This window comes from Streptomyces sp. NPDC026673, assembly GCF_040638135.1.
Lineage (GTDB): Bacteria > Actinomycetota > Actinomycetes > Streptomycetales > Streptomycetaceae > Actinacidiphila.
The window spans coordinates 1-55,130 of the sequence record NZ_JBEZXR010000058.1 but is presented as its reverse complement, the minus strand read 5'-3'; the positions used below and the strand labels follow the sequence as shown (position 1 = coordinate 55,130).

The window sequence follows — 55,130 nt, the reverse complement described above, 5'->3', positions numbered from 1 at the left end:
GCAGGTCCCCCAGCAGCGGACGCAGGTTCCGCGCGTCGCTCCCCCACAGGATCGACACCAGCGGCTTGCCGCGCGCGACCAGCGCGCGCATGGCCTGCTCGGTGACCTCCTCCCAGCCCTTGCCGCGGTGCGCGCCGCGCTGGCGCGGCGCGTTGGTGAGCGCCCTGTTCAGCAGCAGGACGCCCTGCCGGGTCCAGGGGGTCAGATCGCCGTTGGAGGGCCGGGGCAGGCCGAGGTCGGTGTGGAGCTCCCGGTAGATGTTCTCCAGGCTGCCGGGAATCGGCCGCACCTCGGGGGCCACCGAGAAGGAGAGCCCGACGGCGTGCCCCGGGGTGGGATACGGGTCCTGGCCCACGATCAACACCCGGACGTCGTCGAAGGGCTGCTGGAACGCGCGCAGCACGTTCGCCCCCGACGGCACGTAGGTGCGGCCCGCGGCGATCTCGGCGCGCAGGAAGTCGCCCATCGCGGCGATCCTTCCGGCGACCGGCTCCAGCGCCTTGGCCCAGCCCTCTTCGACGATCTCGTTCAACGGTCGTGCTGCCACGGGGAGTCACTCTAGTGGCTCGCACCGACAATCAGACCACGGCCGCCCTCACGCAGAGCACGTCCGGCAGGTGCGAGGCCACGAGCCGCCAGCTGTCGCCCTCGTCGGCGCTGGCGTACACCTCGCCGTTGCGGTTGCCGAAGTAGACCCCGACCGGGTCCGCGTCGTCGGTGCGCAGCCCGTCGCGCAGCACCACCCCGTAGTGCTCCTCCGCGGGCAGCCCGGTGGACAGGGCCGTCCACGAGGCGCCGGCGTCCTCCGTGCGGTAGACCCGGCAGCGGTAGTCGGGCTGGTAGCGGTCGCTGCCGTCGTTGACCGGGGAGACGTAGGCGACGCCGCCGCGGCGCGGGTGGGCGGCGACGGCGAAGCCGAAGTCCGCGGGCAGGCCCTTGCCGATCTCCGTCCAGCTCGCGCCCGCGTCGTCGCTGCGGTAGACGCCGCCGTGATTCTGCAGATACAGCCGGTCGGGGTCCTCGGCGTCCCGGGCGATCTTGTGGACGCACTGGCCGAATTCGGGGTAGGGGTCGGGCAGGAACTCCGCCTTGATCCCGGTGTTGGACGCCGCCCAGCTCTTGCCGCCGTCGACCGAGCGATAGACGCCACCGGAGGAGACGGCCGCGATCACCGCGTCGGCGTCCCGCGGATCGGTGATGACCGTGTGCACCGCCTGGCCGCCGAAGCCGGCGCCCCACTGCTTCCGTTGCGGGTGCTCCCACAGGCTCCGTACGAACTCGAAGGTCACCCCGCCGTCGTCCGAGCGGAACAGCGCGCCCGGCTCCGTGCCGGCCCACACCAGGTCCGGTGCCCCGGTGCCGGCGGGCTGGAGCTGCCAGACGCGCTCCAGGGAGGTGTCCGTGTCCTTGGGGAACCGCACCGCCGGCCGGGCCGGCTCCTCCCAGCTGCGCCCGAGGTCGTCGGAGCGGAACACCGACGGCCCCCAGTGCGAGCTGTCCGCGCCGACCAGCAGCCGCGGCACCGCGCGGCGGGTGTCGATGCCGACCGAGTACACCGCCTGCATGGGGAAGTGCGGACCGGTCAGCTCCCATGCCCCGGCACCGTCCCGCCGTCCCAGGAACAGTCCTTTGCGTGTGCCGATCGCGAGTACGACGTCGTCCATGACGCACCATCTCCGAAATCCGGGAATGTGTCCTGCATCACAGATTCTGCACCGCCCCACCGACAACGGGGTCCATGGCGCGCGTTCTGCGGGCGGCGCCTTCTACGGCATGTGCCGTAGTACGTAACCTGTCGAACTACGAGCTCCCTCGTAATATGAGGACCATGACGCCGCCGCAGCCCCCGACCACGGCCGCCCCCGCCTCCGGCGGGCGGGTGTGCGAGCACCCGGACCGCGCGGACATCCGCCTGGAGGCCGTCCTGCACGCCCTGTCCGACCCCATGCGCCTGCGCGTGGTGCGGACCCTGGCGGCGCGCGGAGCGGCGGCGGCGTGCTCCGAGGTCGAGTTGCCGGTCAGCAAGTCCACCTCCACCCACCACTTCCGGGTGCTCCGCGAGGCCGGCGTGATCAGCCAGACCTACCGGGGCACGTCCAAGATGAACGCGCTGCGCCGGGAGGACCTAGAGGCGCTCTTCCCCGGGCTTCTCGGCAGCGTCCTCGCCGCCGCCGACGGGCAGGACGGGCGGCTCGGCCCGGCCGCGGGCGCCGTCCGCACCTGAACCGGAGCCGCCCGGGAGGTGGTTGAAGAGCAGGTTCAGGGCGATCGCGGTGATGCACCCGGCGCTGATCCCGCTGTCCATCACCGTCTGGAACCAGTCGGGGAAGGCGTCGTACACCGTCGGGACGCCGACCGGCAGCAGCCCCACCGCGACGGACACCGCCACCACGGTCAGATTGTGGTTGCCGTGGAAGTCGACGGCGGACAGCGTCCGCACCCCGCTGGCCGCCACCGTTCCGAACATCACCAGCCCGGCGCCGCCCAGCACGGGCGCCGGAATCGCCGCGACCACCGCGCCCAGCTTGGGCAGCAGCCCCAGCAGGACGAGGATGCCGCCCGCGGTCGCCACCACCCAGCGGCTGCGCACCCGGGTCAGTCCGACGAGGCCGACGTTCTGCGCGTAGGCGGTGTACGGGAAGGTGTTGAAGACTCCGCCGAGCACGGTCGAGACGCCGTCCGCGCGCAGCCCGTCCGCGAGCCGCCCGGGCTCGACGTGGCGGCCTGTCAGCTCGCCCACCGCGATGATGTCGCCGGTCGTCTCGGTCATGGTCACCAGCGCCACCACGAGCATCGAGACGATCGCCGCGCCCTGGAAGGCGGGAGTGCCGAAGTGGAACGGGGTGCTGACGCCGAGCCAGCCCGCGTCGCCGACGGCCCCGAAGTCGGTGAAGCCCAGCGGAACGGCCGCCAGGGTGCCGAGCACGATGCCCGCCAGGACCGCGACCCGTGCGACGATGCCGGGCGCGAATCGCTGGATCAGCAGGATCGCCACGAGCACGGCGGCCGCCAGCGCGATGTTCCGCGGTGCCCCGAAGTCGGCCGAACCCACTCCGCCCGCCGCCCAGTTGCCGGCCACCGGAAGCAGGCTGAGCCCGATGACCAGGATCACGGTGCCGGTCACCAGTGGCGGGAAGAAGCGCAGCAGCCGCCCGAAGACCGGCGCCAGCAGGACCATCGCCACTCCCGAGACGATGACGGCGCCGTAGATCGCGGGGAGTCCCCCGTCCTGGCCGATCAGCACCATGGGCGAGACCGCCGCGAAGGTGCAGCCCTGCATGATGGGCAGCCGGACGCCGAAGCGCCACCAGCCCACGCACTGCAGCAGCGTGGCGATGCCGCACACCAGCAGGTCGGCCGTGATCAGGTAGGCGAGGTCCGCGGGGGACAGCTTCAGCGCGCTGCCGACGATCAGCGGTACGGCGACGGCTCCCGCGTACATCGCGAGCACGTGCTGCAGCCCGAACGCCCCGAGCTGGACCGCGGGCAGCACCTCGTCGACGGGATGGACGGCGGGGCCGGGGCTGTCGGTCGGTGTCGCCATGGGCAGCTCCTCGAGCGCGGCGCGGGTGAAGCGGTCGGACGATGACGTGAGTGCCTGCCCGGGACCCCGGAGAGCGTAAACGGCCCCTTGTGCGCGGAGACGTGCGCGGAGACGTATGCGCAGGCGCCGGCGCCGGAGCTCGCCGAGGTGCCCGCGCAAGCGCCTGCGGAGCTGCCCGCGACGTGGCTCACCCCGTGAGCCGGGCCGCGGCCAACAGCCCTTCCCAGTCCGGGATCTTCACGATCGCTCGGTTCAGTGACCGCCCGAGCGCCGCCTCGGCGGCCTCGATGGCCTCCCACCCGCTCCACTCGACGGGATCCTGGCCCAGCGCCCGCAGGCCCTCCAGCGGATCGGCGGTGGTCGTGCGGCGGGCCAGCAGCGTGTCCGCGTCGGCGATCAGCGCGGCGGCCGTCTGCTTGGCGCAGGGCCGGTTGGTGCCGATGACCCCGGTCGGCCCCCGCTTGATCCAGCCGGCGACGTACTCGCCGGGCGAGCGGGTGCCACCGCGCACCACGCGGCCCTCCTCGTTGGGCACGATGCCGAGCAGGTCGTCGAACGGCAGCCCGTCCAGCGGCACCCCGCGGTAGCCGACCGAGCGCAGGACGAGTCCGGCGCCGATGTCCTCGAGGGCGCCGGTGCCGCGCACCCCGCCCTGTCCGTCCGGGGCGGTCCGCTCGAACCGCACTCCCGTCACCCGGTCCTCGCCGAGCACCGCCACCGGCCGCAGGAAGAAGCGCAGATGGATGCGGCGGCGCCGGCCCGCCGCGGGCCGGGACGCCCAGCCGCGCAGCACCTCCACATTGCGCCGGGCGGCCGCGGGCAGCTCCCGCGGATCGGCGTACGCGGGATCGAGCGCGAGCTCCTCGGGGTGGACGACCACGTCCGCGTCGGGCAGGTCGCCGAGCTCGCGCAGCTCCTTGGTGGTGAACTTCGCCTGCGAGGGCCCGCGCCGCCCCACCATGTGGACGTCCGTGACCCGGCTGTCCGCGAGGGCGCGCAGCGCCCCCTCGGGCACGTCGGTGTGCCGCAGTTCGTCGGCGCCCCGGGCCAGGACGCGGGCCACGTCCACGGCGACGTTGCCCACCCCGATGACGACGGCGGAGCGGGCGTGCAGCAGGAAGCCGTCGGGCGCCTCGTCGGGGTGCGCGCTGTACCAGGAGACGAAGTGGGTCGCCGCGCAACTGCCGGGCAGGTCCTCGCCGGGCACCCCGAGGCGGCGGTCGGTGGCCGCTCCGACGCAGTAGACCACCGCGTGGTAGAGCCCCAGCAGCCGTTCCGGGGTGAGATCGGGGCCGCCCACGGTCACGTTCCCCAGGAAGCGGATCCGCGGGTCCTCCAGCACACGCCGCAGCGTGCCCTGCAGGGACTTGATCTTCTCGTGGTCCGGCGCCACTCCGTACCGGACCAGCCCGTACGGGCAGGGCAGCCGGTCGAGCACGTCGACCGTGACGTCCGGCACCGCCTCCTGGCGGGTCAGCGCCTCGGCCGTGTACACCCCGCTGGGACCTGATCCGACGACTGCCACACGAAGCACGGGCGCCTCCCCTTCGGCGAGGGTTCGGTTCACCTCGGACGGCCCGTACGCGCCCGGAACCGGGCGGGACGGGCGGCCATGTCCAGCATCGCACCGAGCGACCACCGGCGGGAGGGCGGCGGAGCGTGTCGCGGCCGGCGATGTCAGCCCATGGCGCGCATCCGGGCGATCTCGGCGCTCTGCTGGGCGATCACCTCGTTCGCCCACTCGCCGACCTGGACGTTGCGGCCCTGCGTGAGCACGTCGGTGGCCATCGTCACCGCTCCCTGGTGGTGGGTGATCATCAGGCTCAGGAACTGCCGGTCGAACTCCGCGCCGCGCGCCTCGCGCAGCGCCGCCAGTTGCGCGGCGGTGGCCATTCCGGGCATCGCGGCGTGGTCGTGGCCGGGAGCGTGCGCGCCCTTGCCGTTGGTCTTCAGCCAGGCCTCCATGCTCTCGATCTCCGGGCCCTGTGCGGCGTCGATGCGTCCGGCGAGGCCGCGGACGCGCTTGTCGGAGGCGTAGGTGTCGGCGAGCGCGGTCATGGCAAGCGCCTGCTGGTGGTGGGCGATCATGTTCGTCACGTAGGTCAGGTCCGCGGCGTTCGGGGTGTCGTCGGGGCGGGCCTTCGCCGCCTCGTCCGCGGAGAGGGTGGTGGCCCGTTCGCCGGGCGCTCCCGGGGCGATGACCGAGGGAGCGGCGGTCGCGGCGTCGTTCCCCGAGCCGCCGTCGCAGCCGGTCAGGGCCAACGCCGAAGAGACGGTCAGGACAAGGGCGAACAGCGTCGTCAGACGATACGAAGAAAACACCGGCCCATTGTCATCTTTTGGCGCGTACATGAGAAGGGCCATACTGCCGGGGTCCGCATGAAGTTCAATGCCGAACGGACACAAGGGAGGATGCGGTGAAGCGCTTTCGTACAGCCCTCGCTCGCCCCGGACGACTGGCGGCCCTCGCGGCCGCCACCGTCATGATGCTCGGAGTGGCGGCCCAGGCCCCAGCCACCGCCGACGGGACCATCCCCGGTGTCGACGAGGTCGTCACGAGCGCCAACGTCGAGCACCTGGTCAACATACCCAAGCAGTCGCTGGCCGGATTCAACACGGACCTGGCCTTCCAGGGCAGATACGCCTTCGCGGGCAACTACGACGGCTTTGTGATCTATGACATCAGCCGCCCCACCAGCCCCAAGGTGGTCAGCCAGGTCCTCTGCCCCGGATCGCAGAACGACATCTCGGTCTCCGGGAACCTGCTGGTCCTGTCGACCGACTCCTCGCGCTCGGACAACTCCTGCGCGAGCACGAGCCAGCCGGCCAGTGAGAAGACCTCGTGGGAGGGCGTCAAGGTCTTCGACATCAGCGACAAGGCCAACCCGCGCTACGTCGCCGCCGTGGAGACCAGCTGCGGTTCCCACACGCACACCCTCGTGCCCGAAAAGCGTGACCTTTTCGTCTATGTCTCCTCCTACTCGCCCAACGCCGCCTTCCCGGACTGCCAGCCTCCGCACGACGGCATCTCCGTGGTGAAGATTCCGCGCCACCACCCGGAGCAGGCCGCCGTGACGGCCTTCCCGGTCCTCTTCCCGGACGGCGGCAACCCGGGCATCCCGCCCACCGACACCCAGGCCCGGGTCAGTGAGACCACCGGCTGCCACGACATCACCGTGTTCCCGAAGCTGCGGCTCGCCGCCGGGGCCTGCATGGGCGACGGCATCCTGATGGACATCTCCGACCCCGAGCGGCCCAAGGTCATCGACCGCGTCCAGGACAACGTCAACTTCTCGTTCTGGCACTCGGCGACCTTCAACGAGCGCGGCACCAAGGTCGTCTTCACCGACGAACTCGGCGGTGGCGGCGGCGCCGAGTGCAACACCGCGATCGGTCCGCAGCGCGGTGCCGACGGCATCTACGACATCACCCGCAAGCACGGCAAGCTCAAGCTCGTCTTCCGCAACTACTACAAGATCCCGCGCCACCAGGCCGACACCGAGAACTGCGTCGCCCACAACGGATCGCTCATCCCCGTCAAGGGCCGCGACATCATGGTGCAGGCCTGGTACCAGGGCGGCGTCTCCGTCTGGGACTTCACCGACTCCGCGCGCCCCAAGGAGATCGGCTACTTCGAGCGCGGTCCCATCTCGACCGACACCCTGACGCTCGGCGGCTCCTGGAGCGCCTACTACTACAACGGCTACATCTACTCGAACGACATCGCCAAGGGCTTCGACGTCCTCAAGATCTCCGACCGGCGCACCGACAGCGCCCGGGGCATCCGGCTCGCCGAGCTCAACGTCCAGACCCAGCCCGACTATCGCTGATCGGCATCTGGCAGCGGCGTTCCGCCGGGCGGTAACTCGCCCGGCGGAACGCCGAGCTCCCAGGCCAGGCCGTACCGCTGGAACAACTCCGCCCGCAACCGCGGCAGCGGCATCGCCGCGCCCGGGATCAACTGCGCGAACACCCCGCCCATGAGCAGGGCCCGGAGCATCCGGTAGTCCTGCTCGGCGTCCGTGGAACCCCAGGCACGTATCGCGCCCAGCAGCAGCTCGGCCAGCCGCTGCCGTTCCTCGCACTCGCTGAACCCCTCGGCCTGGAGGATGCCGGCCATGTGCGCCCGCATCACGACCGGATGGCGCACGGGCAGCGCCAGGACGGCGTCGATCGCCCGGGCCAGCGTCTCGCGGCCGTCCGCGGGACGCGGCTCCCGTTCCAGGGCCGCCGCCAGCTCTCCGTGCATCAGCCGGTGGGCCGCGGACTGCAGCAGCAGCCGCTTGCCCGGGAAGTAGTACGAGACCAGACCGCGCGCCGTCCCGGCCCGGTCGGCGATGTCCCCGAGGGTCGTGGCCTCGAACCCGCGTTCCTCGACGAGTTCGACCGTCGCCTGCAGCAGACGCTCCCGTGAACGCCGGCGCATCGCTTCATTGACCGACGGTCGCCGAGGGGACATGCTTTACTCCTGCGTTGACTGGCTCGGAGCCAATATACTCAGAGCCGGCCCGTGTGAGTGGCATGTTCATGCGGGTAACGGGGTGAGGTGCATGTACCCGGCGGCGCGGGGGACCGCCGGGTACCGCACTTCCGCGCCGGGCCGGCGATGTGCCGCCGCGCCCGTTCACACGGTCAGATCCAGTACCGGCAGCAGCCCCGAAGGCCGCCGTTCCACCGGCAGATGGTCCACCAGGTGCACCGCGCAGCCCAGCGCCGCCGCCCCGCCGTCCGCGCGCCGGTCGTCGCCGACCATCGCCACCCGCTCCGGCGGCAGTCCCAGCCCCTCGCAGGCGATCCGGAACAACCGCGGATCCGGCTTCTGGACCGCGTGCTCGAAGCTCAGGACGAAGACGTCCACCAGCGGTTCCAGACCATGCGCGCGGAACACCGGCCGCAGATCCCACCCGATGTTGCTCACCACCGCCACCGGCACCCCCCGGCGCCGCAACTCCTCGAGCACCTCCGGCGCGTCCGGATAGGGCGACCAGGCCGCGGGCTCCATGTGCCGCTCGTACAGCGCCTCGTGGACCCCCTCCCACGGCAGCTCCACCTCCCGCGCCAGCGCGGTGAACGCCGCGCGGTGATGCTCCGCCGACAGGTCCCGCTCCCGCCACATCCGCTCCAGATGCCCCGGCACCCGCTCCGGCGCGGCGCCGCCGGGCAGCCCGCCGGCGCGCTCCAGCCGTTCCGCGTACGCCGCCAGTTCCTCTGAGCCGAGGGCGATCCCCCTCCGCTCCAGCACGGTGCGCAGCCAGTTCCGGGCCGGCTCCACCCGCATCAGGGTCCCGGAGAAGTCGAACATGCATCCTTTGACGGTCATGACCGCCATCCTCCCCGCCGCGGCTGCCGGGTAACGGCGGCAGCGGCACCGGGGCCGAGCTCGTCGCGACTACCGCAGGGCGTCGAACCACGGCTTGCCGGCCGCCCAGTGACCCACCCAGTCCGCGAACCCGGCGGCGGTGGTGGTGTGACCGGACTCCGCGCCGAACGGGCAGGCGCCCTCGCCGCATATGTTCCAGACGCGCCCGCGCTGCGGCCCGGTGACGACGAGGTACCAGTACATGCCGCAGCCGTCCGTGCCGAGCACGATCGAGCCGTGGTCGAAGACCGGGCCGAGGAGCGGGGCGAGCTCCTCCTCCGGCCGCTCGTCGTCCTCCCACATCCAGGCCGAGGTCAGCGGGAAGGGGCGGCTGAGATCGCGCTCGGGCCGCTGGTCCCCCCAGTCGCCCGGCAGCTCCTCCAGGCCCACGAGCCCGAACTCGGGCGGCCCTTGGAACGAGCCGTCGGTGATCTCGGCGACGAACGTCCGGTAGGGCTCGGGGAGTACGACGCCGTGCCGCGCCTCGAACGCGCGCACGGTCTCCCAGCCGAGCGCCGACTCGCCGTCGTCGTCGACGTCGAAGGCCGCGCGGAGCGCGGCGAGGTCCTCGGGAGAGGCGTGTTCGGTGTCCATGGGGACCATGGATACCAGCCGGTGCCGACAGCGGGGAGCGGGCCCGATAGGGTGCCGCGATGTCCTCGGTCCTCGCGCAGCTTCCGGCCCTGGTCGGTGTGGTCGTCGGCGCCGCCGGCTCCTACGCGGCGGTCGCCCTCGGCGACCGGACCCGGTTCCGGCGCGAGCAGCGCGTGCGGTGGGAGGAACGCCGGCTGACCGCCTACGCCCAGTACGCGGGCGCGCACAAGGCCGTGGTGTCCGTGCTGTTCAGGGCTGCCGCCGGCCTGGGCAACGACCCCCACCCCCACCCGCTGGCCGCCGACGAGGCCGCGCGGCGACTCGGCGAGGCCTCGGAGACCCGCGACCTGGCGTGGGAGGCGTTGCTGATGCTGGGCGCGCCCGAGGTACTGGAGGCAGCGCACGGCTGGGCGGGGTCGGCCGCCGTGATGGAGCGGTTCGTGCGGGCGGGGACCCGCGACCCCCGAGGGTGGGCGGCCCTGCTCGAGCGGCAGCGCACCGCGCGTGCGGACTTCTATCTGGCCGTGCGGCAGGACGTCGTTCCGCTGCCCGGTCCGCCGGGGCGCATCCCGGTCTTCGCAGCGGAGCCGGAGGAGTCCCCCTGACCGTCAGGAAGGCGTCCGTTCCGGTTCCCTGCGGCCGTCGCCGCGCCAGGGCTCGCACCACCCCGCCGTCCCCGTCAGGACGGCGACGGCGAGCAGCCAGCCGCCCAGGATGTCGGAGGGCCAGTGGACGCCCAGGTAGACACGGGTGAAGCCGACTCCCACGACGGAGACGAAGGCGACGGCGACGGCGAGCACCCGCCACGGTGAGTGGGCCGGCAGACGGAGCAGCAGCAGCCACAGCAGGGCACCGCAGGCGAGCGCGGCGGTCGTCGCGTGACCGGAGGGGAAGGCCGCGTAGGCGGCGCTGTCCACGGGGTCCGGCCAGCGCGGGCGCTCCCGGCCGACGAGGGCCTTGACGGCGTACTGGACGACCCAGCCGACGGTGCCGACCAGCACGAGCCACAGGGCCTGGCGGTTCTCCCGGCGTACGAGCAGCCACACCACGGCCGCCAGGAGCAGCAGGCGCATCGTCAGCGGGTCCCACACCCAGTCGGTGAGGACGCGGTTGAGTTGGGTCCAGCCCGAGTGCCGTACGGCCCATACGTGCAGGTCGACGGTGATGCGGCGGTCGGCGGCGAGCAGTGGTCCCCAGCGCGCGGCGACGAGCCCGAGCAGCAGCAGGAAGGCGGCGGAGGCCGCCGCGCACTGGCTCAGGCACGCGGTGCGCAGCGCGCGGCCGGGATCCCGGACGTCGGACGGTACGGGAGGGGCGTGCATGGTCCGAGGCTACGTGAGCGCACCGATTCCCGGGCCGAAGGCCACGAGCAGCGGGACGACCGGGATCATCAACGCGAAGGCGGAGGCACGGGCGCGACCGAGGCGGGTGAGGCGGGGCGCCGGGTCCAGCAGCCGGTTGACGCGGACCGGGACCTGCGCGTCCGGCGTCTGGCAGGGACCGAACACGCCGCGGTCCTCGTTGAGTTCGACGAGGGCCAGGGCGGTGGTCAGACGTCCGAAGCGGCGTGAGGCGATGTCGTCGGCGGCCAGTTCGATCAGCCGGTGCACCTGGTCGCGGAAGCCGGCGAAGACGGGCACCTGGGGGAAGCCCGACGCCAGGGCGCCGGCGCAGTGCAGGAGGACGTCGTGGCGGGCCCGCGCGTGCCCCTGCTCGTGGGCCAGGACGGAGTCGAGCTGACGTCCCTTCAGGCGGCGCAGCGCGCCCGTGGTGATGACCAGTTGCGGCCGCGGCCCGGTCAGCCACCAGGCGTCGGGGCGCTCGCTCTCCAGGACGACCAGCCGCTCGTCGGAGGCGGCGGCCTCGCCGGGCAGCCGCGGCGAACGGTCCCGCAGTTCGGCGCGCCGCGCCCGCTGCCGGGAACGGGCCCCGCGGATCTCGCGGGCGAGCATGGCCGCCGTCCAGACGCCTCCGCAGGCCAGCAGGACCGCCAGATAGCCCGCCCACGGGCCGTAACCGGCCAGCTCGTACGCGTCGACGACGCCATGGGGGGCGAAGGCGAACAGCCCCTCGCGCAGCCACGCCCAGGTGGCGGAGGCGCTGAGGGCCATCGCCAGGAACAGGCAGAGCAGGACCGCGCCGACCACGCACTGCCACACCCACAGGGCCAATACCGGTTCCCGCTCCGGCCATGCGGCGCGAGTGAGCAGGCGTGGGGCCATGGCGGCCGCCACCGCACCGAGCAGGAGCAGCGCGAGCGGGACGGTCATGCCGCCACACTATGAGGGCGCCGCTCCGCACGGGTACGGTCTTCCACGGGAAAGTGACGTACGCCTCACGGCCGTCACAGGACGAGTAGCATCGCGAACATCCCGATCGCCATGGACACGCGGCACGCCGACGCCAGTTCGGGCGCGTGCGCCACCGGCACGGCGGCCCCGGCCGTCGCCGTCGCGGCGACGGGGGCCGAGACCAGGCGGACGCCCGCCGCCAGCACGTATATCGCGAAGTACGCCAGCAGCAGGCCGGTCAGCGCCGGAGAGCCGGCAGGCGTGTGACCCGCGTGGGCCGCGGCGCCGGCGGCGCCCGCCTCCGCCATGGCGACCGCCATGTAGACCATCGCCCCCGCGCCCACCGCGTGGTGCAGATGGTGGGCGCCGTGCCGGGCCAGCAGCAGCGCACGCACCGCAGCGGCGCCGAAGACCAGGCCGAACGCCGCGGCGAGCCAGTCCGGCGGATCGAGCACGGTCACCGGCAAGGCCATCACGGCCATGCCCATGCCCATCAGGGCCTCCGCGCGCGCCACCCGTCTCTCGCCGGTCCCCGCGCCGGGGCAGCCGCGCCGTATGCGGAACAGGCAGTACGCCCCCGTGGCCGCGCCCAGCACCACGAGCAGCCAGGCCACCACCGGCGGTCCGTGCATGAGCGGCCTCCTTCGGCTCCTGCGCGGAGGATGCCCGCACCCGGCGGCGCACACTCCAGCGCACGGGCGTACCGGGGGAGCGCGGCGGGGCCCTCACCGGCCTCAGCTGCGGGCGCGCTGGGTGACCGCCACGCAGACCAGGACCGCCAGCGCCGCGGGCGCGGTGAGCGAACCCAGGTCCTCGCCGAGCAGTGCGGCCGCCCACACCAGCGTGAGCAGTGGCTGGGCGAGCTGCAACTGGCTGGCCCGCGCGACCCCGATGGCGGCCATGCCCCGGTACCAGACCATGAGCCCGAGGAACTGCGAGACCACCGCGACCCAGACCAGCCCCGCCACCGCCCGGCCGCCCAGGTGCACGGGCTCGAAGGCGAGCGCCACCCCCGCCGCGGGCACCGTCAGCGGCAGCGCGCCGACCAGCGCCCATCCGATCACCTGCCACCCGGGCATGACCGAGGCCAGCCGCCCGCCCTCCACGTAGCCGGCCGCGCAGACCAGCAGGGACGCGAAGAGGAAGAGGTCGCCCGTAGTGAGGGCGCCGCCGCCCTGCCACAGGGCGAAGCCCGCCACGACCGCCCCTCCGGTGACGGCGGCGGACCAGAACAGCGGCGACGGCCTCGCCCCGACGCGTACGGCGGCCAGCGCGGCCGTGACCAGCGGCAGCGCGCCCACGACGACGGCGGCGTGCGAGGTGTCGGTCGTTCGCAGCGCCAGGGTGCTCAGCAGGGGGAAACCGAGGACGACGCCCAACGCCACGACCGCCAGCCCCGCCCAGTGCCGGCGCTCGGGCGGCGGCACCCTCGCCGCCTTCAGGCAGGCACCCGCCACGGCCGCCGCCAGCACGCCCCGGACGGTGGTGGCGGTCCAGGGGCCGAGGCCCGTGAGCGCCCAGTGCGTCGCCGGAAAGGTCAGGGAGAAGGCGGCGACGCCGAGACCGGCGAGGGCGGTGCCACGCGTGCGGCTTCCGACCGCTATCGACGGAGGGGCAGTAGCGCTATTCTGTGCTGTCATGAATGACGGTAGCAGTTCAGGGAATCTCGCGGACACCCTGCGGAACGAGCTTCACCGCTACTCCCCAGGTGAGAAGCTGCCGTCGAGCCGTGCTCTGGTCGACCGCTTCGGCGTCAGCCCCGTCACGGTCTCCCGCGCACTGGCCGCCCTCGCCGCCGAGGGGCTGGTCGTCACCCGCCCCGGCGCGGGCGCCTATCGCGCCCACCGAGGCGACGGCGCGCCGCGCGCCGTCGACACCTCCTGGCAGCAGGTCGCCCTCACCGTCGAAGACCAGCACGGCGAACCCGCGCCCAGGGTCGTCGACGCCTCCGGCGTGATCGCCAGCCTCGCCGTCCCCCCGCCCGGGGTCATCGCCTTCAACGGCGGCTATCTGCACCCCTCGCTCCAGCCCGAACAGGCGCTCGGGGCCGCACTCGCCCGTGCCGCCCGCCGCCCCGGCGCCTGGGAACGGCCACCGCTGGAGGGGCTGACGCCGCTGCGCGCCTGGTTCGCCCGCGAGGCGGGCGGCCCGGGCGCCGCCATCGGCACCGCCAACGTCCTGGTCACCGCGGGCGGCCAGGCCGCGCTCACCACCGCCCTGCGCGCGCTGGCCCCGCCCGGGTCGCCGGTGCTGGTCGAGTCGCCCACCTACCCCGGCGCCATGGCCGTCGCCCGCGCCGCCGGCCTGCGGCCCGTGCCCGTCCCCATGGACGACGACGGCGTACGCCCGGACCTGCTCGCCGAGGCATTCGCCGCCACCGGCGCCCGCGTCTTCCTCTGCCAGCCGCTCCTCCAGAACCCGACCGGCACCATCCTCGCCCCCGACCGCCGCCGGCGGATCACCGAGATCGCGCACGCCGCCGGCGCCTTCCTCGTCGAGGACGACTTCGCCCGGCGCCTCGGCCACGGGGCCGAACTGCCGCCGCCGCTGGTCGCCGACGACCCCTACGGCACCGTCGTCCACGTCACCTCGCTGACCAAGCCCACCTCGCCCAGTCTGCGCGTCGGCGCCCTGATCGCCCGGGGCCCGGTCATGGAGCGGCTGCGCGCCATCCAGATCGTCGACAGCTTCTTCGTGCCCCGCCCCCTCCAGGAGGCCACGCTCGAACTCGTCGGCGCCCCGGCCTGGCCCCGCCATCTGCGCGCGGTCTCCGCCGGTCTCCGTGAGCGCCGCGCCGCGATGCTCGCCGCCCTCCACCACGCACTGCCCGGTCTCGCCGCCGGCGTCCGTGCCCCCTCTGGGGGCTACCAGCTGTGGCTCCGGCTCCCCGACGGCACGGACGAGTCCGCCCTCACCGCCGCCTCGCTGCGCGCCGGCACCGCCGTCGCCCCGGGCCGGCCCTACTTCGCCGCCGAGGCCCCGGCCCCGTACGTCCGCCTCAGCTTCGCCGACACCAGCGGCACCGAGGAGATCGTCGAGGGCGTCCGGCGGTTCGCGGCGGCCTGTGCCGAGACCGGTGTCACGGGCGGTCCCCACGACGCCGGGTGACCACGGCCGCGGCGAGCGCCGTGACCGCGGGGGCCTACGGGCGGTAGCGGAGCGGATGGTCCGCGGGGACCTCCACCACGCAGATCGCCACGCCGTCGGGGTCCTCGATCCACATCTCGACCAGCCCCCACGGCTCCCGGACGGGCTCCCGCACGATGCGGACCCCGCGCCCGGCGAACCGCGCGTGGCACTCGGTGACGTCCTCCACCTGCAGCCACAACCGGAGCCCTGGTGCGGGCGGGCCGTCGGCCTGCCCCGACACCTCCAGGAAGCCGCCGCCGAGGAAGAAGACCGTGCCGCGCTCCTCCCAGGGCCCGAACTCGCGGTAGACCGCGAGCCCCAGGTCGTCGCGGTAGAAGGCGCGGGACCGCTCGAGATCGGTCGGCCGGAGCAGGATCCTGCTGCTCAGTACGTTCGTCACGGCCCAGAAGCTACCCACGCGGGGCCGGGAAAACCGGCTGACACGGCGTCCCCGGCTGCGCGAGGCTGCCCACCATGGACCACGGCCCCGCGTCGATCGCCCCGATGTTCCGGATCTGCTCGCGCTGCGGCGCGGAGGCCGGGTACCTCGCCGGTGAGATCGCCGTCGACGGCGTCCTGCACTGGAGCGTCGGCGGTGCCTGCGCGGCCTGCGGCAACGCCGACGAGGGCGGTGGGCGCGACGCGGCCCCGGAGCACGTGCGCGCCGCGCTGATCGCCGCCCACGGCGAGGTGGTCCTGCGCGCCGAGCCGCTGCCCGGGAACGCCGGGGCGCGCGCCCTGATGTCCGTACGCAAGTTGTTCGGCGTGCCGCTCGCGGAGGCCCGCGGGCGGCTGCGCGCGCTCGCGGAGGACGGGGAGCGGGGGACGGCAGTCGAGGCCGCGCTGCTCGCCGCCCGCCTGGGGGAAGGCGGGTTCGCCGTCACCCTGGAGACCTGTGGACCGCCCGCGCGGGAGGAGCGCCGTGTGCCCGGCGTGCCGGGACGCCGGTGGCCCGCCAACCCGGCCGCGCAGGGACAGCGGGTCCTCGTCGCCGCTCCCGTCCGGGCCGGACGCGGCCGGGGGCGGCGGGTGGAGCTGGTGCCAGGCAGCCTGCCCGAGGAGTTGCGCGAACCGCTGGCCGACTACCTGGCGGGAGGACGAATCCTCGTCATTTCCGGGAGCGGCGGCCCCGATCCTCTGGCCCAGGGGCCGTACGAGCTGGTCCGGTTCGGGCGGGTCACCGACGGCACATGGACCTGGGACCTGGCCTGGGAGCAGTGGGTGCGCCGGCGGGGGTGCGCGCCGCCCGGGGAGTTCGTGCGCCATGTGCGGGCCAGGGGTTTCGTGCCGCCTCCCGGCCCGACCGGCTAGCCTCGGGACGAACCGCCGCCGCCGAGAGGACGCCCCCGCCATGGAGACCGCACAGCCCGTCGCCCGCCCCGTCTTCCGTCCCGCGACCGACGAGGACGTCCCCGCCCTCGTCGCGCTGATCGAATCGGCGTACCGGGGCGAGTCCAGCCGTACCGGATGGACGACGGAGGCGGATCTGCTCGAAGGGCAGCGCACCGACCCCGCCGGTGTCGCGGCGGTCATCAAGGGCGAGCACAGCCTCATCCTCGCGGTCGAGACCGACGGCGCCGTCGTGGCCTGCTGCCAGCTGGAGAACCGCGAGGGGCACGCCTACTTCGGGATGTTCGCCGTGCGTCCGGCCCTGCAGGGCGGCGGTCTGGGGAAGCTGGTGCTCGCCGAGGCGGAGCGCCTGGCCCGAGAGGAGTGGGCCGCGGACGAGATGCACATGACGGTGATCACGCAGCGCGAGGACCTGATCGCCTGGTACGTGCGCCGGGGCTACGAGCGGACCGGCCGGACCAGCCCCTTCCCGTACGGCGACGACCGCTTCGGGCTGCCCACCCGCGAGGACCTCGCGTTCGAGCTGCTGGTGAAGAAGCTCGGCTGACGCGCCCGCCGGGAGCGGTTCACCAGTCGGTGAGGCCGCCCTCGACCGCGCGCTTGACGTCGGGCATGTCGGTGACGACCCCGTCGAGGCCGAGGGCCCGCGCGAGTGCGAGGTCGGCGGGGGTGTTGACGGTCCAGGCGATCACCGAGATCCCCGCGCGGTGGCATTCCTGCACGAGCGCCAGGCTGATCCGCCGCAGGCTCAGGCTGACCAGCTCGGCGCCGACCGCCTGGGCGCGGGTGACGATCTCCGAGCCCATGGGGCCCTGGGCGACCAGTACGGTGCGCACACCGGGCAGGCACTCGCGGATCTCGGCGAGCGCCTCGTCGTGGAAGGACAGCACGTCGACGCGCTCGACCAGATCGCGCTCGCGCATCACCTCGGCCAGCACCCGGGCCGCCGCCACGTCCTTGATCTCGGCCTGGATCGGCTTGGCGACCGCGTCCAGCACCTCCTCGAACACCGGGATCCGCTCGCCGCGGCCCGCGTCCAGCTCGCGCAGCTCGTCCAGGGTGAGGTCGCCGATGAGTCCGGAGCCGTCCGTGGTGCGGTCGACCTTCACGTCGTGCATGACGATCAGCGCGCCGTCCTTGCTCAGATGCAGGTCGAGCTCGAGCTGGTCCATGTCCTCGTGCTCGGCGCGGACGAAGGAGCGGATGGTGTTCTCGGGCTCGACGCCCATGACACCGCGGTGGCCGACGGTGAGAAAACTCAAGGCGGATCGCTTCCCGTGCTGATGCTGCGCGTGATCGACGGACACTTCGCAGCCTAGCGGTCCCTTGTGGCACACGGCCGAACCCGGGATGAACGGCGCGGCCGTACACAGGAAGATCCACGGTCCGGGGCTCCTCGAGCGGAAGAATCTCCTCCGGCTCCACTTGAACGGAAGAAGCTGCCGTATATACGGTGGGGCGACAAGAGGTTCTTCAGTGAAGGAGGGGTCATGACGGAAATTCTGTCGCCGGCAGCGGCGTCGATAGACAGCGCAGCCACCAGCGAGACCGGTGTGTCCGGCGGCGGCATCGTCCGTCACCCGGCGTGGGCGGTCCTGAAGCAGGCGGTGGAGGAGATCCGCCCCTGGCAGAACAAGGACGGCTCCATCGACTTCTCCGCCGAGGGCGCGCCCGAGCGTTCCGTCGCCGACGGCGCCCTGGACCGCGTGGTCCGCGCCGTCGAGGAGCTCTCCCCCCTCCTGCCGCACGACAAGGCCTACCACGAGGCCCTGGTCGTGGACCTGCGCCGCTGGGCCGAGGGCGGCTTCGCGGTCCCCGACTTCCTGGACTCGCTGCTGGCCTTCCACCCCGCCGCCGACCGCCAGGACGGCCTGGAGCACCTCGTGGTGTTCCCGATGTACACGCAGAACGGCAACCCGGACCGCAACCTGGAGGCCGTCGCGCTGCGCGTCGTCTGGCCGGAGTGGCTGTCCGAGCTGGAGCGCACCCGCTACGACAACCCCCTCTTCGTGCCGATCACCTTCGAGGACTTCACCCCCGGGTACGACACGAACTCCGCGGTGCTCTTCCCCGAGACCGTGGCCGTCCGCGAGGCGCCCGAGCGCTTCACCTGGGGCGGCATCTTCTGCGACCGCGAGGCCGCCCGCTTCCGCGCCGTGAGCCGCGCCGCCGTCGAGACCCTGGGCCTGGCGCTTCCCGAGGACGCCGAGGAACTGCTGGCGGACCAGGAGCTCAGCCAGCAGACCTTCACGCTGTGGGACATGATCCACGACCGCACCCACAGCCACGGCGACCTGCCGTTCGATCCCTTCATGATCAAGCAGCGCCAGCCGTTCTGGATGTACGGCCTGGAGGAGCTGCGCTGCGACCTCACGACCTTCAAGGAGGCCGTGAAGCTGGAGTCCGAGGGCCACGGCATGGGCCGCTACGTCCAGTACGCGATCCTGTTCGACCGCCTCTTCCGCTTCCCGGTCACCGGCGACCGCGTCCGCAACTACGACGGTCTGGGCGGCCAGCTGCTCTTCGCGTACCTGCACAAGCACGACGCCGTACGCTGGACGGACAACAAGCTCCACATCGACTGGGAGCGCGCCCCGCAGGTGACCAACCAGCTGTGCGCCGAGATCGAGAAGCTCTACCGGGACGGCATCGACCGCCCCAAGCTCGTGCACTGGTTCGCCGCCTACGGCCTCGTCGCGGGCTACCTCTCGCCGCACCCCGGTTCGGTCTGGGCCAAGGGCCCGGATGCCCTGGACCTGAGCCAGCCGCCGCGGAAGCTCGTGGACGACGTGCTGCCGGACGAGTTTCCGCTCAGCATGTTCTACGAGGCCCTGGCCAAGAAGCTCCGTGATGTGATCGCCTCGACCAAGGGCATCACGGCCCACGGCACGGGCCAGGTGGCCGCGTGACCGATCCAGGCGAGGAGGCGGCGGAGATGACGGAAGCCAACGAGGCGGCCAGGGGACCCCTGGCCGGAGCCGTGATCGCGGTGGCGGGAGCCGGTGGCCCCGCCGGACGCGCGACCCTGCAGCGGCTCGCCCGTGCCGGCGCCTGGGTCATCGCCGCGGACGCCAATCCGGAGCGGCTCGCCGAGGCCGTGGACCTGGCCCGCTTCGACGCCGGCGGCGCCGGCATCACCGGGGACATCGTCGACCTGCTGGATCTCGACGCCACCCGCGAGTGGGCGGGCCGCATCGAGAAGGAGCACGGACGGATCGACGGGATGGTCCACCTGGTCGGCGGCTGGCGCGGTTCGGCCTCCTTCCAGGAGACCGACCTGGCGGACTGGGACTTCCTGGAGAAGCTCCTCATCCGCACCGTCCAGAACACCTCGCTGGCCTTCCACGACGGGCTGCTCTCCAGCCCCTTCGGGCGCTACGTCCTGATCAGCGCCGCCGGGGCCTCCCAGCCCACCGCCGGCAACGCCGCGTACGCCGCGGCCAAGGCCGCCGCCGAGGCCTGGACGCTGGCGATGGGCGACTCCTTCCGCAAGCTCGCGGGGGAGCAGGGCCCGACCGCCGCGGCCACCGTGCTGGTGATCAAGGCGCTGGTGCACGAGCAGATGCGCAAGGAGCGCCCGAACGCCAAGTTCGCGGGCTTCACCGATGTGACCGACCTGGCCGACGCCATCGCCGATGTGTGGACCCGGCCCGCCGAGGAAGTGAACGGAACCCGCCAGTGGCTGACACCCCGCCCGTGACCGCACCGTCGACCGACGCGGTCCGGCACCACGACCCCGAGGTCCGGGGCTTCGCCAGCGACAACTACGCGGGCGTCCACCCCGAGGTGCTGGCGGCGATCGCCCTCGCCAACGGCGGCCACCAGGTCGCCTACGGCGAGGACGAGTACACCGCCCACCTGCAGGAGGTCTTCCGCGGCCACTTCGGCCCGCGGGCCGAGGCCTTCCCGGTCTTCAACGGCACCGGTGCCAACGTCGTCGCCCTGCAGGCGCTGACCGAGCGCTGGGGCGCGGTCGTCTGCGCCGCCTCCGCCCACATCAACGTGGACGAGGGCGGCGCGCCGGAGCGGATGGGCGGCCTCAAGCTGCTCGCCGTACCCACCCCGGACGGCAAGCTCACCCCCGAGCTGATCGACCGGGAGGCCTGGGGCTTCGACGACGAGCACCGTGCGCAGCCGCAGGTCGTCTCCATCACGCAGTCCACCGAACTGGGCACCTGCTACACGCCCGAGGAGATCCGCGCGATCTGCGACCACGCCCACGAGCGGGGTCTCGCCGTCCACCTCGACGGCTCGCGGATCGCCAACGCCGCCGCCACCCTCGGGGTGCCGCTGCGGGAGTTCACCACCGACGCCGGGGTGGACGTCCTCTCCTTCGGCGGCACCAAGAACGGGTTGCTGCTGGGCGAATGCGTCGTGGTGCTGAACCCCGAACGGGTGCGGGCGATGAAGCACTTGCGCAAGCTGTCCATGCAGCTCGCCTCCAAGATGCGCTTCGTCTCGGTGCAGTTCGAGGCGCTGCTCACAGGTGACCTGTGGCTGCGCAGCGCCGGTCACGCCAACGCCATGGCCAGGCGCCTGGAGTCGGCCGTCCGCGCCGTCGAGGGCGTCACCGTCGTCCGCCCCGTGCAGGCGAACGCGGTGTTCGCGCTGCTGCCGCGCGAGGTCAGCGAGCGGCTGCAGAAGCGCTACCGCTTCTATTTCTGGGACGAGTCCACCGGCGAGGTCCGCTGGATGTGCTCGTTCGACACCACCGAGGAGGACGTGGATTCCTTCGCGGCGGCGCTGGCCGAGGAAATGGCCGCGCACTCCGACTGAATCGGCGTTCGGCAAGGCTGTACAAAGCTCGAGGGGCGTACGGGATTTCCCGTACGCCCCTCGGTGTGTCGTGTCGCGCCCTGGTGAGGGCGCCGGATCACGAGTTGACGCAGGCGTTGCCGATCGCCGGGTTGAGCAGCGCGATGATGTTGACCGTGTTGCCGCACAGGTTGATCGGCACGCTGATCGGAACCTGGATGACGTTTCCGCTGGCGACACCGGGCGAGCCGACGGCGGCGGCCTTGGCCGAGGCACCGCCGTGGTCGTAGCCGCGACCGTGGTCGGTCGCGCCCGCGGCGCCGGCGGCACCCAGGACGGTTGCGCCGGCGACAGCGGTCAGGGCCGCGGCCTTCGCGATGCGCATCATTCGTTCTCCTTTGATGAAATCGCTGTGTGGACCCTGCTCAACGACCCGGGGCAGTTGCGGGTGTGGGAATCCACCCGTTCGGTCCTTGCGTCAACCGCGTAAACGCCAACGACTCGTACGGGGAGGTGAGTCCCGTCTCGTACAGCAGGCCGACCGTGCCGTCGCCGAGTTCGACGAGGTCGGAGTAGGCCGCGGGGAGCGTGCTGAGGGGTGGCTCGGGCGTCCAGGACGCGCCGCCGTCGCGGCTGACCCTGAGGGTCATCCGCTTGCGTCCGCGCGGATCGGCCGGGCCCGAGTACAACAGTGCCCCGTCATGGGTGGGCAGGACGCTGCCCTGCACCTCGGGGCCATCGAGGGCGTCCTGCGGCCGGAAGACGCCGGTGATGCCCAGCCCGCCGTCCGGGCTGTGGGCGTCGGCGCGGGTGGCCGGGGAAAGGCCGCGGTCGTCACGGCTGTTGACGTAGATCCGGCCGTCGGGGAGCTCGGCCATGGTGCTCTCGTTGAGGTTGAGCCAGTCGCCGGGGAGCGCCTGCACGAAACCGATGTGCCAGTCCTGCCCGCCGTTGTCGCTGTAGAGCGCGTGGGCACCGTGCACCGTCCCGCCGGCCAGCACCGCCGTGTGGTTGGCCGGTACCAGCAGCCGCCCGGCGTACGGCCCGTGGCGCAAGGCGATGGCGTGTCCCGGACCGGTCGCGTACCAGCGCCAGTTGGCGGGTTTGACCTGGGAGGTGATGTCGCGGGGCGGGGACCAGGTGGCGCCGCCCGAGTCGCTGTGCAGTTCGTGGACGAGCCGTTCCGGGCCGGTGTCGCGGCAGATCAGCAGCACGACGCGTCCGGTGCGGGGATCCACCACCGGGGCCGGGTTGCCGAAGGTCTCGGTGCCGGCGTCGGCGATCACTTGGAGGGCCTCCCAGGTGCAACCTCCGTCGTGGGAGCGCCGCAGCACGACGTCGATGTCGCCGTCGTCGGCCGCCGAGTCGCGGCGCCCCTCGGCGAAGGCCAGGACGGTGGCCTCGCCCACGCGCACGACCGCGGGGATGCGGAAGGTGTGGTAGCCCTCGGTCCCTGAGCGGAAGGGCACCGAGGTCGTGCAGGCGACCGGGAGGGGCGTGGCCGCCTCGGCGACGGGCGCCTGCCACCCGGTCGCGCCGGTGAGCAGCAGGGCGAAGCCGGCCAGCGCGCGTCTGCCCCGCGCGGCGGCGCATGTCATCGGGAATTCCTCCGGGGCGGCGTGATGTCGGCCATCGGCGTCACATTCTCATCGGTTCGCCCGAGTCGCGATATGACACTCCGTTTGCCGTTTCTCCGGTAGTTCAATATGAGGAATTAGCTCGAAACGGCGGGGATATGCTTGACGGTCAGCCGGGTCCCGCCTTTCCCTGTGTCAGAGGTATCGACCAATGAATATGCCCGGATCTTTCCGGGGCGCTGGTCGAAAGGCCCGCGTGGAGCGATAGTTGTGCACCTGTCGTCCATGCCCATGACAGGGGGACACCCGCCATGACCCGACCGACACCGCGTCGTACGGTGCTGGCCGCCGCCATCGCGGCAGCCGCCGCGGCGACGACCACCCCGCGGGCGTTCGCCGCGTCCGACGCGGAGGCGTGCGACCTGGCCGACGGCGGCGGCGGGGACCACTCCCACGACGGCGCCGCGGCTCCCGTGGACTACCACGCCTGGACCCGGTGGACCGACTGGCACCGCGGGGACGGCTCGGGCACCGGTGTCGTCCCCGGCCCGCGCCCCGGCGTGGCCATCCTCCGCCCGACCGGCACCCTGGAGTACACCGACCCGCACACCCGGACCACCGCGACCTGGGAGACGGCGACCTGGACCTCCCCCGAGCACACTCCGCGGCACCCGGCGACCGAGATCGTCGCCTCCTGGAACGCCCGGACGCCGCCCGGTACCTGGATCCAGATCGAGCTGTGCGCCACCTACACCGACGGCAGCCGGACCCCCTGGTACGTCATGGGCCGCTGGGCCTCCGGCGACGCCGACATCAAGCGCACCTCCGTCGACGACCAGAGCGACGGCAGGAGCAGCGTGTGGACCGACACCCTGTCCGTCGACGATCCCGCCGGCGGCCTGCGGCTCGCCTCGTACCGGCTGCGGCTCACCCTGCTGCGCACCCCCGGCTCGCGGGTCACGCCCACCGTCTGGCGGCTCGGCGCCATGGCCTCCGACATCCCCGACCGGTTCACGGTGCCGGCCTCCGTCCCCGGCGTGGGGAGGGGGATCGAACTGCCGGTGCCGCGCTACTCGCAGGAGATCCACAAGGGCCAGTACCCCCAGTACGACAACGGCGGCGAGGCATGGTGCAGCCCCACGGGCTCCCAGATGGTCATCGAGTACTGGGGCCGCAGGCCGACCACCGCCGACCTCGCCTGGGTGGACCCCTCCTACGCCGACCCCCAGGTCGACCACGCCGCCCGGTACACCTACGACAGCCAGTACGAGGGCTGCGGCAACTGGCCGTTCAACGCCGCCTACGCCGCCACCTACCGCGACATGGTCGCCGTCATCACGCGGCTCCGCGGACTGAACGAGGTCGAGTCGCTCATCCGGGCCGGCATCCCGGTGATAACGTCCCAGTCCTTCCTCGCCGCCGAGCTGGACGGCGCGGGCTACGGGACCTCAGGGCACCTGATGTGCGTCGTCGGTTTCACCGCCGACGGCGACGTCATCGCCAACGACCCGGCGAGCCCCGACGACGCCTCGGTCCGCCGCGTCTACAAGCGCTCGCAGTTCGAAACGATCTGGCTGAGGACGAAGCGCTACACCGCCGACGGGCAGCTGCGCAGCGGCACGGGCGGCGTGTGCTACCTGTACTGGCCGCTGCGGCCCTCGGGCCCGCAGTACCGGGCGCTTCAGCGGATCGGGGTGCTCTGACCCGCCCGCCGGGGCCCGGTGTCGCGGCGGTGGGAGCACCGGCTCACGGACACCCGGCTCGCCGCGCTGCCGGAGGCCGCCCGCCGGTCCGCGTCGGCGAACAACGCCCAGCCGTGGCGCTTCCTCGTCGGGCGGCGCGATGACCGGACGTCCAAGGCCGTCCAGGACGCGCTCATCGGCATCAACCGGCGATGGGCGGGCGACGCGTCGGCGCTCGTGACACGGTCGGCGCCCTCGCCTCGCCCGCATTTCTCCCGGAGGCGAAACCGCGGGCCCGAGAGGTCGCTCCGCGCGAGCGGCGCACCCTGGGAGAGACCTTCTCCGCCCGCGGATAGGGCGAGCCGCCGGCCTTGTGCTCAGCGTGACGGCTTCGGCGACAGCGGCCGCAGGAAGTCGGAGGTCTTCGGAAGCGGGCGGAGCGGGAAGCTGAGGCTGGGGACCGGGCGCAGGGACGGAAGGGAGGTCGGATAGTACCTGGGAAGGGCCGTCCGCCAGTCCTGGGCCGGCGGATAGGGGGTCGCGGCGGGGAACAGGGGCGAGCAGTCCAGGACGCCGTCGACGTAGGGGCAGCGCAGCCCCCCACCGGGCGGCGTGGTCGTCTCCTCGCTGCCACTCGCGGCGATGATCCCGACGAAGATGGCGGCCGCGGCCACTCCCAAGACGAGGGACGCCTGGCGTTTCCGCCGCGCCTCCGCGTCGGGATCCACCACCGTTGTGAAGTGCCATCCCTGGAACGACGCCTCCTTCACGTCGTCTTCCACCTCCTCGATCCAGGGATTGGCGGGATCGGGCGGCCCGGAGCGGTCCGGGTTCACATCCAGGAGCCTGAGGTGCACTCGCAGCCGGTCGAGTTCTGGCGGTCGCGACAGGGCTTCCGCGACGAGGGCGCGCAGCCCCTCGTCGGCCAGGCCGTCGCACACCAGGCGGGTGCCGCCGCCCCAGCGCGGAACCCACGAGGCCCGCCCCTGCCGGAGCAAGGTGTGGCCCACCAACGCGTAGAGCGCCTCCTCGAGATCCTCGCGAGCGCCGTCGAACTCCGCTTCCAGCCGGGTCAGTCCGTCCTCCGCCAGCAACCGCAGCACGGTGTCCAGCCCCGGGTGCCGCTCTCCGGTCGCCCGGGAGGCGGCGCGCAGCAGATCCCAGGCGCGCGTGCCCGCGACGCGGTTGGCGGAGAGCTCGATCCAGCGTTCCCACGGGATGGTGGTCATGCTGCGGGCCGGCGGGCCGCGCAGCTCCTCGATCACGCGCCCGGTGTCCCCGGGAAGCAGCCGGAGCGCTCCTCCGCCGTCGTCCTCCCCGGGCGGGACGCCGAGAGCCTCCAGCCGGCGCAGCCGCAGACCGAGAGGTGGATGCGAATCGCGTCGCCGTGCACGGGTGCGGTCGTCGGCCACGGGTATGCGCCGGACCCCCAGTTCACCGAGGAGGGCACGGAAGGCCAGGTAGGGGTTGTCCGGGTGCATGCCGGTGAGCGCGGCCGGGTCCAGCCAGTCGCGCTGGAACCTCCGCCACGCCACCGCTGTGCCGTGCGACGCCCGCAGCGCCGACGCCGTCACCTCCCACCCGGCCAGGCGTGCCGCCGTGCGGTCCGCCTCCAGCTCCTGGTGGCGCCGTACCGCGAGGGTGAGCCAGTGGAAGACCAGTGCGTACAGCCGCACGGAGCCCCGCACCACGAGGTGCGGCAGCGAGAACCACCTCGTCCCGGTGTTCCACTGCCCGAGCGTCGTGGCCAACGCCGCGTCGCATCGGTACGCCATCGCCCCGAAGCGGGTGTGCCGATGGGAGAAGTGGCCGAACTCGTGGGCCAGCAGCGCCCTCAGCTCCGCGTGCGTGAGGCCGGCCAGCAGGGGCAGGCCCAGATACAGCCGCCGCTGCCCGGACAGCAGCCCCAGCGCGGCCCCGTCCTCGGCCACGGACGCGTTGGCGTCCGAGGTCAGCAGCAGGACGTCCGGCGGGCGCGCGCCCACGCGCCAGGCGATGCCGGTGGCCAACTCCCACAGCGCGGGGGACTCTTCGCGGGACACCGGAACCGCGTCCGCGCGCAGGGGCGCCGACCGCGATATCGCGCTCAGCCCCTGGCCGATGCTCAGCAGCAGGGGCACGGCGGCCGCCATGACGACGACGCCGCGCATGGCCAGCTCGACCTCGCCCTCGCGGGCCGCCAGCAGGAAGAAGACCAGCAGTGCCACGACGCCGAGCCCGAGCCCCCCGATCAGCACGACCAGCCCCGCCAGCAGCGTGATCGCCAGCAGCGCCCGTAACGACGCCCACACCACGCTCATCGCCAACCCCCCTCGCGTCCCCCGTGTCATTCGATGATGCACGCTCTCCGACGGCGCGGACCAGTTGTCCACAGGCACACTCGCCATCGGAGTGGCCGGGTTGTCCACAGGCCCCGCGGCCGGCGTCGTGGCCGGCCGCCGACAAGCCCGGAACCCCGAGGGGCCCCGGCTTTCAGCCGATCCCCACCCGCGCGTAGCGGCCCACCACGCACAGCTCCTCGCCGATGCGCGCGGCGGCCTGACGCAGCGGGGGCAGCAGTTCGGACCGGGACTGCTCCACGGAGCGGCGGCTGGCGTGCATGGAGACGTTGACCGCGGCCACCACCCGCCCACCGCGGTCGCGGACGGGAACGGCGATGGAGCGCAGGCCCTCCTCCAGTTCCTCGCTGACCAGCGCGTGCTCCTCCGCGGCGACCCGGTCGAGGACGCCTTCCAGGCGCGGTGCGTCCGTGACGGTGTGCCGGGTCAGCCGGGTGAGGTCCGTGCGGGCAAGATGGGCCGCACGATCCCGCGGGGGCAGCCCCGCCAGCAGGACACGGCCCATGGCGGTCGCGTACGCGGGGAACCGGGTGCCGACCGTGATGTTGACGCTCATGATGCGCACGGTGGGGACACGCGCCACGTACTGGATCTGCTCGCCGGACAGGACCGCCATCGACGCGGAGTCGTGGACGGCCTCCACCAGTTCGACCAGATGGGGCTGGGCGATCTCGGGGAGCGTCAGCCGCGACAGGTGGGCGCAGCCCAGCTCCAGTACATGCGGCGTGAGGCGGAAGAGGCGTCCCTCGGAGGCCACGTAACCCAGGTGTTCCAGCGTGATGAGGGAGCGCCGGGCGGTGGCGCGGGCCAGGCCGGTGGCCTCGGCGACGGCGGTCAGCGGGAGTTCCGCGCGCCCCTCGCCGAAGGCGGTCAGCACCGCGAGGCCGCGGGCCAGGGACTCCACGAACTCCGGGCCGAGCTCCTGCTTGGAGGCCCGCGTCCACGCGGCGGGCGACCCGCCGGCGGGGGAGGGGGCGGGGGCGGCGCACGGCCGGGACAGCGCCTCCTCCATGGCCGCGACCGTCTCCCGGAGCCGGGGCAGCACGGCCTCGCGCAGGGACTCGGCGCTGTGCCTGCTGGTGTGGCTGACCACGCTCACCGCGCACACCGGCTCCCCGGCCGCGTCCCGTACGGGCACGGCGATGGCGATCAGACCCGGTTCGATCAGCTGGTCGTCCGCGGACCAGCCGTGCGCACGGGCGGCGGCGACCCGCTCCTCGAAGGAGGCGGCGGCGTCCCCGTGCCCGCGCGGCAGGGCAGGGAAGCCGGTGTCCAACGGGTCCTCCGCGCGGCGTCGGCGCCAGCGTTCCCAGCCGGCGTCGTCCCAGCGGCCGGCGAAGAGCGCGCCGGGGGCGCCGCGTTCGGCCGGCAGCTGGTCGCCGATGCGGAAGGTGAGGGACATCGCGCGGCGCCGGGTCGCCTGGTGGACGAAGCGGATCCCGTCGCCGTCCGGCACGGCGATGGACACGGACTCGTCCAAGCCGTCCGCGAGGGCGTCGGCGAGCGGTCCCAGCAGGTCGGGGTAGCGGCTCGCGGCGAGATAGGCGTTGGCGAGTTCCATCAGGCGGGGGGCGAGGACGGCGTCGCGGCCCTCGACCCGCAGGTATCCGGTGCGGACGAGCGTGCTGACGACCCGGTCCACCGTGGACCGCGCCAGGCCGGTGGCGCGCACGAGATCGCCGACCGGGCACCGGCCGTCGGACGCGGCGAGCCGGCGCAGCACGGCCAGTCCCCGCACGAGAGGGCCGACGGCCTCCTGCGGCGGGGGAGCGGCGGCGGTGGTCAGCGATGTCATCAGCACTCCAGCGTGGCGATATGTCGTCGAAACCGTACCGCCCGGGGACGTTGACAGAGCGGGCGCCAGGGGATCAGACTCAGGCACAGGCAATTGTGAACTAAAGTTCACTGGACGAACAAGAGGGTGGCGCGGAATGGACAAGGTGGTCGCCTCGGCCGCTGAGGCCGTAGCGGACGTCGGGGACGGTGCGTCGCTGGCGGTCGGCGGCTTCGGCCTGAGCGGCGTGCCCGACACGCTGATCCAGGCCGTTTACGACGCCGGCGTCGGCGGGCTCGCCGTCGTCTCCAACAACTGCGGCGCCCTGGACTCGGGCCTCGCGGTCCTGCTCGCCGCGCGCCGCATCGCCCGCGTCACCGGCAGCTACATCGGGGCCAACAAGGAGTTCGCACGCCAGTACCTGGCCGGCGAGCTCGAACTCGAGCTGATCCCGCAGGGCACCCTCGCCGAACGGCTGCGCGCCGGCGGGTGCGGCATCCCCGCCTTTTACACCCCGGCAGGAGTCGGCACCCAGGTCGCGGAGGGCGGTCTGCCCTGGCGCTACGACGGCGACGGCGGTGTGGCGCTGGCCTCCCCGCCGAAGGAGGTGCGCGACTTCGACGGCGTCGAGTACGTCCTGGAGCGCGGCATCACCACCGACTTCGCCCTCGTACGGGCCGCCAAGGGCGACCGCCACGGCAACCTGGTCTTCAACAAGTCCTCGCGCAACTTCAACCCGCTCGCCGCGATGGCCGGCCGGATCACCGTCGCCGAGGTAGAGGAGCTGGTCGAGCCCGGCGAGATCGACCCCGATCAGGTGCATCTGCCGGGCATCTTCGTCCAGCGCGTGGTGGCGCTCACCCCCGAGCAGGCCGCCGACAAGAAGATCGAGTTCCGTACGGTCACCGCCAGGGAGGTGCGGGCCTGATGGCCTGGACGAGAGACGAGATGGCCGCCCGCGCGGCCCTGGAGCTGCGCGACGGCGAGTACGTCAACCTCGGCATCGGCCTGCCGACGCTGATCCCCAACCACCTGCCGGCGGGCGTCGAGGTCATCCTCGAGTCCGAGAACGGCATCCTCGGCACCGGCCCCTTCCCGTACGAGGAGGACGTCGACCCCGATCTGATCAACGCGGGCAAGGAGACCGTCACGGTGCTGCCCGGCGCCGCGTTCTTCGACTCCGCGCTGTCCTTCGGGATGATCCGGGGAGGCCACATCGACGCCGCGGTGCTGGGCGCGATGCAGGTCTCCGCCCGCGGCGACCTGGCCAACTGGGCCATCCCCGGCAAGCTCGTCACCGGCATCGGCGGCGCCATGGACCTGGTGCACGGGGCCAGGCGCGTCATCGTCACCATGACCCACACCGCCAAGGACGGCAGCCCCAAGATCCTCGAGGAGTGCGCCCTGCCGCTCACCGGCAGGGCCTGCGTGAACCGGATCATCACCGACCTGGGCGTCCTCGACGTCACCGACGAGGGACTCGTCCTGGTGGAGACCGCCCCCGGCGTCACCACGGAGGAGATCCTGGAGAAGACCGCGGCCCCGGTGCGTGTCGCCGTCGCCGCAGAAGGGAGCGCCCGATGAGCGGGCAGCTGCGTGAGGTGTACATCGTCGACGCCGTCCGCACACCGGTCGGCAAGTACGGCGGCGCCCTTTCCGGGGTGCGCCCCGACGACCTCGCGGCGCATGTCGTGGCCGCGCTGGTCGCCCGTACGCCGGAGCTCGACCCGGCCCGCATCGACGACGTCTTCTTCGGCGACGCCAACGGCGCCGGCGAGGACAACCGCGACGTCGCCAGGATGGCCGCCCTGCTCGCCGGACTGCCCGTCACCGTGCCCGGCACCACCGTCAACCGGCTGTGCGGATCCGGCCTGGAGGCCGTGATCCAGGCCGCTCGAGCGGTCGCGGTCGGCGATGTCTCCGTGGCGATCGCCGGCGGCGTGGAGTCCATGAGCCGCGCCCCTTGGGTGCTGCCCAAGCCGGAACGCGCCTTCCCCGCCGGCCACCAGGAGCTCTACTCCACCACTCTCGGCTGGCGCATGGTCAACCCGAGGATGAATCCGCAGTGGACCATCCCGCTCGGCGAGAGCGCCGAGCTGATCGCCGACCGGCACGGCATCACCAGGGAGCAGCAGGACGCCTTCGCCGTCGCCAGCCACGAGAAGGCCGCCCGCGCGTGGAAGGACGGCCTGTACGAGGCCGAGGTCGTCCCCGTCGACGGCGTGGACCTGCTCCGCGACGAGACGATCCGCGACAACACCTCCATGGAGGCGCTCGCGCGCCTCAAGCCCGCCTTCCGCAAGGACGGGGGCACCGTCACCGCGGGCAACTCCTCACCCCTCAACGACGGTGCGGCGGCGCTGCTGATCGTCGACGAGGAGGGCCTGAAGGCCACCGGCCGCGAACCGCTCGCGCGCATCCGCACATCGGCCGTCACCGGCATCGAGCCCGACTACTTCGGTCTCGCGCCGGTCGAGGCCGTCCGCAGGGCGTTGACCAAGGCCGGGAAGAGCTTCGACGACCTCACCACCTTCGAGCTCAACGAGGCGTTCGCCGCGCAGGTGCTCGGCTGCCTCGCCGGATGGCCCGAGCTCGACCCGTCGATCGTCAACCCGCGCGGCGGCGCCATCGCCGTCGGCCACCCGCTCGGCGCCTCCGGTGCCCGCATCGCCGGCGCCGTCGCCCACCAGCTGGCGGCCGCGGGCTCCGGCACCGGCCTCGCCGCCCTCTGCATCGGGGTCGGGCAGGGTCTCGCCCTGGTGCTGGAACGGTAGGAGACCCGGCATGAGCACCCCTCTCACCCAGGGCGACATCTCCGCCGAGATCGCCGACGAGCGCGCCGCCTACGCCAAGCGCCTCGCCGGCGGCGGCCCCGTCGAACACCATCCGGACCGCGGCTACGCCCCCTACCGCAGCAGCGTCCTGCGGCACCCCAAGCGGCCGTTGGTGGCCGCCGGGGCGGCCGCGGGAGACCCCGAGGCCGTCGAACTGTCCGGACCGGTCTTCGGTGTCACCGACGTCACCGCCCTCGACCACGACCTGACGCGGCAGCACCGGGCCGAGCCGCTGGGCGAGCGGATCAAGGTCGCCGGGCGCGTCCTGGACCGAGAGGGTCGGCCCGTGCGCGGTCAACTCGTCGAGATCTGGCAGGCCAACGCCTCCGGCCGGTACGCGCACCAACGCGACGACCACCCGGCCCCGCTCGACGCCAACTTCACCGGAGTGGGCCGCACCCTGACCGGGGACGACGGCTCCTACGAGTTCGTCACCATCAAGCCCGGCGCCTATCCCTGGCGCAACCACCTCAATGCCTGGCGCCCGGCACACATCCACTTCTCGCTCTTCGGCCCGGCGTTCACCCAGCGCCTGGTCACCCAGATGTACTTCCCCGGGGACCCGCTCCTCCCGTACGACCCGATCCTCCAGTCCGTGACCGACGACTCGGCCCGGCAGCGGCTGGTCGCGACCTACGACCACGACCTGTCCACACCCGAATGGTCGCTCGGCTACCGCTGGGACATCGTCCTGGACGGTCCGGCCGCCACCTGGATCGAGGAGGGCCGATGAGCGGCGAGCCACTCGCCCCCACGCCGTCGCAGACCGTGGGCCCCTTCTACGGCTACGCGCTGCCCTTCCCCAAGGGCGGCGACCTCGCCCCGGCCGGGCACCCGGACGCCGTCACCGTCCACGGCTGGATCTACGACGGCGCGGGGCTTCCGGTCCCCGACGCACTCGTCGAGGTCTGGCAGCCGGGCCCGGACGGCTCCCGGCACGGTGCCCCGGGTTCGCTCCGTCGCGACCCGGTGACCGGAGCGGTCCTGGGGCGCGACGGACTGGCCTTCACCGGTTTCGGCCGCATCGCCACCGACGCCGACGGGCACTATGTGATCCGCACGCTCCCGCCCGGTGGCGTCCCCTACCTGTCGCTGATCGTCTTCGCCCGCGGCCTCCTGCACCATCTGCACACCCGGGTCTACCTCGGCGACGTCGAGGGCGACCCGCTGCTCGACTCCTTGGAGCCGGGGAGGCGCGCCACGCTGGTCGCCACTCCGGACGGGGAGCGCGTCCACCGCTTCGACGTCCGCCTCCAGTACGACGGAGTGCATGAGGAGACGGTCTTTCTTGCCTTCACCTGATCCCGTCGCGGACGTCGGTCTGCTCTCCCCTGGCCGGGCCGGTTCGGCCGCCGAGGAGGCGACCGGGGACGCCGCCTTCGTGCAGGGCATGCTCGACGCCGAGGCCGCGCTGACCCGGGCGCAGGCCGCGCTCGGGCTCGCACCGGTCTCCGCCGCGGCCGCGGTGACCGCCGCCGCGGCCGAGTACGGCCGGTTCGACCCGCGGCGGCTCGCGCTGCGCGCGCGGTCCGGGGGGAACCCGGTGATCCCGCTCGTGGCCGATCTGACGGCGGCCGTACGGGAACGGGACGTGAAGGCCGCGCCCTATGTGCACCGCGGCGCCACGAGCCAGGACATTCTCGACACGGCCGCCATGCTCGTCGCACACCGCACGCTGGGGCCCGTCCTGGACGACCTCGCCACCGCCGCGACCGCGTTCGGGCGGCTCGCCGCGGAGCACCGCGACACGCCGATGACCGGGCGCACGCTGACGCAACACGCCGTCCCCACGACCTTCGGCCTCAAGGCCGCCGGGTGGCGCGCCCTCGTCCTCGACGCCTACGACCGCCTGACCGCCGTCCGCACCACGCTTCCCGCGCAACTGGGCGGCGCGGCCGGCACGTTCGCCGCCTTCGGCGCCTTCGCCGAGACCGAGGCCGAGACCGAAGCCCAGACCGGGGCCGACAGCGCGGCGGTGGCGAGCGATGACATGGCACCTCGCCTCCTCGCCGCCTTCGCCGCCGAGAGCGGGCTCGCGGAGCCCGTGCTGCCCTGGCACACCCTGCGGACACCCGTCGCCGACCTCGCCGGGGCACTCGCCCTCACCGCGGGTGCGCTGGGGAAGGTCGCCGCCGACGTTCTGGTGCTGTCGCGGACCGAGATCGGCGAGGTCACCGAGGGCACCGGCGGCGGTTCCTCCGCCATGCCCCACAAGGCCAACCCCGTCCGGGCCGCGCTCATCGCCGCCGCGGCCCGGCAGGTGCCCGCGCTGGCCGCCGTGCTGTACGGCTCGCTGGCGGCCGAGGACGAGCGGCCGGCCGGTGCCTGGCACGCCGAATGGCAGCCCCTGCGCGAGGCCCTGCGCCTCGTCGGAGGCGCCGCCCGGGACGCCGCCGAACTCGCGGCCGGCTTGCGGGTCCACCCGCACCGTATGCGGGACACCCTCGACGCGACCCGGGGGCTGGTGGTCGGCGAGCGACTCGCCGCGGTGCTCACCGCCCTGATCGACCGCGACGAGGCCAAGTCCGCCCTCACCCGGGTCTCGCGGCGCGTCGCGGAGGAGGGCGCCGGCCTTCGCGACGCCCTCGCGGAGGAACCGGTCATCGCCGGGCTCCTCACCGAGGAACGCCTGAGGGACCTCACGGACCCCACCCGCTACACGGGATCCGCGGGCGCCCTCGTCGACCGCGCCCTGGGCCGCCCCGGCCCCGGGGGAAGCATTTCGTGACCGCCGCGCACGGTCCGTACGGCCGCCGATCGGGGTACTCCATGTCCGGGGGCCGCGGCCGCGGCCGGGCCACGCGCCCGCCCGCAGGAACCCGCCACGCCCCACGCACCGTCGGCACCACCCGCGAGGAGCCCGCATGACCACGCCGTACGAGGCCGCCGAGGCGCGTCTGCCGCACCACCGGGTGGACGGCGCCCCCGGCTTGCCGCCGCTGATCCTCGGCCCCAGCCTGGGCACCTCGCTCGCGGTGTGGGACGCGCAGGTCCCCGCCCTCGCCCGCGGCCACCGCGTCATCCGCTGGGACCTGCCGGGCCACGGCGGCACCCCCGCGGCGCTGCTCCCGGAGGGGGGCACCGTCGCGGACCTCGCCCGCGCGGTGCTGGACCTCGCGGACGCGCTGGGCGCGGAGCGCTTCGCGTACGCCGGCATCTCCCTCGGCGGGGCCGTCGGCACCTGGCTGGCGATCCACCACCCGGAACGGGTCACCGCGCTGGCGCTGGTGTGTTCCTCCGCCCGTTTCGGGGAGCCGGACGGCTGGCGGGAACGGGCCGCCCTGGTCAGGGCGAAGGGCACGGGACCGGTCGCCGACACGGCGGCCCGGCGCTGGTTCACCCCCGACTTCGCCGCAGACCCCGCCGCCGGCGCACTCGTGGACGATCTGCGGGCGGCCGACCCGGAGGCGTACGCCACGCTCTGCGACGCGCTCGCCGCCTACGACGTACGTGCCGAGCTGGAGCGGATCACCGCGCCCACCCTCGTCGTCGCGGGCCGCGGCGATCCCGCGACGCCGGTCGTGGACGCCCGTGCCCTCGCCGACGGCATCCCCGGCGCGAGCCTGACCGAGGTGGCGCACGCCGCGCACCTTGCAGGGGTCGAACGTCCGGCGCCCGTCCTCGCCGCGCTCCTCCAGCACCTGGCCACCGAGCCGGTCGCCGACGACGGTGCCCGCCACACCGCGGGCACGGCCGTACGGCGGGCCGTGCTCGGGGACGCGCACGTCGACCGGGCGATCGCCCGGACCACCGCCTTCACCGCGCCGTTCCAGGACCTCATCACCCGCTACGCGTGGGGCGAGATCTGGACCAGGCCGGGCCTCGACCGCAGGACCCGCAGCTGCATCACCCTCACCGCGCTGGTGGCCCACGGCCACCTCGATGAGCTGGCGATGCACGTACGCGCCGCCCGGCACAACGGTCTCACCTGGGAGGAGATCCAGGAGGTCCTGCTCCAGTCCGCCGTCTACTGCGGCGTGCCCGCGGCCAATGCCGCGTTCGCCGTCGCCAACCGTGTCCTCGAAGAAGAACAGGAGTAGGAGAACACATGCAGCACCACACCACTGTCGGTGTCATCGGCGGCGGCCCGGCCGGCCTCCTGCTCGCCCGGCTGCTCCATGAGTCCGGCATCGATTGCGTCGTCCTGGAGAGCCGGGAACGCGACTACGTCGAGCACCGCCAGCGCGCCGGGATCCTCGAGCAGGGCACGGTCGACGTGTTGCGCTCATCCGGCGCGGCCGAACGCCTGGACCGCGAGGGCCTGGTCCACGAAGGCATCGAGCTGCGCTGGAACCGGCGCTCCCACCGCGTGGACTTCCCGGCCCTGACCGGTGGCCGCCGCGTCTGGGTCTACGCGCAGACGGAGGTCGTCAAGGACCTGATCGCCCTCCAGCTCAAGGACGGCGCGCCGCTGGTGTTCGGCGCCGAGGTACGTGCGGTCGAGGGGGCCGACACCGACCGCCCCGTGATCCACTACCGCCACGATGGTCAGGACAAGACCCTGACCTGCGACTACGTCGTCGGCTGCGACGGCTTCCACGGTGTGACCCGCGAAGCGGTCCCGGTGGGCGCCCGGCGGACGTACGAGCGGGTCTACCCCTACTCGTGGCTGGGGATCCTCGCCGACGTCCCGCCGTCCTGCGACGAGCTGATCTACGCCCACTCACCCCGCGGCTTCGCGCTGCACAGCATGCGCTCGCCCAAGGTCAGCCGGCTGTATCTGCAGGTGCCCAACGGCACCGACCCCGCCGACTGGTCCGACGAGCGGATCTGGGACGAGCTGGACGCGCGCTTCGCCGTCGACGGGGACTGGAAGCTGGAGCGCGGCCCGATCACCTCCAAGGCCGTGCTGCCGATGCGCAGCTTCGTGACCGAGCCCATGCGCTGGGGCCGCGTCCTGCTCGCGGGGGACGCCGCGCACATTGTGCCGCCGACCGGCGCCAAGGGCCTCAACCTCGCCGCAGCCGACGTCATCGTGCTGGCCCGGGCCTTTGCCCACCTGAAGGGGACCGGCTCCACCGACCTGCTCGACGCCTACTCCGACACCTGCCTGCGCCGGGTGTGGCGTGCCGAGCACTTCTCCTGGTTCATGACCACGACCCTGCACACCGACCCCGCGCGGAGCGACTTCGAGGCCCGGCTGCAGATCTCCCAGCTCGACCGCATCGCCTCCTCCCCGCACGCGGCCGCCGAACTGGCCGAGAACTACGCGGGCCTGGAGATCGGCTAGGGCAGGTACAGCCCGGGGCCGGATCTCTTACGGCTCGCTTACGTTCCGCCCCGGCGGTCCGCGACCGCATCGCGCGGGATTACCGTGAGACCCATGGACGGAAAGGGCACGCCGGTCGGCCGGCGCGTGGTGCTCGGGATGCTCGGGCTGGGCGCCCTGGGGGTGGCGCTGGGCAGCCGCGCGCAGGACGGCCTGGACTCGGCGCTCTCCCAGGTGGCGGGGAAGGATCCGACGGGCCTCAGCGGGCTGCTCCCCGGGGGCGGCGGCTTCCGCATCTACAACGTGGCGGACTCCGTTCCCCACCGGGACGCGACGGACTACCGCCTCTCCGTGTCCGGCCTCGTCGACCGCAAGGCCGCGCACACGCTCGCCGAGCTGCGGGCCATGCCGCAGACACGGTTGGTACGCGACGTGCAGTGCGTGACCGGGTGGCGCGTGCCCGGCACGCCCTTCGAAGGGGTGCGGCTGTCGCACCTGCTCGATCTCGCGGGCGTACAGGACGGTGCCGGCGCCGTGCGGTTCACCTGCTTCGACGGGGTCTACAGCGAGAGCCTCACCCTCGAACAGGCCCGCAGGGACGACGTCCTGGTCGCCCTGAGGATGCAGGACAAGGCGGTCACCGCGGCGCACGGAGGCCCGGTCCGGCTCTATGTGGCGCCGATGTACTTCTACAAGTCCGCCAAGTGGCTCTCGGGCATCGAGGTCACCCGGGACGTGCGGCCCGGCTACTGGGAGCGGTACGGCTATGACGTCGACGCCTGGGTCGGCCGCTCGAACGGACGGCACGATGACCCCACGTCCTGAGACCGTGCGCCGGTTCACCCGCGGCGAGCGCTGGGTGCACCGCACCACGGCCGCCCTGATGCTCGTCTGCATCGGCACGGCGGCCGCCCTCTACCTGCCGCCGCTCGCCGAACTCGTCGGCCGCAGGCGGCTGGTCGTCACCGTCCACGAGTGGTCCGGCATCGCCCTGCCGCTGCCCGCCCTCGCCGGCCTCGCCTCTCGTGCCTTCCGGCGCGACCTGGGGCTGCTCAACCGCTTCGCCCCGTACGACCGGGGCTGGCTGCGCGACGCGCTGCGCCGTGTGCCGCACGACCGGCGCGCGGCGGGCAAGTTCAACGCGGGGCAGAAGCTCTACGCGTCCTTCGCCGCGGGTGCGGTGCTCGTCATGCTCGGCACCGGACTGCTCATGATGTTCCCGCACCTGAGCGGGGTGGTGTGGCGTACGGGCGCGACCTTCGTGCACGACTGGCTGGCCCTGGCGGTGGCCGCGGTGGTGGCGGGCCACCTGTGGATGGCGGCCAACGACCCGGAGGCGCGGCTGGGCATGCGCACCGGTTTCGTGACGCCGGAATGGGCGCGCCGCCGGCATCCGCGGTGGGAGCACACGGAGTCATCGGATTCCGGGGATCCCGGGGAGTCCGGGGAGCCCCGGGGGGACGGCGGGTCCGGCGGAGCCGGGGACCGGCCCTATACTCCTACCGCCTGACGCCCCGTAGGGGTGGGCATGCGGCCCGTGGGGCCCGCGGGGAACTGAACCAGACGATGGTGTCGGCCTTTTGACGTGCCGTCGACGATCGACGTCGACGGCACGTCGTCATGTTCATGCAATTTTTGCCGTCCGGCATCTACTCGCATAGACACTTCCGGCGCCATCCTGGCTTCGCACATCAGTACCACCAGTTCGGTTCCGCATCCGGTTGCACTTCCATGCCCGCGCGTCACAACGCGCCCGTCAGTGACTGGAGACCCCATGCGCCGAATCACCACCGGCTTCGCCGCCACCGCGGTCGCGGCCGTCGCCACCGTCGTCTTCACCACCCCCGCCCAGGCCGCACCCGCCGACAAGGCACAGGTGCTGTCGAGTTGGACCCAGACCAGTGCCTCGAGCTACAACGCCTGGTGGTCCGCTCGCGGCAACCAGGGGGCCTGGGCCGCCTACGGCTTCGACTGGTCCACCGACTACTGCAGCAGCTCCCCGGACAACCCCTTCGGCTTCCCGTTCCAGAACTCCTGCGCCCGCCACGACTTCGGCTACCGCAACTACAAGGCCATGGGGACCTTCTCCGCGAACAAGAGCCGCCTCGACAGCGCCTTCTACGAGGACCTCAAGCGCATTTGCGCCAACTACAGCGGCGCCACCGCGACCGCCTGCAACAGCACCGCCTGGACCTACTACCAGGCGGTCAAGGCCTTCGGCTGACCCGTACGCCGAGCGGCCCGGCACCGGTCGTTCCGGTGCCGGGCCGCTTCGCGGAACCGGGTCAGGCGACCGTGCCGGACTTGGAGATCTCGACGCGGGCGCTGGTCGCGCCGGTGCGCGAGCCGAGCGACTCGATCTTCTTGACGACGTCCATGCCCTCGACGACCTCGCCGAAGACCACGTGCTTGCCGTCGAGCCAGTCGGTGACGATCGTGGTGATGAAGAACTGCGAGCCGTTGGTGTTCGGGCCCGCGTTGGCCATGGAGAGCTGGCCGGGCTTGGTGTGCTTGAGCTGGAAGTTCTCGTCGGCGAACTTCTCACCGTAGATGCTCTTGCCACCGGTGCCGTTGCCGGCGGTGAAGTCGCCTCCCTGGAGCATGAAGTCGGGGATCACGCGGTGGAAGTGCGAGCCCTCGAAACCGAAGCCGTGCTCGCCGGTGGCGAGCTCACGGAAGTTCCGCGCGGTCTTGGGGACCACGTCGTCGAACAGGGTGAACACGATCCGTCCGGCGGGCTCGCCGTCGATCGTGATGTCGAAGAACACGTCGTTGCTGTTCATGCCCCCATTTTCGCATCCGGCACAGCGGACTCCGGACGCGCCCCGCGGAAACGGGTTTGACCGGGGCACGGGTGGCACAGCACCATCCGGGGCATGCCCGAACCCGTGACCTTGGAAGGCAAGCACGTCCGCCTGGAGCCGCTCGGCGCCGCTCACACGGACGGGCTGCTGCGCGCCGCCACCGAATCCCGCGACACCTACGCCTTCACGAAGGTGCCCGACGACCACGACACGATGGCGCGGTACATCGAGGAAGCCCTCCAGGAGCAGGCGACCGGGGCCGCGCTCCCGTTCGCCGTGCGGGACGTGCAGCGCGACACCCTGGTCGGCTCCACCCGCTTCCTCGACCTCGATTACTGGACGGCCACGCCCGCCTGGCCCGCGGGCCGCTCCGTGCCCCGCAGCGGCGCGGTGCCCACCGTCGCCGAGATCGGCAGCACCTGGCTCGGCGCGTCCGCGCAGCGCACCCCCTGCAACACCGAGGCGAAGCTGCTGCTGCTCACGCACGCCTTCGACGTGTGGGGTGTGCTCCGCGTCACTCTGAAGACGGACGCGCGCAATGCGCGCTCCCGCGCGGCGATCGAACGGATCGGCGGCCGCTTCGAGGGCATCCGTCGCGCCCACACCCTCGCCGTCGACGGCACCGTCCGCGACAGCGCGTACTTCTCGATCCTCCGTGAGGAGTGGCACGGCGTCCGCTCCGCCCTGGAGGCCCGGCTCACCTGAGCGCCGCGGTCCGCCGGCGCCCTCGGCCAAGGTGCGGTGACAAGGCCGTCGAAGGGTGGGGCCACGGCCGCCGGGGGCACGGCCGAGGCCGTTGACCGCGCGATCGGGCCGGCTCCCGGGGGAGCCGGCCCGATCGGTTGCGCGGGGGATGTCCGACCTACGGGATCTCGACACCCGCCTCCGCCGAGAGGCGGTCGATCTCGGCGAGCTCTTCCGCGCTGAGCGGGCCCGCGTCGAGGGCGGCGAGGTTCTGGTCGAGCTGTGCGACGCTGCTCGCGCCGATGAGGACCGACACGACCCGCGGGTCGCGGAGCACCCAGGCCAGGGCCAGCTGGGCGAGGGTCTGGCCGCGCTCGCCGGCGAGCTTGTCGAGGGCGCGCAGGAAGGCGAGCTTCCGGTCGGTCAGGGCGTCGCGCTTGAGGAAGTGGCCGAGCGCCATCCGCGAGTCGGCCGGGACGCCGTCGAGGTAGCGGTCGGTGAGCTGGCCCTGGGCGAGCGGGGAGTAGGCGATCAGAGCGGTGCCGGTGTCGCCGACGGCGTCGAGGACGCCGGCCTCCGGCTCGCGCTGGAGGATGCTGTACGCCGCCTGGTGGATCAGGAGCGGGGTACCCAGTTCGCGCAGGATCTCCGTGGCGCGGCGGTGTGCCTCGGCGGGGTAGTTGGAGATGCCCGCGTACAGGGCCTTGCCCTGGCGGACCGCGGAGTCCAGGGCGCCCATGGTCTCCTCCAGGGGCGTGTCCGGGTCGAAGCGGTGCGAGTAGAAGACGTCGACGTAGTCCAGGCCCATGCGGCCCAGGGACTGGTCGAGGGAGGAGAGCAGGTACTTGCGGCTGCCCCATTCGCCATAGGGGCCGGGCCACATGTCGTAGCCGGCCTTGGTGGCGATGAAGAGCTCGTCGCGGTACGGACGGAAGTCCTGGGCGAAGAGGGTGCCGAAGTTCGCCTCGGCGGATCCGGCGGGCGGGCCGTAGTTGTTGGCCAGGTCGATGTGAACCACGCCACGGTCCACGGCGCGGCGCAGCACCGCGCGCTGGGTCTCCAGCGGAGAGGTGTCGCCGAAGTTGTGCCACAGGCCCAGGGACACGACGGGCAGCAGGACCCCGCTGCGCCCGGTCCTGCGGTATTCCATCGAGGCGTAGCGGTCGTCGGCGGCGAGATAGGGCACGCGAAGGCTCCCGGGCGATGTAAGAAAATGTGCGGGATTGGGAGGCTACCGTCGCCGAATCGGCCCTGTCACGTCCGTTTTCCGGACGTCGGCTCTTCTGCGCGCCCCGGCGGAAGGGGAGTTGTGGCCCACGTCACACCCTTCGCCGGGTTGTGTCGCCGTCGGCGGGAATCGACCGGACGCCTCGGCGGTTGCCTCGTGGGGGCGTTGTGCCGGGCGGGGGGTCAGGGGGCGTTGCCCGGCGGCGGGTTGGATCGATCCACCTCATGTCTTATCCGGCATTAAGGTGCTTAACCGGACATATGCCCCCACAGTGCATGCGCCGGGAATCGATGCGTGATGCGTGTCACGCGGCGAACACGCTGCGGAGGTTCCGGGCGACCGAGCGTCGAATTTTCCCTCTCGTTTTCACCGTGTGATAGCGCGGGATTACCGCCGGCCATATTTTCGCCTACGCAGAGCGGACACTTCTCACCGAAAGTCACAGATGTGATTGATCGACTTGCGGGTATTCGGGGCACGTGATTCCGCTCCTTGCTCCGGAAGGATTCCGTCGTTTAGCTTCCAGATCTCGCAGGACAAATGCCTGCGAGATTCTTCCGGGTAGAACGCCTAGTCCTGCCGCTGCCCGGACGCCGGATGACAAGACCGCACGGCAGGAGCGGGGGACCCAAGGTAAGTGCCGTTCCCGTTGGTCACGGGACGGCTTGGGGTGAAGTCGCAGCGACGTGCCTTTATTTGGCATGCCGCATTGCGGCCGGGCATCTCCAGCCCGAACCCGACAGCTCACCTCGCAGGCGTCGGAGAGGAATTCGGCATGCCCGGTAAGGGAAAGCACCGTCGTCCCCGCAACATCCGCCTGACCCGTATCAGCGCGATCGCCGGCACCACGGGTGCCGCCGTGGCGCTCCCGATCGTCGGTGCCGCCGGTGCCCACGCCGCGCCCGTGAGCGTCTGGGACAAGGTCGCGGCCTGCGAGAGCACCAACAACTGGTCCATCAACACCGGTAACGGCTTCTACGGCGGCCTGCAGTTCACGCAGAGCACCTGGGCCGGCTTCGGCGGCACCAAGTACGCCCCGCGCGCCGACCTCGCCACCAAGGCGGAGCAGATCGCCGTCGCCGAGAAGGTCCTCGCGACCCAGGGCCCGCAGGCCTGGCCCGTGTGCGGCCCCAAGGCCGGTCTGACGAAGGCGATGGCCAACCCGTCGGCCACCCCCGCGAGCGTCTCGGGTACCCCCGCCAAGCCGGCCGCCAAGCCCGCCACCACCGCTCCCGCCAAGAAGGCCGAGGCGCACAAGCCCGCCGCCTCCGCCGCGAAGAGCGCCGGCGGTTCCTACAAGGTCGCGGGCGGCGACACCCTCTCCAAGATCGCCGACGCCCAGTCGGTCGAGGGCGGCTGGCAGAAGCTGTACGGCAACAACAAGTCCGTCATCGGCGGCAACCCGAACCTGATCTACCCGGGCCAGGTCCTGTCCCTGGGCGAGAAGGCCGTCGCCAAGGCCGCGTCCAACGCCGCGAAGGCCGCCCCGGCCGCCAAGCCGGCCGTCGCCAAGGCCGCCAGCACCTCCGGCTACACCGCCCCGCTCGACCGCGTGACCCTGGGCACCGCCTACCACCAGGCCGGCGCCATGTGGTCGAAGGGCTACCACACCGGTGTGGACTTCATCGCCTCCACCGGCACCAAGGTGAAGTCGATCGCCTCCGGCACCGTGGTCTCCGCGGGCTGGGGCGGCTCGTACGGCAACCAGGTCGTCGTCAAGCACGCCGACGGCCGGTACTCGCAGTACGCCCACCTGTCCTCGCTGTCGGTCTCGGCCGGCCAGACCGTCTCCGCCGGGCAGCAGCTGGGCCTGTCGGGCGCCACTGGCAACGTCACCGGTCCGCACCTGCACTTCGAGGTGCGCACCACCCCCGACTTCGGTTCCGACATCGACCCGCTGGCGTACCTGCGCGCCCACGGCGTCAACGTCTGATCGAACTGCTTGATCGAACTGATCCACCGTCATCCGGCGGTAGCATGTGCCCTGTTCCCGTTCCCGGGGAACAGGGCACATGCCTTTGGTCTGTGACCGAAAACGGATCGAATATTTCCATTTCTTGTTTCCTCTCGAACGGTCGATCAGTAGCCTCTGTCGCACATGGTCGTGTCCACGACCAGTCGCCCTGATCCCCGACGAGCTGGAGCCGTTGATGGAGCGTCCTGCCTGGGCCCCGCAAGGCATCGACCTTTCCGTGCCGAGCGTGTCCCGCATCTACGACTACTACCTGGGCGGCTCGCACAACTTCGAGGTCGACCGGGAGGCGGGACGGCGGGCCATCGAGGCCTTTCCGGGGCTGCCGAAGATCATGCAGGCCAACCGCGCCTTCATGCGCAGATCCGTGCGCTTCGCCGTCGACCAGGGCATCACGCAGTTCCTCGACATCGGTTCCGGGATACCGACCTTCGGCAATGTCCACGAGGTCGCCCACGCCGCCGACCCCGGCGCGCACGTCGTCTACGTGGACCACGACCCGGTCGCCGTCGCCCACAGCCGTGCCGTGCTGGAGGGCCGCGACAACGCCGCCATCGTCGCCGCCGACCTCCGTACCCCGCGTGACATCCTCGACAGCGAGGAGGTCCGGCGGCTGATCGACCTGGACCGCCCCGTCGCGCTGCTGCTCGTCGCCGTCCTGCACTTCCTCGAGGACGCGGACGAGCCGGCCAAGGCCGTCGCCGAGCTCCGGGACGCGCTCGCCCCCGGGAGCCTGCTCGTCGTCACCCACGCCTCGGTCGAGGGCGGCCCGCGCCGCCCCGAGGAGGGGGAGAAGGTCGAGAACGTCTACCGCAGCGCCAGTTCGCCGCTGATCATGCGCTCGCGCGCCGAGGTGGAGCGCTTCTTCGACGGGTTCGACCTCGTGGAACCGGGCCTGGTCTCCGCGCCGTTGTGGCGGCCCAGCGGCACGGACGACGAACTCGACCCGGTCGTCTTCAGCGGGTTCGCGGGCGTCGGCCGCAAGGCGTGACCGTGACCAGAGAACCCGGCCCGGAGCCGGAGCCCGTCGACAGCCTGCGGCGCTTCGCGATCATCTGGAGCCGGGCGATCTACCCGGCCACCGCCACCTCCATGACGCGCGGCGAGTTCGAGGAGTACCTGCTCCCGCTCGCCGCGCGTCTCAACGCCGCCCTGCGGGCGCAGCCCTTCGACCCGCGCCCCGCCGCGGAGGTCGGCGCCGCGCTCGTGGCCGCGCACTGCACCGACCCCGAGGCGCTGCCCCGCATCCTCGATGTCGTCGACGCCTATCTGCTGCTGTACTGCCCGCCCGGCCCCGCGCTGCCCGCCGACGAGAGCCGCACCCGCTGCAGCCGCCTGCAGCACTGGGTCGCCGCGGGCTACGCCCGGGCCCTGCAGGAGCGCACGCGGACCGAGCAGGAGTCCCTCTCCAAGGCGGCGCTCGCCGCCCGCACCGCCACCGAGCAGGCGCTGCACGAGAGCGAGGTCCGCTTCCGCGCCGTCTTCCAGGGCGCCTCCATAGGCATCGGGATAGCCGACATGGACGGCCGCATCCTGGACGTCAACGACGCCCTCACCACCATGTTCGGCGGGCTCGAACGGCACATCCGCAGCAAGAACGTCTACGACTGGGTGCACCCGGACGACGCTCCCGAGGTCTGGGAGCTGCAGCGCCAGCTCAACCGGGGCGAGCGCGACCACTACCGCATCGAGAAGGCGTACTACCGGCCCGACGGCACCGTCCTGTGGACCAATCTGACGGTCTCCCTGCTCCGCGACCCGGGGGGCACGCCGCAGTACATGCTCGCCCTGATGGAGGACATCACCGAGGAGCGCCTGCTCAGCGAGCGGCTGCGGCACGAGGCCACCCACGACGCGCTCACCGGCCTGGCCAACCGCAACCTGTTCTTCGAGCGCCTGGAGCAGACGCTCAACGGCCCGGACGGCGCGGGCGTCGGCGTCTGCTACCTCGACCTGGACGGCTTCAAGGACGTCAACGACAGCCTCGGCCACGCCATCGGCGACCGCTTGCTGGTCGCCGTAGCCGAGCGCCTCCAGGCCTGTGTCACCTCGCCGGAACAGCTGGTGGCCCGCATCGGGGGCGACGAGTTCGCCGCCCTGGTCGTCAACCCGGGCAGCCGCGCCGACATCACCGGACTCGCCGACCTGATCCTGGCCGCGCTCGCGGACCCGATCCGCGTCGACGGCCGCGACCTGTCCGTACGGTGCAGCATCGGCATCGTCGAGGGCCAGGCCGGCACCCTGGGCCCCGCCGAGGTGCTGCGCAGCGCCGACATCACGATGTACCGCGCCAAGGCGGCGGGCGGCAACCGCTTCGAACTGGCCGACCCCGACTCCGACGCGCGCGCCATCACCCGGCACGGGCTGACCAACCGGCTGCCGACCGCCCTGGAGCGCGGCGAGTTCTTCATCGAGTACCAGCCGCTGGTGCGGCTCGGCGACGGCAGTGTCCGCGGTGCCGAGGCGCTGGTCCGCTGGTGCCACCCGGTGCACGGGATCCTCGGCCCCGACCAGTTCATCCCGCTGGCCGAGAGCACCGGGCTGATCGTCCCGCTCGGCCACTGGGTGCTGCAGCAGGCCGCCTGGCAGGCCCGGGACTGGCAGTTCCCGCGCAGCGACGGGCATCCGCTGCGGATCAACGTCAACCTCTCCCCGGCGCAGCTCAGCCACCCCGGCCTCGTTCCCGAGACCCTCGCGGTGATCAAGGACGCCGGGCTGGAGCCGACCGCGCTGTGCCTGGAGGTCACCGAGAGCGCCTTCATCGGCGCCGACGAGGAACTGATGCGCCCGCTGCGGGAGTTCGCGGACCTCGGCATGGCGATCGCCCTCGACGACTTCGGCACCGGCTACTCCAACCTGGCCTCGCTGCGCCGGCTGCCGATCACCACCCTCAAGCTCGACCGCTCCTTCACCCGCGGCATGCAGCAGCAGCGGGCCGACCCGGTGGACGTGAAGATCGTGGAGATCGTCGTCGACCTGGCCCACACGCTCGGGCTGTCGGTGACCGTCGAGGGCGTGGAGACCGGCACCCAGGCCGAGCACCTGCGGGCACTCGGCTGCGACACCGCGCAGGGCTGGTACTACGCCAGGCCCGGTCCGCCCGACCGCCTCCACTCGCTCTCGCTGGTCGACACCACGACCTGAGCGGGCGGGGCGGCCGGGCGGACCGGGCCCCGGGCCTCACCTTTCCGAGGACCTCATCCTTCCGCGGGCCTCATCGGCTCAGCGCCGCGTGCCGAGCAGACCGTGCAGACCCCGGTCGGGGGCCGCCGAACCGGCGGCCCCCGCCTTCGCCGCCGCCGTCAGGGGCTCCGGGTCGGGCAGCCGGTCGCACACCGCGTCCGCCGTGCCGCGGCCGCGCGGTACGGTCCCGTCGGCGAGGTAGGCCGACAGGTGGGCGTCCAGGCAGGCGTTGCCGCTGAGCGTGATGCCGTGGTTGCCGCCGCCCTTCTCGACCACCAGGCTCGAGCGCTTGAGCAGGTGGTGCATCGTGACACCGCCCTCGTACGGGGTCGCGGCGTCGTCCGTCGCCTGGAAGAGCAGTACGGGCGGGAGTTGGCTGTTCCGGACGTTCACCGGCCGCTTCGACGGGACCGGCCAGAAGGCGCACGGTGCGTTGTACCAGGCGTTGTTCCAGGCCAGGAACGGGGCCTTGGCGTGCACCTTGGCGGTGTCCTTGTGCCAGGTGCGCCAGTCGCGCGGCCAGGAGGCGTCGCGGCACTGCACCGAGGTGTAGACGCTGTAGCCGTTGTCGCCGCCGGCGTCGACGGCCGCGAAGTCCTCGTAGAGCGACACCAGGGCGTCCTCGTCGCCGTTCCTCACATAGGCGGCGAAACCCTCGGCCAGGTAGGGCCAGTAGCCGTTGTAGTAGCCGCCCGGCACGAAGCTGTCCTCGAACTCGCCGGGGCCGACCTTGCCGCCGGCCGGCTTGGTGCGCAGCTTCTCGTGCACGCGGTACCAGAGGGCCTCGATCTTCCCGGGGTCCTTGCCGAGGTGGTAGGTCGCGTCGTGCTTCGCCGTCCACGCCGCGAAGGCCTTGTGGCGGGCGTCGAAGGCGTAGTCCTGGTTGATGTTGTCCCGGTACCAGACGCCCGTCGGGTCGACGATGCTGTCCAGCACCAGGCGGCGGACGCGCTCCGGGAAGAGCTCGGCGTAGACCGCGCCCAGATAGGTGCCGTAGGAGTACCCGAAGTAGTTGATCTTCTTCGCGTGGAGGGCGGCGCGGATCGCGTCCATGTCGCGCACGGTGCTGACCGTGTCGACGTACTTCAGCAGCGAGCCGTACTTCCTGCCGCACGCCTTGGCGAAGGAAGCGGCGCGCGCGACGTTCGCGGCCTCCTCCTTGGTGCCGTGCGGTACGGGGTCGGGGCGCACCGGGTCGAAGTATCCCGGCGAGCAGTCGAGCGCGGGCTCGCTCTTGCCCACGCCGCGCGGGTCAAAGCCGATGACGTCGTACTGCGCGGCCACCGCGGGGGGCAGCGAGGAGGCGACGAAGCCGGCGAGTGTGAGACCGCTGCCGCCCGGGCCGCCGGGGTTGACCAGGAGCGGACCCTGGTAGCGCTTCGCCGTGTGCGGCACACGCGACAGCGCGAGCGTGATCGTGCGCCCGTGCGGACGGGCGTGGTCCAGGGGGACCTTGAGCGTTCCGCACTGGAGCGTGGGATACGAGGTCGTACCGCAGGCCTTCCACGCCACCGCCGACGGGACCGCGGGAGCGGCCGCCGGGGCGGCGTCCCTGGCCGAGGCGGCGGTGGGTGCGGAGGTCAGAAGTGCGAGGGCCGCGGCAAGCGCGGCGGTCGATGCGGGTCTGTTCACCGGGCCTCCTGAAAGGGTGGAACACGGTCGCGCGTGACACCGACAGCGCCGATCCTGTCGCAACACGCCCCGCGATGCGGTGGATTCGCCGCTATCCGCACATCCGGCCGAGGAACCGCCGCAGCGCCTCGTTGAACTCCTCGGGCCGTTCCAGGTTCGGCAGGTGCCCGGCGCCCTCGATCACCACGAGCCGCGAACCCGCGACGGCGGCGTGCATCGCCTCGGCCTCGGCGACGGGGGTGTAGACGTCGTCCCGGCCGACCACGATGAGCGCGGGCACCCGGACCGCGGTCAGCACGGCGCCGTAGTCCGGTCGTTGGGCCCGGCCGCGCAGCGCCGCGGCGGCGCCCTCGGGCGAGGTGCCGCGCATCATCGCGAGGACGTGTGCGGCCACCGCGGGCAGGGCGGTGACGTTGCGGGGCGTGATCATGCGGTCCAGCACCTCGTCGGCGTAGCCCGACATCCCCTCGGCGAGCAGCCGGTCCGCCATCGCGTTCCGGGCCCGCCGGCCCTCCTCCGTCTCGGCTCCGGGGAAGGTGTCGGCCAGGACGAGCCCGGTCACCCGGCCGGGGAACAGCCGCTGGAACTCCATGACGATCTGACCGCCCATCGACAGTCCGCCGACGACGGCCCCCGGCACACCCAGGTGGTCCATCAGCGCGGCGATGTCGCGGGCGAAGGTCTCCAGCGGGGTGACCCCGGGGACCACCTCGCTCGCGCCGTAACCGCGCAGGTCCGGGACGATCACCCGGTGGCCGGCCGCCGTCGCCGCGGAGACCTGCGGGGCCCACATCGAGCGGTCGAAGGGGTGGCCGTGCACCAGGACCAGGGCAGGGCCGTCCCGGTCCCCCTCGTCGTCGTACGCCAACGTGACGCCGCCGACCACCGTCGTCGCCAAGGGGATCTCCTTGCCTCGCCATGGCCCCGGACCGCCGGGGAGTCGACCGCGATGCTAGGTTCCCCGGCCGCCTCGGTGCAATAGAATCTTTGCCCTCGGTGCAATACCGGGATTCGCCTCGGGAGGAAACGACGATGGACGACTACCGCACGGTCGCCGACGCCGTGGCGGCCGACATCGCCGCCGGACGGCTGCGTCCCGGCGACCGGCTCGCCACCCAGCGGGCCTTCGCGCGGCACCACGGCATCGCCAACTCCACGGCGACCCGCGTCTACACCGAACTCACCCGCCGCGGCCTGGTCGTGGGCGAGGTGGGCCGCGGCACCTTCGTCCGGGCCGCACCGCCCACCGCGGGACCCGCCCTCGCCGAACCGGCGGCACAGCGCATCGACCTCGAGCTGAACCACCCCTTCGCCGATGAGCAGTCGGAGCTGCTGGCGCCCGGACTCGCCGCCCTGCACCGCCCCGACGTCCTCGGTGCCGCACTGCGCCCGCTGACGGCCGCCGGCACTCCCGCCGCGCGCGACGCCTTCGCGGACCTGCTCGGCCGCTCCGGCCCGCGCCCCGATCCCGGGCGGCTGCTCTTCGCGGGCAACGGACGCCAGGCCATCGCCGCCGCCCTCACCGCGCTCGTCCCGGCGGGCGGCCGGCTCGCGGTGGAGGCGCTCACCTACCCCGTGGTGAAGGCGCTCGCGGCGCGGCTGGGGATCGGCCTCGTCCCCGTCCCCTGCGACGAGCACGGGATGCGCCCCGACCTTCTCGCCGAGCTCCACCGCGCCGCCCCGGTGCACGCCGTCTACGTGCAACCCACCCTGCACAACCCGCTCGGCGTCACGATGCCCGCCGCCCGCCGGTCCGAACTCGCCGCCTCCCTCGGCCGGCTGGGCCTGTGCGCGGTCGAGGACGCCGTCTGGAGCTTCCTCGCCCCGGACGCCCCGCCGCCGCTCGCGGCCCTCGCCCCCGACCGCGTGATCCTGGTCGACAGCCTCTCCAAGCGGCTCGCCCCCGGCCTCACCGCAGGCGTCGCGCTCACCCCGCCGGAGCTCTCCGCCCCGGTCTCGGCGGCGCTGCGCTCCGCGGGCGCGACCGCCCCGGGTTTCGCGCTGGCCGCCGCGTCCCGGTGGATCGCCGACGGCGCCGTGGACGCGGTGGTGGCGGCCAAGCGCCGTGACGCGGCCGCGCGGGCCCGCATCGCCGCCGGTCACCTCGCCGGGTTCGACGTCACGGCCGATCCCCGGGCCTGCTTCTGCTGGTGGCGGCTGCCCGAGCCCTGGCGGGCCGACACCTTTGTCGCGGCCGCCGCCCGGAGGGGCATCGCCGTCACCCCGGCCGCCGCCTTCGCCGCCGGCCGGGGCAGCGCGCCGCACGCCGTACGCGTCGGCCTCGCCTCGCCGTCCCCGCAGGTCCTGGGCCGTGCGCTCGGCGTCCTCGCGGAGATCGCCAGGAGCGGTCCGGAGGACATTTGCGCCGAGTGATCACAAGCGGCGGCGAATCCTAGCGAGTCGCCCGCACATGCCTCCGGAAAATGCCCCAACTCACCTTTTTCGCGTACGGGATGAGTAACGTTCCGTGCTGTTCCGTATACCAGAAGTGGCGGCGAAGGGGTGCGCGTGCCCGGCATAGACGAGTGCCTTTCCGAGGCGCTGGCGATTCCCGGTGTGCTGGGGGCGAGCGTGGTCGACTGGAGCAGCGGCCTCCTCCTCGGGGCGGTCGGGCAGGAGCCGGGACACGGACACGAGGCGGCCGCCGCCGACACCACGGAGGCGGCGCGCGCGGTCGTGGAGGGCGGCACCTTCACCGCGAAGGAGTCCGGGAGGGTGCCGGTCGAGGACATCATCATCACGGCGCCGGGGAGCTATCACCTGATCCGCTTCCTCGACACGTCCTTCGACAGCGACGTCATCCTCTACCTGTGGCTGGACCGGTCGATCGCCAACCTGGCCGTCGCCCGGATCGGGCTGCAGTCCATCGCCGAGCGGCTGGTGCTCGTATGACCGGCAGCGAGGCGGGGCTGCCCGCGCTGGCCGTGCGCAGCCTGCCCCGGCGCACTCCGGCACGCGGCGGCGCGCCGGCCCAGGTGCGCGCCGGGGTGGTGGGCGCGTACGCCTTCACCGCCGCGCTGGCCCGGCTCGCCGAGGCGAAGGCCAGCGGGGCGCTGTACGGCTCGGCGGGGGCGGTCTACCTGCGCGACGGGGCGATCGTCCACGCCGAGAGCCCCTGCGCCCCCGACCTGGGGGTACGGCTGATGGCCTGCGGGCTGCTCTCCCCGGACCAGTGGCGTGAGGCGGTCACCACCGCGGGCGCCGAGCGCGGGGTGGGCGGCCATCTGGTGGACACCGGCCGGGTGGCCCGCGGGGAGCTGGAGCTCTGCCACCTGCTGGCGCTCTTCGACGCCGCCTACTTCACCCTGCTGCCCGACTCGGAGCCCGACCGGTTCCAGCCGGGCGCCACCTCCCGGCTCGGCCCGATCTCCGGGCCGGTCCCGGCACAGCGCGTGGCGCGGGAGGCGCAGCGGCGTCGCGCCCAACTGGAGCGGGCCTGGCCGTGGGACGACACCGACGCCGGCCCCGTCGTCCCCCGCACGGGCGGCGAGGCGCGGGGCGGCCGGGCCAGGGCCCCCACCCCCGCGCAGCTGGCGGTCCTGGCGGCGGCGGACGGATCCCGCACGCCCGTCCAGATCGCCTGGCACCTGGGGCGCTCCGCCTTCGCGACCTTGCTGGACGTACGCCGGCTGGCCGCGATCGGGCGGATCAGCACCCCGGTCCGGGCCGAGGCGCCCCCGGCTCCGGCCCCACCGGCCGCGGTTTCGTCCCCGGCTCCGGTCCCACGGGCTGCGGTTTTGTCTCCGGCCCCGGCCCCGGCTCCGGTGCCGTTGCCGCCCGCGCCGGAGCCTCCGCCCCTCACCCGCGGCGGCCCGCAGCCGGCGGTCCTGTCGTCCTCGGATCCCTCAGTCGCCCTGTTGCTACGACTTCGTGCCGCCCTGGAGGCCCGCCTGTGAGCGCCCTGCCCACCCGCCCGGCGCCCGCCGAACGTCCGTGGAGGAAGGCTCTGCGGCAGCTCGCCGGAAGGAGACAGCTGGTGGCACTCGAAGCCGATGTACTGGCCGAACTCCGGAGCCTGCGGGCGAGGGTGCCGCACCTGACGGGCGGGCTCGTCGCCAGCGTCGACGGCCTGGTCGTGGCGCACGACCTGAGCGGGCCGGAACCGGAGGGGGTCGCGGCGCTGACCGCCGCGGCACTGGGCGTGGCGGCCCGTATCACGGAGGCCACCGAACGCGGCGGCTTCCGCGAACTCCTCGTCAGGGGGGACAGCGGCTACGTCGCCGCGTACGCCGCCGGCGGTGCGATGGCCCTCGCCCTGGTGGCGGGCCCCGACTCCAATGTGGGCCGACTGCACCTGGAGGCCCGCCGATCCATTCGACGGATCGAGGATCTCGTCGACCTCGCGCTCCAACGTCAGGAGCGGAAATGACCGTAGGACCCAGCTCATCAGCCGACAAGCCGTCGGGCACCGGACGCGGCCGCGCCGCCACCGGACCCAGGCATTCGTCACGTCAGAGAACTCAACGACAAGGAAGCGAGACCGCAATGGCCAACACCGAGACCGCGCTGAAGGATGTCATGACGTCGATCGAGGGCGTCCTGGGCGTCGCTCTCGTGGACTACGGCAGCGGTATGGCCCTGGGCACCCTCGGGGGCTCGAAGGACCTCGACCTGACCGTCGCGGCCGCGGGCAACACCGACGTCGTCCGCGCCAAGATGCGCACGATGGAGATGCTCAACCTCAAGGAGCACATCGAGGACATCCTGATCACGCTCAACACCCAGATCCACATGATCCGGCTGCTGACCGGGCGTTCGGGCAAGGGCCTGTTCCTCTACGTCGCGCTGGACAAGGACCGCGCGAACCTGGCGATGGCCCGCCACCAGCTCAGGCGCATCGAGAACGACCTGGAGGTCTGACCCGCCCTCCCCAGGCGCCCGCGGCCGACGGCGGCCCGGCACATCAGGCGAAGGCCGACGTGTGCCGGGTCTCGCCCTGTCCGGGCCGTGGTTCACGCGGCCCCGGCCTGGTCCGGAGGCGCTCGGGTGGGTGTCCCCCTCGCCGGGTGGCAGGTCGCGGGCATGCCTCCGGTGGGCCTTGGCCGTCGGTTGACGTCACGTTCGCCGAATGTCGCGACGTGACCACGGAACCCCACCGGGGACAGCCGTCGCAGAGCGCCGCACAGGTCGGCGGAGGGGGAGGGGAAGGGCCCGTTGCCCCGGCTGCTACCGGCTCGCGCTGGAGGACGAGGCGGACGCGGCGGCCGAGGGCGCCGCGGAGGAGTGCCCGCCGTGGTGGGCGCCCTCCTCGACCCTGCCCCCGAGTTTCTCGCGTACCGGTTCCAGCGCCTCGGGCTCGGCCTCCACTACCCAGCGCTTCCCGATCAGATAGGAGCCACCGTACGGTTGCGCCTCCTCCAGCCAGGATTTCTGGCCGGCCTCGCTGGTGAAGGTGAGCATCACATAGGCACCGCGTGCCGTCGTGCACGCACCCTGGCGCAGCTCCCGCACATCGGTCTGCACCTGCGGGGTGCAGCCTACGGCCTCACCGATCCGCTCGAGTGCGACAGGACCGCCCGTCGCAGCGGTGTCCTGGCCGCCGCAGCCCGTCCCCAGCAGTGCGACGGCAGCCACCGCGGCCACCCTCGGGCCCCACGTTCGGAACACGGACACCGGCAACACCTTTCCTCGACTGCTGGCGCGGGCGGCACACGCCCCGCACGCGCACCGCGCGCCCGACGACGCTAACCCGAACGGCCCAATGATCCGTACAGCCTTGCGAAAAGCCCGCCCGCGGGTGCGCGGTATGGAAAAATCCGCCCCCACCCGCGCCGACGGACCTGGCACCCCGTGACTCCGGCGCCTCCGATCGGGCATACTCCAACGCGCCGAAGCCGCAGGTCGGACCATGCCGTGACCCGGCGGGAGACCATCGGACGACGGTCGACAAACCGGTAGCGCCGCCACACCCTGAGCGGACGCCGCCGCAGCGCCCGACAGGGAGGAGAGTGCCGCCATGTCCCACGACGGCCTTCAGCCGGTGGACCGACAGCTTCCCACCGAGGAGGCCCGCGACCTGCTCGCGCTCGTACGCGAGATGGCCCAGCGGGAGATCAGGCCCAAGGCGGCCGAGGAGGAGGACGCGGGTGTCTTCCCGCGCGAGGTCTTCCGCCTCATCGGCGACGCGGGGCTGCTCGGACTGCCCTATCCGGAGGAGTACGGCGGCGGTGGCCAGCCGTACGAGGTCTATCTGCAGGTGCTGGAGGAACTGGCCGCGGCCCGGCTCACCGTCGGTCTCGGCGTCAGCGTGCACACCCTGGCCTGCCACGGGGTCGCCCACTTCGGCAGCAAGGAGCAGCGCACCGAGCACCTCCCGGCCATGCTCGGCGGCTCCCTGCTCGGCGCCTACAGCCTCTCCGAGCCCGCTTCCGGGTCCGACGCCGCCTCCCTGCGCACCCGGGCCACCCGGGAGGGCGACGCGTGGCGGATCGACGGCACCAAGGCGTGGATCACCCACGGCGGCGTCGCCGACTTCTACACGGTGCTCGCCCGCAGCGGTGCCGAGGGCCCGCGCGGCATCACCGCGTACCTCGTGCCGGGCGACGCGGAGGGCCTCACGGCCGCGGTGCCCGAGAAGAAGATGGGCATGAAGGGGTCGCCCACGGCCCAGGTCCACTTCGACGGCGTGACCGTTCCCGACAGCCGCCGCGTCGGCGAGGAGGGCCAGGGCTTCACCATCGCGCTGGCCGCGCTCGACTCCGGCCGGCTCGGCATCGCCGCCTGCGCCATCGGCGTCGCCCAGGCGGCGCTGGACGAGGCGCTCGCGTACGGCATGACCCGGCAGCAGTTCGGCCGTCCCGTCGTGGACTTCCAGGGGCTGCGCTTCATGATCGCCGACATGGCCACCAAGATCGAGGCCGGCCGGGCCCTGTACCTCGCGGCGGCCCGGCTGCGGGACGCGGGCCGGCCGTTCTCGCGGCAGGCCGCCATGGCCAAGCTGTTCTGCACGGACGCCGCCATGCAGGTGACCACGGACGCGGTCCAGCTGCTCGGCGGCTACGGCTACACCGCCGACTTCCCCGTCGAACGGTACATGCGCGAGGCGAAGGTGCTGCAGATCGTCGAGGGCACCAACCAGATCCAGCGCATGGTCATCGCCCGCAGCCTCGCCGGACCGGAGAGCGGAGCACGTGGCGCTGATCGTCAACGACCGGGTGGACGTGTTCCTGGCCGCCCGCGCCGGGGGCATC

The 55,130-nt window shown here is 72.8% G+C and carries 55 protein-coding genes and 1 riboswitch (1 of these 56 running past the window's edge); of the genes, 32 read left to right on the top strand and 23 right to left on the bottom strand.

Annotated features, from left to right (window positions below; all coding sequences use genetic code 11):
- Both AB0F62_RS30880 and AB0F62_RS30875 read right to left on the bottom strand, forming a co-directional pair.
- A protein-coding gene (locus tag AB0F62_RS30880; protein WP_361806572.1) for a uracil-DNA glycosylase crosses the window boundary here: on the bottom strand, positions 1–547 show its 5' portion. It extends 131 nt beyond the left edge of the window; 547 of the gene's 678 nt are visible here — the first part of the coding sequence; its start codon is at positions 545–547; its stop codon lies off the left edge, out of view.
- A 31-nt stretch (positions 548–578) separates the two neighbouring features.
- Complete coding sequence (locus AB0F62_RS30875) at positions 579–1,664, bottom strand: exo-alpha-sialidase (protein WP_361806569.1); 1,086 nt, start codon at positions 1,662–1,664, stop codon at positions 579–581.
- Positions 1,665–1,828: 164 nt separating this feature from the next.
- Between AB0F62_RS30875 and AB0F62_RS30870 the strand changes: the two genes are divergently transcribed.
- Complete coding sequence (locus AB0F62_RS30870; protein ID WP_361806566.1) at positions 1,829–2,224, top strand: helix-turn-helix domain-containing protein; 396 nt, start codon at positions 1,829–1,831, stop codon at positions 2,222–2,224.
- On the opposite strand, the gene AB0F62_RS30865 is transcribed toward AB0F62_RS30870, so the two are convergent.
- The 3 genes from AB0F62_RS30865 to AB0F62_RS30855 all read right to left on the bottom strand — a co-directional run bounded on the left by AB0F62_RS30865 (position 2,126) and on the right by AB0F62_RS30855 (position 5,866).
- Complete coding sequence (locus AB0F62_RS30865; RefSeq protein ID WP_361806563.1) at positions 2,126–3,544, bottom strand: nucleobase:cation symporter-2 family protein; 1,419 nt, start codon at positions 3,542–3,544, stop codon at positions 2,126–2,128. The two genes, AB0F62_RS30870 and AB0F62_RS30865, sit on opposite strands and share 99 nt — an antisense overlap.
- 187 nt (positions 3,545–3,731) lie before the next feature.
- Positions 3,732–5,078: an FAD-dependent oxidoreductase gene (locus AB0F62_RS30860; protein ID WP_361806560.1), complete on the bottom strand. Its 1,347-nt coding sequence runs from the start codon at positions 5,076–5,078 to the stop codon at positions 3,732–3,734.
- A 143-nt stretch (positions 5,079–5,221) separates the two neighbouring features.
- Positions 5,222–5,866 carry a DUF305 domain-containing protein gene (locus AB0F62_RS30855; RefSeq protein ID WP_361806557.1) on the bottom strand — a complete coding sequence of 215 codons (645 nt, stop codon included), beginning with the start codon at positions 5,864–5,866 and terminating at the stop codon, positions 5,222–5,224.
- A 164-nt stretch (positions 5,867–6,030) separates the two neighbouring features.
- Here AB0F62_RS30855 and AB0F62_RS30850 point away from each other — a divergent pair, with 164 nt between their 5' ends.
- Positions 6,031–7,374 carry a hypothetical protein gene (locus AB0F62_RS30850; protein WP_361806591.1) on the top strand — a complete coding sequence of 448 codons (1,344 nt, stop codon included), beginning with the start codon at positions 6,031–6,033 and terminating at the stop codon, positions 7,372–7,374.
- Here AB0F62_RS30850 and AB0F62_RS30845 read toward each other — a convergent pair.
- The 3 genes from AB0F62_RS30845 to AB0F62_RS30835 form a co-directional block, all read right to left on the bottom strand.
- Positions 7,365–8,003, bottom strand: coding sequence for a TetR/AcrR family transcriptional regulator (locus AB0F62_RS30845; protein ID WP_361806554.1), 639 nt, complete (start codon positions 8,001–8,003; stop codon positions 7,365–7,367). The two genes, AB0F62_RS30850 and AB0F62_RS30845, sit on opposite strands and share 10 nt — an antisense overlap.
- A 165-nt stretch (positions 8,004–8,168) precedes the next feature.
- Complete coding sequence (locus AB0F62_RS30840) at positions 8,169–8,864, bottom strand: HAD-IA family hydrolase (protein ID WP_361806551.1); 696 nt, start codon at positions 8,862–8,864, stop codon at positions 8,169–8,171.
- Positions 8,865–8,933: 69 nt separating this feature from the next.
- On the bottom strand, positions 8,934–9,497 hold the full coding sequence (locus AB0F62_RS30835) for an SMI1/KNR4 family protein (RefSeq protein WP_361806548.1): 564 nt from the start codon (positions 9,495–9,497) through the stop codon (positions 8,934–8,936).
- Positions 9,498–9,556: 59 nt separating this feature from the next.
- On the opposite strand from AB0F62_RS30835, the gene AB0F62_RS30830 reads away from it, so the two are divergent.
- The gene (locus AB0F62_RS30830) at positions 9,557–10,102 is read left to right on the top strand and encodes a hypothetical protein (protein WP_361806545.1); all 546 of its coding nucleotides are present in this window, start codon (positions 9,557–9,559) and stop codon (positions 10,100–10,102) included.
- 3 nt (positions 10,103–10,105) lie between these two features.
- Here the strand turns inward: AB0F62_RS30830 and AB0F62_RS30825 are convergent, their stop codons facing one another.
- From AB0F62_RS30825 to AB0F62_RS30810, 4 genes are all read right to left on the bottom strand, one after another.
- Positions 10,106–10,819 carry a phosphatase PAP2 family protein gene (locus AB0F62_RS30825; protein WP_361806542.1) on the bottom strand — a complete coding sequence of 238 codons (714 nt, stop codon included), beginning with the start codon at positions 10,817–10,819 and terminating at the stop codon, positions 10,106–10,108.
- 9 nt (positions 10,820–10,828) lie between these two features.
- Positions 10,829–11,767, bottom strand: coding sequence for a M56 family metallopeptidase (locus AB0F62_RS30820; RefSeq protein WP_361806539.1), 939 nt, complete (start codon positions 11,765–11,767; stop codon positions 10,829–10,831).
- A gap of 74 nt (positions 11,768–11,841) precedes the next feature.
- Positions 11,842–12,420: a DUF5134 domain-containing protein gene (locus tag AB0F62_RS30815; RefSeq protein WP_361806536.1), complete on the bottom strand. Its 579-nt coding sequence runs from the start codon at positions 12,418–12,420 to the stop codon at positions 11,842–11,844.
- A 102-nt stretch (positions 12,421–12,522) separates the two neighbouring features.
- A complete protein-coding gene (locus AB0F62_RS30810; protein ID WP_361806533.1) occupies positions 12,523–13,428 on the bottom strand; it encodes a DMT family transporter in 906 nt (301 codons plus the stop codon).
- On the opposite strand from AB0F62_RS30810, the gene AB0F62_RS30805 reads away from it, so the two are divergent.
- Positions 13,427–14,896, top strand: a complete 1,470-nt coding sequence (locus AB0F62_RS30805; protein WP_361806530.1) for a PLP-dependent aminotransferase family protein — start codon at positions 13,427–13,429, stop codon at positions 14,894–14,896. The genes AB0F62_RS30810 and AB0F62_RS30805 overlap by 2 nt on opposite strands.
- 34 nt (positions 14,897–14,930) lie before the next feature.
- Here AB0F62_RS30805 and AB0F62_RS30800 read toward each other — a convergent pair whose 3' ends face one another.
- Positions 14,931–15,317, bottom strand: coding sequence for a VOC family protein (locus tag AB0F62_RS30800; RefSeq protein WP_361806527.1), 387 nt, complete (start codon positions 15,315–15,317; stop codon positions 14,931–14,933).
- 74 nt (positions 15,318–15,391) lie between these two features.
- Between AB0F62_RS30800 and AB0F62_RS30795 the strand changes: the two genes are divergently transcribed.
- Together AB0F62_RS30795 and AB0F62_RS30790 are read left to right on the top strand one after the other, a co-directional pair.
- On the top strand, positions 15,392–16,228 hold the full coding sequence (locus AB0F62_RS30795; RefSeq protein ID WP_361806524.1) for a hypothetical protein: 837 nt from the start codon (positions 15,392–15,394) through the stop codon (positions 16,226–16,228).
- 40 nt (positions 16,229–16,268) lie between these two features.
- Positions 16,269–16,814, top strand: a complete 546-nt coding sequence (locus AB0F62_RS30790; RefSeq protein ID WP_361806521.1) for an N-acetyltransferase — start codon at positions 16,269–16,271, stop codon at positions 16,812–16,814.
- A 19-nt stretch (positions 16,815–16,833) separates the two neighbouring features.
- On the opposite strand, the gene AB0F62_RS30785 is transcribed toward AB0F62_RS30790, so the two are convergent.
- A complete protein-coding gene (locus AB0F62_RS30785) occupies positions 16,834–17,529 on the bottom strand; it encodes a glycerophosphodiester phosphodiesterase family protein (protein ID WP_361806518.1) in 696 nt (231 codons plus the stop codon).
- Between the two features lie 228 nt (positions 17,530–17,757).
- Between AB0F62_RS30785 and AB0F62_RS30780 the strand changes: the two genes are divergently transcribed.
- The 3 genes from AB0F62_RS30780 to AB0F62_RS30770 are packed head-to-tail and all read left to right on the top strand — an operon-like array spanning position 17,758 to position 21,043.
- On the top strand, positions 17,758–19,176 hold the full coding sequence (locus tag AB0F62_RS30780) for a DUF6421 family protein (RefSeq protein WP_361806515.1): 1,419 nt from the start codon (positions 17,758–17,760) through the stop codon (positions 19,174–19,176).
- 26 nt (positions 19,177–19,202) lie between these two features.
- Positions 19,203–19,967, top strand: a complete 765-nt coding sequence (locus AB0F62_RS30775; protein WP_361806588.1) for an SDR family oxidoreductase — start codon at positions 19,203–19,205, stop codon at positions 19,965–19,967.
- Entirely contained in the window at positions 19,946–21,043 is a 1,098-nt protein-coding gene (locus AB0F62_RS30770) for a low specificity L-threonine aldolase (RefSeq protein WP_361806512.1), read from the top strand. The genes AB0F62_RS30775 and AB0F62_RS30770 overlap by 22 nt, the downstream gene beginning before the upstream one ends.
- A gap of 97 nt (positions 21,044–21,140) precedes the next feature.
- Here AB0F62_RS30770 and AB0F62_RS30765 read toward each other — a convergent pair whose 3' ends face one another.
- Together AB0F62_RS30765 and AB0F62_RS30760 are read right to left on the bottom strand one after the other, a co-directional pair.
- Positions 21,141–21,410, bottom strand: a complete 270-nt coding sequence (locus tag AB0F62_RS30765) for a chaplin (protein WP_361806509.1) — start codon at positions 21,408–21,410, stop codon at positions 21,141–21,143.
- A gap of 37 nt (positions 21,411–21,447) precedes the next feature.
- Positions 21,448–22,620, bottom strand: coding sequence for a sialidase family protein (locus tag AB0F62_RS30760; RefSeq protein ID WP_361806506.1), 1,173 nt, complete (start codon positions 22,618–22,620; stop codon positions 21,448–21,450).
- 290 nt (positions 22,621–22,910) lie between these two features.
- On the opposite strand from AB0F62_RS30760, the gene AB0F62_RS30755 reads away from it, so the two are divergent.
- Together AB0F62_RS30755 and AB0F62_RS30750 are read left to right on the top strand one after the other, a co-directional pair.
- Positions 22,911–24,302 carry a peptidase C39 family protein gene (locus AB0F62_RS30755; protein ID WP_361806503.1) on the top strand — a complete coding sequence of 464 codons (1,392 nt, stop codon included), beginning with the start codon at positions 22,911–22,913 and terminating at the stop codon, positions 24,300–24,302.
- 18 nt (positions 24,303–24,320) lie between these two features.
- A complete protein-coding gene (locus AB0F62_RS30750) occupies positions 24,321–24,773 on the top strand; it encodes a nitroreductase family protein (protein ID WP_361806500.1) in 453 nt (150 codons plus the stop codon).
- Here the strand turns inward: AB0F62_RS30750 and AB0F62_RS30745 are convergent.
- Entirely contained in the window at positions 24,659–26,581 is a 1,923-nt protein-coding gene (locus AB0F62_RS30745) for a M48 family metalloprotease (RefSeq protein ID WP_361806497.1), read from the bottom strand. The two genes, AB0F62_RS30750 and AB0F62_RS30745, sit on opposite strands and share 115 nt — an antisense overlap.
- A 172-nt stretch (positions 26,582–26,753) precedes the next feature.
- Complete coding sequence (locus AB0F62_RS30740) at positions 26,754–28,415, bottom strand: IclR family transcriptional regulator C-terminal domain-containing protein (protein ID WP_361806494.1); 1,662 nt, start codon at positions 28,413–28,415, stop codon at positions 26,754–26,756.
- A 136-nt stretch (positions 28,416–28,551) separates the two neighbouring features.
- On the opposite strand from AB0F62_RS30740, the gene AB0F62_RS30735 reads away from it, so the two are divergent.
- The 11 genes from AB0F62_RS30735 (at position 28,552) to AB0F62_RS30685 (ending at position 38,661) form a co-directional block, all read left to right on the top strand.
- Positions 28,552–29,322, top strand: a complete 771-nt coding sequence (locus tag AB0F62_RS30735; protein ID WP_361806491.1) for a CoA transferase subunit A — start codon at positions 28,552–28,554, stop codon at positions 29,320–29,322.
- Entirely contained in the window at positions 29,322–29,978 is a 657-nt protein-coding gene (locus AB0F62_RS30730) for a CoA transferase subunit B (RefSeq protein ID WP_361806488.1), read from the top strand. Before AB0F62_RS30735 ends, AB0F62_RS30730 begins: the two co-directional genes overlap by 1 nt.
- On the top strand, positions 29,975–31,168 hold the full coding sequence (locus AB0F62_RS30725) for a thiolase family protein (RefSeq protein WP_361806485.1): 1,194 nt from the start codon (positions 29,975–29,977) through the stop codon (positions 31,166–31,168). The genes AB0F62_RS30730 and AB0F62_RS30725 overlap by 4 nt, the downstream gene beginning before the upstream one ends.
- Positions 31,169–31,178: 10 nt before the next feature.
- A complete protein-coding gene (gene pcaH, locus AB0F62_RS30720; RefSeq protein ID WP_361806482.1) occupies positions 31,179–31,961 on the top strand; it encodes a protocatechuate 3,4-dioxygenase subunit beta in 783 nt (260 codons plus the stop codon).
- Entirely contained in the window at positions 31,958–32,530 is a 573-nt protein-coding gene (gene pcaG / locus AB0F62_RS30715; protein WP_361806479.1) for a protocatechuate 3,4-dioxygenase subunit alpha, read from the top strand. Before pcaH ends, pcaG begins: the two co-directional genes overlap by 4 nt.
- Positions 32,517–33,956, top strand: a complete 1,440-nt coding sequence (pcaB, locus tag AB0F62_RS30710; protein ID WP_361806476.1) for a 3-carboxy-cis,cis-muconate cycloisomerase — start codon at positions 32,517–32,519, stop codon at positions 33,954–33,956. Before pcaG ends, pcaB begins: the two co-directional genes overlap by 14 nt.
- Positions 33,957–34,092: 136 nt before the next feature.
- Positions 34,093–35,268, top strand: a complete 1,176-nt coding sequence (gene pcaC / locus AB0F62_RS30705) for a 4-carboxymuconolactone decarboxylase (protein ID WP_361806473.1) — start codon at positions 34,093–34,095, stop codon at positions 35,266–35,268.
- Between the two features lie 8 nt (positions 35,269–35,276).
- A complete protein-coding gene (locus AB0F62_RS30700) occupies positions 35,277–36,458 on the top strand; it encodes a 4-hydroxybenzoate 3-monooxygenase (protein WP_361806470.1) in 1,182 nt (393 codons plus the stop codon).
- Between the two features lie 93 nt (positions 36,459–36,551).
- Complete coding sequence (locus AB0F62_RS30695) at positions 36,552–37,262, top strand: molybdopterin-dependent oxidoreductase (protein ID WP_361806467.1); 711 nt, start codon at positions 36,552–36,554, stop codon at positions 37,260–37,262.
- The gene (locus AB0F62_RS30690; RefSeq protein WP_361806464.1) at positions 37,246–37,947 is read left to right on the top strand and encodes a cytochrome b/b6 domain-containing protein; all 702 of its coding nucleotides are present in this window, start codon (positions 37,246–37,248) and stop codon (positions 37,945–37,947) included. Before AB0F62_RS30695 ends, AB0F62_RS30690 begins: the two co-directional genes overlap by 17 nt.
- Before the next feature lie 264 nt (positions 37,948–38,211).
- On the top strand, positions 38,212–38,661 hold the full coding sequence (locus tag AB0F62_RS30685; RefSeq protein WP_361806461.1) for a phospholipase: 450 nt from the start codon (positions 38,212–38,214) through the stop codon (positions 38,659–38,661).
- Positions 38,662–38,722: 61 nt separating this feature from the next.
- On the opposite strand, the gene AB0F62_RS30680 is transcribed toward AB0F62_RS30685, so the two are convergent.
- Entirely contained in the window at positions 38,723–39,220 is a 498-nt protein-coding gene (locus AB0F62_RS30680) for a peptidylprolyl isomerase (RefSeq protein ID WP_361806458.1), read from the bottom strand.
- A 93-nt stretch (positions 39,221–39,313) separates the two neighbouring features.
- Here AB0F62_RS30680 and AB0F62_RS30675 point away from each other — a divergent pair, with 93 nt between their 5' ends.
- Positions 39,314–39,946 carry a GNAT family protein gene (locus AB0F62_RS30675; protein ID WP_361806455.1) on the top strand — a complete coding sequence of 211 codons (633 nt, stop codon included), beginning with the start codon at positions 39,314–39,316 and terminating at the stop codon, positions 39,944–39,946.
- 157 nt (positions 39,947–40,103) lie between these two features.
- Here the strand turns inward: AB0F62_RS30675 and AB0F62_RS30670 are convergent, their stop codons facing one another.
- Positions 40,104–41,111 (bottom strand): aldo/keto reductase, encoded by a 1,008-nt coding sequence (locus AB0F62_RS30670; RefSeq protein ID WP_361806452.1) that lies wholly within the window; start codon positions 41,109–41,111, stop codon positions 40,104–40,106.
- Positions 41,112–41,734: 623 nt separating this feature from the next.
- A riboswitch (cyclic di-AMP (ydaO/yuaA leader) is annotated at positions 41,735–41,924 on the top strand.
- A gap of 4 nt (positions 41,925–41,928) precedes the next feature.
- Between AB0F62_RS30670 and AB0F62_RS30665 the strand changes: the two genes are divergently transcribed.
- The 3 genes from AB0F62_RS30665 (at position 41,929) to AB0F62_RS30655 (ending at position 46,269) form a co-directional block, all read left to right on the top strand.
- On the top strand, positions 41,929–43,086 hold the full coding sequence (locus AB0F62_RS30665; protein ID WP_361806449.1) for a transglycosylase family protein: 1,158 nt from the start codon (positions 41,929–41,931) through the stop codon (positions 43,084–43,086).
- A 217-nt stretch (positions 43,087–43,303) separates the two neighbouring features.
- Positions 43,304–44,116 (top strand): SAM-dependent methyltransferase, encoded by an 813-nt coding sequence (locus AB0F62_RS30660; protein ID WP_361806446.1) that lies wholly within the window; start codon positions 43,304–43,306, stop codon positions 44,114–44,116.
- Complete coding sequence (locus tag AB0F62_RS30655; RefSeq protein WP_361806443.1) at positions 44,113–46,269, top strand: EAL domain-containing protein; 2,157 nt, start codon at positions 44,113–44,115, stop codon at positions 46,267–46,269. Before AB0F62_RS30660 ends, AB0F62_RS30655 begins: the two co-directional genes overlap by 4 nt.
- Positions 46,270–46,347: 78 nt before the next feature.
- On the opposite strand, the gene AB0F62_RS30650 is transcribed toward AB0F62_RS30655, so the two are convergent.
- On the bottom strand, positions 46,348–47,892 hold the full coding sequence (locus tag AB0F62_RS30650; protein WP_361806585.1) for an alpha/beta hydrolase: 1,545 nt from the start codon (positions 47,890–47,892) through the stop codon (positions 46,348–46,350).
- Between the two features lie 139 nt (positions 47,893–48,031).
- Entirely contained in the window at positions 48,032–48,838 is an 807-nt protein-coding gene (locus tag AB0F62_RS30645) for an alpha/beta fold hydrolase (RefSeq protein WP_361806440.1), read from the bottom strand.
- A 134-nt stretch (positions 48,839–48,972) separates the two neighbouring features.
- Between AB0F62_RS30645 and AB0F62_RS30640 the strand changes: the two genes are divergently transcribed.
- From AB0F62_RS30640 to AB0F62_RS30620, 5 genes are all read left to right on the top strand, one after another.
- Positions 48,973–50,313 carry a PLP-dependent aminotransferase family protein gene (locus AB0F62_RS30640; RefSeq protein WP_361806437.1) on the top strand — a complete coding sequence of 447 codons (1,341 nt, stop codon included), beginning with the start codon at positions 48,973–48,975 and terminating at the stop codon, positions 50,311–50,313.
- Between the two features lie 135 nt (positions 50,314–50,448).
- The gene (locus tag AB0F62_RS30635) at positions 50,449–50,832 is read left to right on the top strand and encodes a hypothetical protein (RefSeq protein ID WP_361806434.1); all 384 of its coding nucleotides are present in this window, start codon (positions 50,449–50,451) and stop codon (positions 50,830–50,832) included.
- Positions 50,829–51,836, top strand: a complete 1,008-nt coding sequence (locus AB0F62_RS30630; RefSeq protein ID WP_361806431.1) for a transcriptional regulator — start codon at positions 50,829–50,831, stop codon at positions 51,834–51,836. Before AB0F62_RS30635 ends, AB0F62_RS30630 begins: the two co-directional genes overlap by 4 nt.
- Before the next feature lie 80 nt (positions 51,837–51,916).
- Complete coding sequence (locus AB0F62_RS30625; RefSeq protein ID WP_361806428.1) at positions 51,917–52,309, top strand: roadblock/LC7 domain-containing protein; 393 nt, start codon at positions 51,917–51,919, stop codon at positions 52,307–52,309.
- Positions 52,310–52,425: 116 nt separating this feature from the next.
- Complete coding sequence (locus AB0F62_RS30620; protein ID WP_361806425.1) at positions 52,426–52,800, top strand: hypothetical protein; 375 nt, start codon at positions 52,426–52,428, stop codon at positions 52,798–52,800.
- 306 nt (positions 52,801–53,106) lie between these two features.
- On the opposite strand, the gene AB0F62_RS30615 is transcribed toward AB0F62_RS30620, so the two are convergent.
- Positions 53,107–53,514, bottom strand: a complete 408-nt coding sequence (locus AB0F62_RS30615; protein ID WP_361806422.1) for a hypothetical protein — start codon at positions 53,512–53,514, stop codon at positions 53,107–53,109.
- A gap of 382 nt (positions 53,515–53,896) precedes the next feature.
- Between AB0F62_RS30615 and AB0F62_RS30610 the strand changes: the two genes are divergently transcribed.
- The coding region (locus tag AB0F62_RS30610) for an acyl-CoA dehydrogenase family protein (protein ID WP_361806419.1) at positions 53,897–55,130 on the top strand (1,234 nt) is incomplete at its 3' end.

Excerpts from the sequence above, each read along its gene's own strand:
- AB0F62_RS30840 (WP_361806551.1), bottom strand. The coding sequence starts at position 8,864 with ATGACCGTCAAAGGATGCATGTTCGACTTCTCCGGGACCCTGATGCGG.
- AB0F62_RS30810 (WP_361806533.1), bottom strand. The coding sequence starts at position 13,428 with ATGACAGCACAGAATAGCGCTACTGCCCCTCCGTCGATAGCGGTCGGA.
- AB0F62_RS30765 (WP_361806509.1), bottom strand. The coding sequence starts at position 21,410 with ATGATGCGCATCGCGAAGGCCGCGGCCCTGACCGCTGTCGCCGGCGCA.
- AB0F62_RS30825 (WP_361806542.1), bottom strand. The coding sequence starts at position 10,819 with ATGCACGCCCCTCCCGTACCGTCCGACGTCCGGGATCCCGGCCGCGCG.
- AB0F62_RS30675 (WP_361806455.1), top strand. The coding sequence starts at position 39,314 with ATGCCCGAACCCGTGACCTTGGAAGGCAAGCACGTCCGCCTGGAGCCG.
- AB0F62_RS30700 (WP_361806470.1), top strand. The coding sequence starts at position 35,277 with ATGCAGCACCACACCACTGTCGGTGTCATCGGCGGCGGCCCGGCCGGC.
- pcaH (WP_361806482.1), top strand. The coding sequence starts at position 31,179 with ATGAGCACCCCTCTCACCCAGGGCGACATCTCCGCCGAGATCGCCGAC.
- AB0F62_RS30820 (WP_361806539.1), bottom strand. The coding sequence starts at position 11,767 with ATGACCGTCCCGCTCGCGCTGCTCCTGCTCGGTGCGGTGGCGGCCGCC.
- AB0F62_RS30780 (WP_361806515.1), top strand. The coding sequence starts at position 17,758 with ATGACGGAAATTCTGTCGCCGGCAGCGGCGTCGATAGACAGCGCAGCC.
- AB0F62_RS30755 (WP_361806503.1), top strand. The coding sequence starts at position 22,911 with ATGACCCGACCGACACCGCGTCGTACGGTGCTGGCCGCCGCCATCGCG.
- AB0F62_RS30685 (WP_361806461.1), top strand. The coding sequence starts at position 38,212 with ATGCGCCGAATCACCACCGGCTTCGCCGCCACCGCGGTCGCGGCCGTC.
- AB0F62_RS30775 (WP_361806588.1), top strand. The coding sequence starts at position 19,203 with ATGACGGAAGCCAACGAGGCGGCCAGGGGACCCCTGGCCGGAGCCGTG.
- AB0F62_RS30760 (WP_361806506.1), bottom strand. The coding sequence starts at position 22,620 with ATGACATGCGCCGCCGCGCGGGGCAGACGCGCGCTGGCCGGCTTCGCC.
- AB0F62_RS30745 (WP_361806497.1), bottom strand. The coding sequence starts at position 26,581 with ATGAGCGTGGTGTGGGCGTCGTTACGGGCGCTGCTGGCGATCACGCTG.
- AB0F62_RS30695 (WP_361806467.1), top strand. The coding sequence starts at position 36,552 with ATGGACGGAAAGGGCACGCCGGTCGGCCGGCGCGTGGTGCTCGGGATG.
- AB0F62_RS30680 (WP_361806458.1), bottom strand. The coding sequence starts at position 39,220 with ATGAACAGCAACGACGTGTTCTTCGACATCACGATCGACGGCGAGCCC.
- AB0F62_RS30835 (WP_361806548.1), bottom strand. The coding sequence starts at position 9,497 with ATGGACACCGAACACGCCTCTCCCGAGGACCTCGCCGCGCTCCGCGCG.
- AB0F62_RS30665 (WP_361806449.1), top strand. The coding sequence starts at position 41,929 with ATGCCCGGTAAGGGAAAGCACCGTCGTCCCCGCAACATCCGCCTGACC.
- AB0F62_RS30845 (WP_361806554.1), bottom strand. The coding sequence starts at position 8,003 with ATGTCCCCTCGGCGACCGTCGGTCAATGAAGCGATGCGCCGGCGTTCA.
- AB0F62_RS30865 (WP_361806563.1), bottom strand. The coding sequence starts at position 3,544 with ATGGCGACACCGACCGACAGCCCCGGCCCCGCCGTCCATCCCGTCGAC.
- AB0F62_RS30830 (WP_361806545.1), top strand. The coding sequence starts at position 9,557 with ATGTCCTCGGTCCTCGCGCAGCTTCCGGCCCTGGTCGGTGTGGTCGTC.
- AB0F62_RS30660 (WP_361806446.1), top strand. The coding sequence starts at position 43,304 with ATGGAGCGTCCTGCCTGGGCCCCGCAAGGCATCGACCTTTCCGTGCCG.
- AB0F62_RS30740 (WP_361806494.1), bottom strand. The coding sequence starts at position 28,415 with ATGACATCGCTGACCACCGCCGCCGCTCCCCCGCCGCAGGAGGCCGTC.
- AB0F62_RS30730 (WP_361806488.1), top strand. The coding sequence starts at position 29,322 with ATGGCCTGGACGAGAGACGAGATGGCCGCCCGCGCGGCCCTGGAGCTG.
- AB0F62_RS30805 (WP_361806530.1), top strand. The coding sequence starts at position 13,427 with ATGAATGACGGTAGCAGTTCAGGGAATCTCGCGGACACCCTGCGGAAC.
- AB0F62_RS30735 (WP_361806491.1), top strand. The coding sequence starts at position 28,552 with ATGGACAAGGTGGTCGCCTCGGCCGCTGAGGCCGTAGCGGACGTCGGG.
- pcaG (WP_361806479.1), top strand. The coding sequence starts at position 31,958 with ATGAGCGGCGAGCCACTCGCCCCCACGCCGTCGCAGACCGTGGGCCCC.
- AB0F62_RS30795 (WP_361806524.1), top strand. The coding sequence starts at position 15,392 with ATGGACCACGGCCCCGCGTCGATCGCCCCGATGTTCCGGATCTGCTCG.
- AB0F62_RS30630 (WP_361806431.1), top strand. The coding sequence starts at position 50,829 with ATGACCGGCAGCGAGGCGGGGCTGCCCGCGCTGGCCGTGCGCAGCCTG.
- AB0F62_RS30815 (WP_361806536.1), bottom strand. The coding sequence starts at position 12,420 with ATGCACGGACCGCCGGTGGTGGCCTGGCTGCTCGTGGTGCTGGGCGCG.
- AB0F62_RS30790 (WP_361806521.1), top strand. The coding sequence starts at position 16,269 with ATGGAGACCGCACAGCCCGTCGCCCGCCCCGTCTTCCGTCCCGCGACC.
- AB0F62_RS30690 (WP_361806464.1), top strand. The coding sequence starts at position 37,246 with ATGACCCCACGTCCTGAGACCGTGCGCCGGTTCACCCGCGGCGAGCGC.
- AB0F62_RS30725 (WP_361806485.1), top strand. The coding sequence starts at position 29,975 with ATGAGCGGGCAGCTGCGTGAGGTGTACATCGTCGACGCCGTCCGCACA.
- AB0F62_RS30620 (WP_361806425.1), top strand. The coding sequence starts at position 52,426 with ATGGCCAACACCGAGACCGCGCTGAAGGATGTCATGACGTCGATCGAG.
- AB0F62_RS30870 (WP_361806566.1), top strand. The coding sequence starts at position 1,829 with ATGACGCCGCCGCAGCCCCCGACCACGGCCGCCCCCGCCTCCGGCGGG.
- AB0F62_RS30640 (WP_361806437.1), top strand. The coding sequence starts at position 48,973 with ATGGACGACTACCGCACGGTCGCCGACGCCGTGGCGGCCGACATCGCC.
- AB0F62_RS30850 (WP_361806591.1), top strand. The coding sequence starts at position 6,031 with ATGCTCGGAGTGGCGGCCCAGGCCCCAGCCACCGCCGACGGGACCATC.
- pcaC (WP_361806473.1), top strand. The coding sequence starts at position 34,093 with ATGACCACGCCGTACGAGGCCGCCGAGGCGCGTCTGCCGCACCACCGG.
- AB0F62_RS30875 (WP_361806569.1), bottom strand. The coding sequence starts at position 1,664 with ATGGACGACGTCGTACTCGCGATCGGCACACGCAAAGGACTGTTCCTG.